Raw genomic sequence first — 56,795 nt, 5'->3', positions numbered from 1 at the left:
AGAAACCGGAGAAGAAGCCGGATATCACATTCTTTCATCCGGACCTGCTCGAGGTGCCCGCGGACGGCGGCGCGCCGTATCTCAAGGGGTATCGCTGCAAGGGGTGCGGCCAGCTGGATTTCCCCAAGCTGAGTCCGTGCCCGAGTTGCTGGGGCGAGGAGTTCGATGTCGTGCCGCTAAGCCGACGCGGGAAGCTCTACAGCTTCAGCGACAATTTCATTGGTCAGGCGGGAATGAAAACGCCATATTCGTTCGGCTACATCGATCTGCCCGAGAACCTGCGGATTTTCGCGCAGCTGGAAGGCGAGCCCGGCAGCTTCCGCTGCGACGAGGAGGTCGAACTGACCGTGGGGCCCGTTCGCGACAACCGCGACGGCGTTCCGCTGATCAGCTACAAGTTCCGCAAGGCATAAATCTCGGTGGGTGAAAGAAAATGAAACTGCAGCGCAAGGTCTATATCGCCGGGGTCGGCGAAACGAAATTCGGGCGGCACGAGGTCGATTTCGATGTGCTGGGCCGTGCCGCGGCATTCGAGGCGCTGAAGGCGTCGAATATCGACCGTCCGACGATGGTGCAGAGCGCCTACGTCGGCAATGGCACCAACGGAATGGTGATCGGTCAAACCGTGCTCAAGGATCTGGGCATGTGCGGACATCTTCCAATCATGACAGTCGAAAGCGCATGCTCCGCAGGGGGTATGGCAGTGCATCTGGCGGTGCGGGACGTGGCGATGGGGCTTGCCGACGTCGCGATCGGCATCGGCTGCGAGAATCACACGCTGCACATGGCGCAAGGCACTGCCTTTGCAACGGCCATGTCGGATATCGAAACGGTGCACGGCGCGGTCATGACCGGCAAGTACGCGATGCGCGCGCAGCGTTACATGTACGAGACCGGGGCCACGGCCGAGGATCTGGCGATGATCACCGTGAAGAACCGCCGCCACGCGACCAACAATCCGTATGCGTGGTTCAAGGGTGAGATTTCGGTCGAGGAGGTCGTCAATTCGCGCGTCGTCGCGTCTCCGCTGACGCTGCAGCAATGCTGTGGCATCGCCGATGGCGCCGGGGCGGTCGTCGTGTGCTCGGAAGAGATGGTGAAGAAGTTGGGCATCGACAAGCCGATTCTGGTGGCGGGCTCGGTCGTGCGGTCGGGGCCTTACCACAACCGGCCGCGCGACATAACGGGCGACGACATCACCGAGGAAACCGCAGCGCAGCTCTATGAAGAGTCGGGCATCGGTCCTGAGGATGTGAATATCGTCGAACTGCACGACGCTTTCACGATTGCCGAGCTGCTGTACTACGAATGCCTCGGCCTGTGTCCGAAGGGCGAAGGGCTGAAGTTCCTGCGCGACGGCAACACGACGCACGGGGGCAAGTGTGTCGTCAGTCCGCGTGGCGGCATGCTCTCGTATGGTCACCCGATCGGCGCTTCGGGGGCCGCCCAGATCGCCGCGAGCGTCAAGCAGATGCGCAACCAGTGTCCCGGCTATCAGGTCGATCCGGTGCCGCGTGTGGCGATGACGCACGTTACGGGTGGCGGGCTGTCTGGCACGGAACACGCGGCTTGCACGATGCACATGCTGGTGCGCGGCTGGTAACTGGGAGACGGCGATGGAATCGAAAGGCAAAGAAAGGGTGGCTCTGATCGTCAATGCCGACGATGCGGTGGGCGAGGCGGTTGCGCTGCGGCTCGCCGCGCCGGGTGTGCAACTCGCGCTCGTGGGCGCGGACGCCGGCCGGCTCGACGCTCTCGCATCGCGGCTGGCCGAGAAGGGGGTGGCGGTGATCGCGGTGGTGACGGGCGCAGTCGAGCCCGGTTCGATCCGCGATGCGGTCGCGCAGGTGATGGCGCGCTACGGGCGGATCGACATCTTGGTGCAGAACGAAAGCGTACTGACCGCCAAGGCGCTGCAGGACATTTCCGATGCGGACGTCGGCGCGGCGCTCGGCGCCGGCATCGCGGGCCCGTTCCACTACCTGCGCGAAGTCGTTCCGCTGATGCGCAAGTGTGGCTTCGGGCGCGTGGTCAATATCAGCGATATTCGTTATCTCGGCCTCGCGGCGAGCGCCAACGTCGCCGCTGCGCGTGCGGGTCTGTTCGGGCTCACACGGGCGCTCGCGCTCGAATCGGCGCGAGACGGCGTTACGGTGAGCACGGTCGTCATGGGCGATCTCGACACCGACGCGACGCCTGTGGCGGAGCGGGAAAAGCTCGCCGCCGGCATTCCCGTGAAGCGCTTGGGCAGGCCCTCTGACGTTGCCAACGCAGTCGGCTTTCTTGCGAGCGATAGTTCGAAGTATGTGACCGGGCAGACGCTTTTCGTCTGTGGCGGAAAGAGCGCGTACTTTTCGATGTCGATTTGATCACGGGGGCGGCAATGGGAATTCGCAACAGGGTCGCGCTGATCACAGGGTCGGCGAGCGGCATGGGTAGGCAGACGGCATTGCGCTTCGCCGAGCAGGGTGCGGCCGTCGTTATCAACGACATCAACGCGGAGAAGGTGCACGCGACGGTCGATGAGTTCAGCCGAAAGGGACATCGCGCGCTCGGCGCCGTCGCCGACATTAGCGACAAGGCGGCGGTCGACGCGATGGTGCAGCAGACGGTGAATGCCTTCGGCCGCATCGACATCCTCGTGAATAACGCGGGCATGGAGCGGGCCGGCGCGCTGCGCAAGCTTAGCGAGGCGGACTGGGATGTCACGCTCAATGTCAATCTGAAGGGCACCTTCCTGTGCTCGCAGGCGGTGCACGGCCACATGGTCGAGAACAAGCACGGGCGCATCGTCAACATCGCCTCCCGCGCATGGCTCGGCGGCGCGGGGCAGACTCCGTATTCGTCGGCGAAGGCCGGCGTCGTCGGCATGACGCGTACGCTTGCGATCGAGCTCGGCCGCGCCGGGATCACCGTCAATTGCGTTGCTCCGGGGCTGATCCACACGCCGATGTGGGAGGAACTGCCGGAGAAGGATCGGCAGTTCCTGTTGTCGCGGCAGCCGACCGGAAAGCTGGGCGATCCCGACGACATCGCCAACACGCTGCTCTTCCTCGCCGACGACGAGACGGGTTTCGTCACCGGCCAGGTGCTCTACGTGTGCGGCGGACGAAGCCTGTTCGCAGGCTGACGGCGGGTGCGCGCGACCCTCGACGGGCAGGAGAAATGTGAGATGGGACAGGACTTTTCGCGATTCAGGGTGCTGGACTTGACCGGCGAACTCGGGCCGTACGCGGCCAAGATGTTCGCCGGGCTGGGTGCTGACGTGATCCACGTGGAGTCGCCCGCGGGCGATCCGATGCGCCGCGTCGGCCCCTATTTCCGCAATGAACCCGGTGTGCAGGCGAGTCTACCGTACCTCTATTACAACGCGGGCAAGCGCGGCCTCGCGGTGGACCTCGAGAATGAGGAGGGGCGTGCGGTGTTCCGCCGGCTATGCGGCAGCGCCGACCTGCTCGTTGAGAGCTGCCGCTCGGGTTATCTGGACGGGCTCGGCCTGTCCTACGATGTGCTGAGTCGCGACAACGCCAGTCTGGTGCAGACCTCGGTCACTCCGTTCGGGCGCACCGGGCCGCTGGCGGCTTATCCCGGTTCGGATCTGACGTGTTCTGCGCTGAGCGGCTTTCTCTATCTCGCGGGCGTAGATGGCGACAAGCCGGTGCGCGCGCCGGACAACCAGGCGTACCGGATGGCCGAGGCGTATGCGGCCGTCGGTAGTGCGATCGCGCTGTTCAGCGCGCAGCGTACCGGGCGGGGCCAGGTGGTCGACGTGGCCTGCATCGAGGCCGAGGCGATGGCGCTCGAGAATGCGGCGCAGTTCTGGGACCTCGAGGGCAAAATCCGGCGCGGACGCGGGCGCGAGGCGGGCTGCGGGACACTGCATCCGTGCGTCGACGGCTACATCATGCTGGTCGCCATCATGGGGCGCAACAAGGGCATGTGGACGCCCTTCGTGCGCTGGCTCGAGGCCGAAGGGGTCGAGGAATGGAAGCTTCTCGACGACGACAAGTGGATCGATTTCGCGTACCGGTGCTCGACCGAGGGCTACGCGACCTTCTGCCGCGTCTTCGAGCGCTATACCAGAACCCGCAGCAAGGCCTACCTGTATGAAATGGGGCAGCGCTTCAGCGTCTCGGTGACGCCAGTCAGTAACGGCCGGGATCTGCTCGCGAACCCCCAGCTCTTGCACCGGAAATTCTGGAAGACTCAGTTCAACGAAACGCTCGGTGCGGACATTACCTACCCGGGCGCGCCGTACGAGTTCGGCGAGTTGCAATGGCAACTCGGACGCAATGCCCCGCGCATCGGTGAGCACACGCGGGAAATACTAACCGAATGTGGCTATTCGGGACTCGAGATCGATGAACTCGTGCGAACGGGGGCGGTGTATGTTGAACAGCGTTGAGGGTGCCCTGGAGGGCATTGTCGTGTGCGATTTTTCGTGGGTCGGCGCTGGGCCGATCGCCACGAGCGTACTGGCGCAATGCGGCGCGGACGTTATCAAAATCGAAAGCGTCAAGCGTCCCGACATACTGCGCCGTGGCGAGCCGTTCAAGGACGGCATCGGCACCGGCCTCGACCGCAGCGGCTACTTCGCCGCGCGCAACGCGAACAAGCGGGACATCGCGCTCGACATGAACAACCCGCTTGCGCGCGAGGTGGCGGTCCGGCTGATCGCGAAGAGCGACATCGTCATCAATAACTTCCGCGTCGGCCAGATGGAGAAATGGAAGCTCGGCTGGGAGGACGTGCAGAAGATCAATCCGCGCGCGATCTACGTGACGATGAGCATGCAGGGCACCGATGGCCCGCACAGCCGGTACATGGGCTACGGCGTGAACCTCAACGCGCTGTGCGGGCTGACCGCGCGTGCCGGCTTCCCCGGCGAGTTGCCCTTCGGCACCGGCACGAACTATACGGATCACGTGATGGTACCGACACATACCTTGTTTGGGATCATGGCGGCGCTGGTTGAGCGGGAGGTCAGCGGACGCGGCCAGACAGTCAGCCTGTCGCAGCTCGAATCGGCGATCTGCATGACGCCGAGCGCGCCAATGGCCTTCGCCGCCAACGGCGAGGCGCTCGGGCCGCTCGGCTACGGCGATCCGGAAGCAGTCCCGCACGGTATCTATACGACCCTGGGCTACCGCAAATGGATCGCGATCGCGGTCTTCGACGATGTTCAGTGGGCGGCGCTGCGGCGCGTGATGGGCAATCCGCCGTGGGCCGAGGAGGAGCGTTTCGCGACTGCCGCAATGCGACGCCGGTATGAGGTCGAGCTGAACGAGCGCATCGAATGCTGGACTGCGCAGCAGTACGGCGATTGGTTGATGGAGGCGCTGCTGAAGGTGGGGATCCCGGCAGGCGAGGTGCGGGATGCCCGCGAGGCGATCGAGGATGAGCATATGCGACGCCGCGGCTTCTGGGCTTATCTCGATCACCCCGAGGTCGGCGTCACGCTCTACAACCGCGCACCGATCGTGTTCTCGCGTACCCCGCTGGAAATGAAGACCGCTGCGCCGGCGATCGGGCAGCACACCCGCGATGTGCTCGGCGAGATGCTCGGCTATTCGCAGGACGAAATCGAGAATCTGGTCAGTCAGGAGGTGTTGGTGTGACTGTTGACGACCAGTGATGCGGGCGACCGTCGAGGCAGTCGCGTGACGGACGCGGATCGAGCCAGGAGGAGGACGAATCATGTACAAGCAACAACTGCGACAAGCCAGGGTCGGCAATTCCGCGCCAGCCGGTATCTCGCATCACGAGTGCCCCGAGTGCGGCATGACGGTGGCCATGGGCGAATACCACCCCTACGCGGCCTGCCTCATGGTCGGCGGCTGTCACGACTCGGCGATGATCCGCGAGGCGCTGATGGCTGTTTTCGAGGACGGCGTCAAGGCCGCTGCCGAGAAATGCCGCAACAACGGCAGCACGTCGATCGCGGACATGTTCGAGTCTTTGATGCGCTCCGACGCCGAATGAAGAAGCAGTTCGACGGATCGGCCCCGATAACTACAGGACAAGAGACGAAAAAATGGATTTTTCCTTATCCGAAGAACAGATGATGCTCAAGGAGGTGGCCCGGCGGTTCACCGCCAACGAGCTGATGCCGCTGGAAAAGGTCTTGCTGGAGCGGGAGATGCGGATGTGGACCGACGGGTACACGCTGCTGCCGGCCGCCGATCATGCTCGGCTGATGAACATGACCAGGGAGATGGGCTTCTGGGGCATCGAGGTCGACGAGAAACTTGGTGGACAGGGGCTCGGCATGTTCGCCAAGACCCTCGTTGTCGAGGAAATGTCGAAGTCGTTGATCGGTTTCTCGCATCACGGCTTCACGCTGCCGCCCGATGCCCCTAACCTCTATTACCTCGACGAGTGCGGCACGCCGGCGCAGCGTGAGAAATACCTGCGACGCTACTGCCGCGGGGAGATCGAATCCGCAATGATGGCGACCGAACCGGGCGCGGGCTCCGACATCAGCGGCCTCACAACCACGGCGGTGCGCGTTGACGGGCAGTGGGTCATCAACGGGTCGAAGATCTTCATCAGCAAGTGCGACAAGGACGATCTGTTCTTCATCTGCATCGCGGTGACTGACAGGGAGGCGGCGACCAAGCGGCGCTTGACTGCCTTCATCCTCGACAAGGATACGCCGGGACTGCGCATCGGCGCCGAGATTCCGGTGATCGGCGCGATGCCGACCTGGACCGTCTATCTCGATAACGTGCGGGTCGGCGACGACGCAGTGTTGGGCGAGGTCGGCGATGCCTTCATTCCGCTGCAGAACCGCTTCGGCGTGCGGCGGATCGAACTCGCGGCGCACTGCACCGGCATGGCCGAGCGGCTGATCCAGATGATGATCGAGCAGGCGAACCTGCGGAAGACCTTCGGCGAGCCGCTCGCCGAGCGTCAGACGGTGCAAAACTGGATCGCCGATTCGACCGTCGAACTCGAGCAGGTCCGGCTGCAGCTCTACTACACCGCCTGGAAGTCGGATCAGGGCCACAAGGATCTGCGCATCGAGGCGTCGTCCCTGAAGATCGCCGCGACCGAAATGCTCACGCGTGTCGCCGACCGCGCGATCCAGTTGCACGGTGGCCTCGGATTGTCGCGCGAGCTGGGCATCGAATACGTCTCGCGGATGGTGCGGATCTGGCGGATCGTCGAGGGCGCATCTGAAATTCATCGCATGTCGATCGCTAAGAAGTTGCTCGCGGACGGCCGCACCTACAGTCCGTTCATGGCCGCCTGAGGCGGGCCGGAGTAAAGGAAGAGAGGAGAACAGCAATGCCGGTAACGCTGGAAGTAAAGAATCACGTCGCCTACGTCACCCTGAACCGTCCGGAAGCGATGAACTCGCTCGACCCGGAATCGACCTGCGATCTCGCCGAAATCTGGGCGCGCGTGCGTACCGACCCCGACATCCGCGTGGCCGTGTTGTCCGGTGCGGGCGAAAAGGCGTTCTGCACAGGCACGGACATGAAGAAGGCACCGCCGCCCACCGAGTGCATGGCAGCGACCTATCTGCGCGAGGGCCAGCCGATCCTGCCGCACATGAAGATGTGGAAGCCGATCATCGCCGCGATCAACGGCTACGCGGTGGGTGGCGGGCTCGAGATGGCGCTTGCGTGCGACATGCGGATCGCCTCGTCGAATGCCAAGTTCGGGCTGACCGAAGTGAAGGTCGCGAGCCTCGCCGGCCTCAACGGCACGCAGGCGCTGCCGCGCGCGATCCCGCAGGCGGTGGCGATGAAGATGCTGCTGACGGGCGAGATGATCTCTGCGGAGGAGGCGCTGCGCTACGGGCTTGTCAGCGACGTGGTCGAGCCGTCGGCGCTCGCGGACCTGGCGCGAACGTACGCGGAGAAGATCGCCAGCGCGGCGCCGCTGAGCGTGCAGGCGACCAAGCAAGCCGCAGTGCTCGGCAAGGACATGCCGCTCGAGCACGGCATCCTTTACTCGCATCTGCTGTGGGGCGTGTTGCGTGACACCGAGGACCGCAAGGAGGGCTTCAAGGCCTTCGGCGAGCGGCGCGCGCCGGAGTTTCGCGGCGCCTGACCGGATGTTGGCAAATACCGGCGACCACGCAGCGGGGCGGCGGGCGCACGCCCCGCGCGTAAGGAGAAGCAAATGATGCGACTGAGCAGCAGCTGTTTCAGCGACGGCGGGCGTATACCTGAAACACATGCCTTCGGGGTGCCGGATGCCACCCAGCACGTGCGCTTCGGCGCGAACCGGAATCCCTCGTTCGAATGGGATGCGCCGCCGCCCGGCACGCGTTCCTTCGTGCTCTTGTGCCATGATCCGGATGTGCCGAGCCGCTTCGAACACGTCAACCGCGTCGACGTTGTGATACCCGAATCGATGCCGCGGGTCGATTTCTTCCACTGGGTATTGGTCGATCTGCCGCCGACGTGCCGCGGACTCTCGGAGGGTCGCTTCTCCGACGGTGTCATGCCGCGCGGAAAGCCGGGGCCCGCAGCGCGGCACGGTGCGCGGCACGGGCTCAACGATTTCACGCGCGGCTTTGCCGGGGATGCGCACATGGCGGGACTCTATTTCGGGTATGACGGTCCGTGCCCGCCGTGGAACGACGGGCGCGTGCATCGCTACATCTTTACGCTCTACGCAGTGGATCTGGATCGTTGCCCGCTGGAGGGGCAGTTCACCGGACCTGACGTGCTCCGGGCGATCGACGGCCGCGTCCTTGACCGCGCCTCGCTGACGGCGCGCTATACGCTCAACCCGCGGCTCAGCGCCGGCTGAGAGCGCCGTCGTCCCTGGTGGCAGCCGGACACTGCGTGCGGAAGCTCCTGCCGTTGCGGCGCTATCGCGTCCAGACGATCCGTCCACCGATCAGAGTCATGGCGACCCGTGCCCGAGCCAGGTCGTCGGCGGTAGTCCAATCACCTGCACCCTCGATCAGCACGAGGTCGGCACGCCGACCGGCCTCAATCGCCCCGGTCGCCTCTTCGTCGCAGCTCGCGCACGCGCTGCCCCACGTGTAGAGCCGCAGCGCGTCGGCGAGCGAAATCGCCTCCTCGACGGCAACCTCGCGGCCTGCATCGTCGCACCGCATGACAGCCGCCTTCAGGCCTTCGAGCGGCGCGCAGGACACCAGCGGCGCGTCGGAGCCGAACGCGAGCGGGATGCCGTGGCGAAGGAATGAGCGGAACGGGAACAGCGGGGGCTGCGCGGGGTCCGGCGGACACGCGTGCAGCGCCGGCGCCGCCAGCCGCAGCAGCGAAGGCTGCGCGACGACGATCGCGCCGCTCGCGGCTACGCGATCCAGCCATTCGCGCGGGCAGGCCGGGCAGTGTTCGAAGCGCGGGCGTAGCCGCGGCGCGAGGCCGTGAGCGGCAAACCAGTCCAGGGTGTTCAGCGACCGGTCGAGCAGTGCGAGGTCCGGCACGTGGAAGGCGAGCTGGAAGCCGGCGAGGTGCGCCGCGAGCGCGGTGGCGTCGAGCAGTTCCTGCGGCGGGGCCGGGTTGCCTGTGCTCTCGTCGAGCGCGATCTTCGCCGCGCCAATCCGCAGTTCGTCAGGCGCGCAGTCGCGATGGGTACTGCCCGTGCGCAGCCCCAAGTCTGCGAACGCTTCAATGCTGTCGGCGCCGGCGCACAAGGACACGCGCGGTCCGACGAGGCCGCGCCGCTTGTAATCGGCCATTGCGTGCCAATGCGCGGGCGTGTTCGACCAACTCGTGTCCTGCAGGCAGGTAATCCCCGATTCGAGGAAGACGCGGTCGGCGGCGCGCAGCCCGGCCTCGATCTCGTCCGGTGCGAGCGGTGGCAGCGCGGCGGCAACTTGGGCGTGGTTGCCGGATACGACGCCGTTGACGCCGCCACTCGCGGGATCACGCTGGATTGTGCCCGCGTCGGATGGTTCCGCCCGCTCGTCGATGCCGCACATCGCGAGCGCCCGGCTGTTGAGCACGCAATATTGCCCGGAGCGCTCGACGACGATTACCGGATGCGCGGGCGATGCGAGGTCGAGCTCCCAGCGAGTCGGCAGCCGCCGCTCGGCCAGGTATGCCGGATCGCAGTTCGCCGCGCGCAACCAGTTGCCGGGGCGCGTCTCGGCTACACGGGCGCGCAATCCGTCGATGAGATCCGCTATGCTCGCAACGCGCGGCGGCGCGCAATCGACATAGCGGGTGGTCATCGCGAAGGCAACCGGGTGGCAGTGCGCGTCGTTGAAGCCCGGAATCAGAGTCGCGCCTTGGCAGTCAACGAGCCGCGTGTGCGGCCCGGTGAGCGGCGCGCGCGCTGAGCGGTCGCCGACGTGCAGGATCCTGCCCTCGCGGATCGCGACGAGATCGGCGCCGCCCGCCCGCGCTCGGGGCGTGTAGGCGACCAGGTTGAACAGGATCAGGTCGGCAATCATTGCGCCTCGCCAACCACCGCCTCGCGTCGCTTGATCATCAGGTAGTACTTCAGCGCCTCGCGCAGCCCGATGTGGAAGGGGGTGTGCTCGAAACCGAACAGGCGGTCGATCTTTGCGCCGTCGTAGACGAGGGACTCATCGATCGGGAAGGGCAGCGGAATCTTCCTGCGCGTAATCTCCCCAACGGACAGCCGCTGCGTCGTGACATCCTTGCCGGTGATCCGACCGAGCGCTTCGACGATGCGTCCGTAGGACACCAGTTCGGGGGACGCGAGATTGAACGCTTCGCCGAAGACCCGCGGATCACCGATGCATGCCCAGATGAGGTGCGCCATGTCGACGACCCAGATGAAGTTGAAAAGCGACGCCTCCGTTTCCGGGATCACGATGGGGTCGCGGTTACGCAGACGGTCGAAAAAATACGTCTCGCGCGGTGCGTAGTTGTAATAACCATAGATGATCGCTGGTCGCAGCACGGTCAACGCGATCCCCAAGCGCTTGCACTCGCGGCGCGCAGCCTGCTCGGCGAGGCATTTGCCGTACCCGTACCCTGCGTATTCCCCCAGTTCCGGCTGCGGGCCGGCGAGCATCGGTGCGCTCTCGTCGACTGGCAGGCCCAAGGGCTTCCGGTACACCGTCGTCGTGCTGATCAGCAGATAGTGGGCGACGGAGCCGCGCAGGTTGCCGAGCAACGTTTCGACGTGCTCAGGGGTGTAAGCGCAGAAATCGACGACTGCATCCCATTCTCCATCCGGAATCGCATCACGGATCTGCCCGGGTCGCTCACGGTCGCCGACGTGCTCCGTGACGCCTTCTATGCGCAAGGGCAGGTTGCCGCGGTTGAAGACGTGTAGGTCGGCGTCCGGCATCTTCAGCGCTTCTTCCACGAATACCCGGCCGGAGAAATAACTGCCGCCGATCACCAGTACACGTATTGCCATGCAGGGTCTCCGTTGGCGCTCGTTCACCCGACCAGGACGCTCAGGCGCCGCAAAGCGGGGTCGTCGATTTTTTCGTGGATGAGCGGACCGTGATCGACGAGAAAGGGGCTGTCGGAGCCGGTCAGTCCCTCGGCCTGCATTTCGGCAATCGTAACCTCGCACAGCGCGTCGATGCGCGCGCGCTTCTCTTCTGCGTCGGCCGAGTGCACCAGGGCCTCGACCTGCGCATGGACGAAGCGACCCAGCTGCGGCAGCGTGAGCAAACCGCGGTGCAGCCACTTGTAGTAGGGCGCATAGCGACGGTTCAGCAAGTAGACGAGCGACATCACATCGTTGCAGAACTTGATCTCCGCGTATCGCGCCGCGAAGATCTCGCCGCGAGCGAGCGCGCGAGCGAAGTTGTACTGGCCCGACTGGCCTACCGACATGCAGCGGGCCCCGATCTTCGCGAGCCTCACGTCGTCGGGATAGAACGCGAGCAGCCGCCGCCGGCGTCGTGAAAAATCGTCGAGCGGGTCGTGGAAGACGCGGCCGGCGGTGCACGCCGCTAGATCCTTCTCCGGAACGCGCAACCAGTCAAAAAGAGTCTGCGGACCATCTGGATGGCGGAGATACTGCTTGTACCACTCGCCCGTCTTAAGCACGCCGACGCGCCCGCTGCCCCATTCGGTTGTCGCGCGCTCGAAGCCGGCGAACGATTTCGGCAGCCGCTCGTAGACCCGCTGTAGCGCGGGGCCGATCGCGACGTGGTCTGCGTCGGTGAGCCACAGGCAGAAGCCGGGACCCCAATCGTGGTCGCGGGACAGTTCGTCGTCGAACCCGAGGCAGTCCGAGCCATCGCCAGCGAGGCCGACCGCGATGCGATCGCGCCACGCGGCGAATTCTCCGTCGAGTAGTTCGCCACCGTAGCGCTCGAAATACCGCTCGGCGAGGGTCAGGCCGTTCATGGCGCGGCCGCGTAGTCGATGACTCCGACGGTTTCGCTGCCTGTGAAAGCCTGCTGCGCGATCAGTGCATCGAGCCGCCGACCGACCCCGGCATCGACGTATTTCTCGCCACACTGCTGGCACAGTCCGGCGGGCACCTTCTTGATGACGTACAGGCGTCCTTCCAGGCGGTAGTCGAAATTGCCGACAGTCACCTGCTTGATGGCTCCGCCGCAGAAGTAGCAGGTCGTGATCGGATCGGACATTGCAGCTATCCCCTCGGAGCGATGCAAGGCGGTGCGCCACAAGGGCGGCGCCGGGACGTAGGCGTGCGTGACGACAAGCCCGCCATCGGCCTGTGGTGCAGCGATCACGTGCACCGCTTTGCCGTCGTGGACGGCGCACAGCAGGTAGGCCGGGACTCGCTCAACGTGCCTGTGCTCCTCGATGATGCGGCCGGTGCGTAGCGCCGCTTCGATCTGCGCCCCGTTGACGGATCCGGCCATCAGCGAGCGGATCACGTGTTCGGACAGCACGTAGCGCGAGGCTTCGGCGCGTGCGGCGATCCACTCGGTTTCGCGGCCGGGGGCGGGAAGGGGCATGGCTTGGCCGAACACGGTTCCGACTACTGATAGACGCCAGTGAAAATTTCATTCTCGTCGGCGAACATTTTCTTGAACTTCGCACGTGCATCGGCGCGTACGCGTTCAGCTTGTTCATGATCCAGCCCGCGTCCCTGGATCCATTTTTCCAGATTGACGCCGCCGGGCAGCCATTTCTCCAGCGTCTCCCGTTCGTACATCCATGCCTTGTCCATGACGCCCAACGCGGCCAGGATTTCCCAAACCTCGTCCTTGGTTTCATCGTGGCAATAGACACACATGACGCAGCGGTTGAGCTGGAATTCAGTGATCAGCTTGCGGTCGTATTTGACCGCGGGAATCTTCTTTTCCTCGACATAAGGGTCCAGCTTCCTTGCCAGTTCCTCGACTTCCTCGCGCAGGCCGAACACAAGCCATTTTCCCCAATGTTCCAGATATTGCTTGTTGGTCAGCGGCGCGCCGCGCAGGTTGATGTAGTTGTAACGGTACTCGACGTGATCCAGAGGAACGACGAAGATGAAATGCGATTCCGGCCGGTCGACGATCATGTGACGCCCCCTTTCAGCCGCCGGCAATGGCCGGAATCACGTTGACGACATCGCCTGCGTCGAGTCTGGTGTTCATGCCATCCAGATGTACGGCGTTTCGGCCATTGATGAAGAATACGAACTGGGGCGAGATGCCTCCGCTGTCGTTCGTCAGTGCCGCGGCGAAGCCGGGATTGTGCTGGTCGATCAAGCTGATCAACGTGGCGACCGTGGCATTCGCCGGTGTATCGATGGCAAGCTCGCTTTGTTTGATGCCCAATACGCCGAGCAGATTCAGCCTGACGTCGATGTTCATGCCGTCTCTCCGTATTTCAATACGCTCTCGGCGTGATCCAGGTCGCGATAGCCGTTCTTGCATACCAGTCGACGCAGGGCCTCGAGCGCGAGATTGCGATTGGCGGCGACGGCTGCCTCGATATTCTCGAAATACAACTGCAATGTATGATCGCCGTAGGTTTCCAGTTCGCAGCCCAGATAGATTCCGAAGTTCCGGCCGTCGCCGGTTTCATCCATGCTGCGGCAACATCGCCGATAAAGGGCGGGATAGCGACGTCCCAACTCTTCCTGCCAATTGCTTTCCATCGTGACGATGATGTCGATCAACGGGCTGTTTGACAGTGGTGGAATCAGGTTGTCCATGCGCGCGTATTTTTCCGCAAGCAGGTTGCGGCCGACCGCCTCGGCCTGTTCCAGATCGGCAAGATAGGAGGCGAGCATCGGTTGCGTCCACGTCTCGAACAGACTGGAGCGGATCGTCTTGAAGTTGTCTGGAGCGCTCTGACAGGGGGCGTGCCGCGCGCTCCTGACGCGGACGAACATCTGCCATTCGGCTTCCAGCACGTGGTTGAGCAAGGACGAGTTCACTTCTGTGGCGTCCTCGATTCACGCATTTCACTGATGATCAACTCGCCAAACAACTTCGGCAATTGTTCGGTCTTGTCGACGAACTTCACGAGAGTGCCGTATTCGTCCCGTAGCGATTGCTTTGCGGACAGACTGCAACTGATGCCGAGCGTGAGCAGGCTGATACCGTTGCCCTTGCAATACTTGATGGCATCCGCCACGCCACACCCCCAATTCGAGGCGCCGTCGGTGATGTGGATCAGCAGCGTTTTTTTCCCCGGCGTGCGGGTATTCAATGCCGTGGCGATGATGGCTTCGCCGGAAGCAGTCCTTCCGTGCGGCAGCACCGTCAGCATGCGGCCACCACGATAGATCTCGGTGATGCGGCACGCGTTCTTGACATCGTTGTAGGCGAATAGTCGCGCGTTGCTCGTGTATTCCAGAATCGCGGTGAACAGCGTCTGGTAGATCATTTCCGCCTGGTCCCATTGCGTCGGGTCGGCCATCGACCCCGTCGCGTCCACCAGCAGTACGACATTCTTGCGCATGTCGAACTCATGATTCTTTTGTTGGAACACTGCGCCGGTGGTGTGGGCGCGGTAAAGCCGCCGACTATGAATCTTCCCCGAACTGAGGCCGCGGTTGAAGACGCTGCGGCGATCGGTGGCGTTCCGCACCACTTGCTCAAGCTTGTGCAAAAGGTGGCGATCGACGCGGTTGCGCGCCATCATGACGATGTCGTTGCCCTCAACTCGGGCGACGTTCTCGAAATTTGCCACGTTCCCTTTGATCTGATCGGTGAAATCGCGGTTCTTCTGCGGCAGCGCCGCCTCGATCAGGTTGGCGTAATTGACGATGGTGGCCTTGACTGCTGCTTGCTCCGCCTCTTCCTGGGCCAGTTCATCATCGCCCATGTCGGGGATCATGAAACGATCGCTGCGATCCCCGGGCCAGAAGCGGATGTTTTTGAGCACTTCGCACCAGAGTTTTTCATAGAGATCAAGGCGGAAATCGCGCCGATCGCTGACGCTCGAGAGCGCCGGGCAGTCGTGGCGCAGGGCGGGCACGATGCTGTTCATGGTCTGCATCGGCTTGCTGTAATACTGGTCCAGGCTACCCCGCATCACCAGGCCACCCAGGGTGAGATCGCTGTGACCCTGCTTGTAGAGTTCCGGGTCGCGATGGGCCGCCAAGCGCCACCACAGGTGCAACATCTCGGAGAGGGTGGGCGGCTTGATCAGGCTCTTCAGCGTCTTGACGATACGCCAGTCACGCGCCACCTCGGCGTAGTAACCGAGCACGCTCTTGTTGGCCAGGCCGTCGACGTAGACGGACTCGCAAAGGGTGAAGAACATGTCGAACTTGTATTCGTACTGCGTCGGGGGCTGGACGCGCAGCCTGAGCATCTCGCGCAGACGCTCTGACCACTCGACACGCTTGTACGCCTCTTGCACCATGATGCCGACCATCAGATCGGTTTTTCCCGCCGGAACCGGATACGTGCCCATGATCGGGGTTGGATCGAGGGCGAGCGCATTGTCGAGTTCCATTCCCGACCAGACGATTTCGCCGACGTTGCGTCCGATGAAGGTCGACAGTTTGCGAATCGCGACCAATAGCTTCACCAACTCGACGGACTCGATCGGGGATTTGTCGCGACGCCAGAAGTCCGAATAGCCTTCCTCACCTGGGATGACGAAGCGCTTGACGTCTCCCGCGCTGTTCATCAGCCGAAGTGTGGTGTCCTTGTTCTTGGCCATGGAAAACCTTAGGCGGCAATGTACTGAACGTATTCGGTCTTGCTCTTTTCCACCTTCCCCAGATTGACGTGCAGCGACAGCAAAACCGACTCGAGCGTCTTCTTGTCGGTTTGGAGACTCGTCACGATGGCCTCGCGCAGCGTACCTCCGGCGGCGATCATCTCGCCGAGCATCAGGATCTTGCGTGTGGAAACGTCGACGCCGAGGTCGGCATTGGCGCGAATGCTGTTCGCCACCGTGATGATTTCCCTGGCCTGCTCGTTTGTTACGCCGGTCTTCTTTTCCAGCACCTCCATTTCGACTTCGTTCGGCAGAAAATCCATGGTCGTGACATAGAAGCGGTCGCGCAGGGCCGGGTCGAGTAGCTCCGTGCCGACGAATTCGGCGCCCTCGTTCAGCGTCGCGAAGAAAACGACCCCGGGCGCCACTTGCAGCAGGCCCAGTTCGTCCATCCATACCTGTCGATCATCGGAGAGGATGGAGAACAGCATGTTCAACGCCTTCGGGTGTTCGGGGCGATTGATCTCCTCGAGATGGATGACGCAGTTGGGCGTCTGGATGGCCTGAGGGAAGAGGAACTGCTTGTAGCGCGTTTCCCCGTTCTCCAGCGCGTATTCACCAAACAATTGTCCCGGCTCGGACAGGATGCCGATCTGAAAGGTCGCCAGCGGCAGCCTGTTGACGGCGGCGTATTGCCGCACCAGAGAGGACTTGCCGCAGCCCTGTTTGCCGACCACCAAGACGTTGACGGGGTGCTTTTTGGATATCTTGGCGAATTTATCGAGAAAGCTCTGGTTTTCCGTACTTACATAGTAGTAGGGGTCCACTTCCGGGATGAACAAGCCATTTGTGCTAGGAGAGGTTTTCATGATCTATCGTCAACGCGGTCGGGAGGTAAGCCACTTCTGTCCGGTGTTCAGACGTGGTCGCGGAAGCTCAGTTTGCCTTCCTCATGCCTGGAGCAGGTCGTGTTCTCGACGTCCCTAAGCCAGCGTTTCCAGACTCCGCCCATGGCGTGGCGGTTGGCGGTGCACTGCCCACGGTGCGGATCGGTGGGGTCAGGGGTTTGCCACTTGCAGATCCGGCAGGGCTTCGCTGTGCCGACTTCGGTATACGGCTGGTTTTGCAAGCTCTTTTCCGCTTCCATGTTATGGCTCCAATATATTTGGTTTGACTATGGGTGGAGGGGCGCAGAACGCTGCCCCTCCGTTTGGCTGCTTTTTTCAGATTTCGACGTTTAGGAATTCGAGATCGGACGCGCTGAAGTCCTGTTCCTGACGGGCAATGATGGTGTTCTGCCCATAGGTTGGAAGGTCGACGAACCGGGCGCTGTAGCCGGACACGCGAACGATGAGATCACTGTGCTTCTCTGGTTCGCGCTGCGCCGCGCGCATTTCGTCGGTGCTGACGACGTTGAACTGAACATGATCGATGTTCAGTTCGTGCCAGGTCTTCATGTACGCGTTCCAGATCTCGAAACCGTGCTTGGAGCGCATGATGGGTACCGACAAGCGCTGGTTCAGCAGATTGGCCTTCTGGTTCTTCTGCACCTTGGACACCGAGCGCAACACCGCTGTCGGGCCTTTCTTGTCGGTGCCCATGTAGGGAGAAATGCCACCGTCGTCAGCCGCTTCGCCGCCGAAGCGGCCGTCGGGCGTCGGGCCCATGCGCGAACCCACTTCCATGTACAGGCCGACAGCCTGACCGGTCGGCAGGACCGGGGCACCAGAGTAGTTGGTGATCTTGCGCAATTCGCCGCCGATGACTTCCTCGTAGAATCGGGAGACGATGCTGTCGGCGTATTCGTCGTCGTTGCCCCACTTTGGCGCGCGCTTGAAGTCGACGCGCATTTCCTCGAAGCCTTCCCAGTTCGCCTTCAGTGCCTGGCTGAGTTGTTCCAGGGTGTACTTCTTCTCCTCGAACACCAGCTTCTTGATCGCCACGAGGGAGTTCGCCGCGACGACCGTCGAGACCTCGTTGTGCCAGGCGTTGGGTTGTTCGGACAGGGCGCAAGCGTCCATGCCGAATTCCATGCAGCCGTCGTCGATTGCCGACACGAAAGGTAACTGCAGGTAGCGCTGCTCGAAGTAGCGCGACACGTCCTTGGTGCTGATGCCAAGGTTGATCGCGTATTGATACTGCTTGCGGAAGGCCTCCCAGATGTCCTCGAAGGTCTTCAACGAGGAGAGTTCACCCGTCTTCGGGCCTAACTGCATGTCCGCGTACGACCAATCGTAGCCGTCGTTGAGCGTGATTTCCAGCACCTTGGCCGGGAAGACCGAACTGCCGCCTTCCGATCGGGTCTTTTGTGTCTTGCGGCGACCGTGAAGGCCGGGCGACATGCACAGCACGTTGACCCAGTTGTGGGCTTCCTCGTCGGTGGCGCCGTTGCCGTTGAGGCTGAATTTGGCATATTCCTTCATCTGCGCCGTGCCGATCTCGTCGTGCTTGATCGACGGATAGCCTAGACCGTCGCGGATGCACTCGAAAACCCATCGCAGCGTCTTTTCGCGACTCTTTTTGCTGTAGCGGAAGACGATGGAGGGCTCAGCAGTGCGGATCCGCTTGGTCGCTTCCAGGATGGCGTCGGTCATGTCGTTGCATGCGTCCTCGCCCTTGGCGTTCGTGCCGCCGACGGTGAGGATGAACAGGTCGTTCGAGCCCGGGAAGATTTCGCGATAGGCGCGCGACTTGCCGGCACCGTGCTCGGAAATCTTCAAACGTTCCATCTCGACGAGTTCCACCGCGCCCATGTGGTCCATCGGCTGGAACTTTTTGTCGATGACGGAGGCCTTGTAGTACGGCCACAGCAGGGTGTCTTCCTTCTGCGCGTAGCCGCTCGCGTAGCGCTCGATGGCGTGGCAGATCAGGAAGGTGAAGAACTTCGCCTGCATCGCGTCTTTGAGGCCCTTGCAGGGCTCGGCGGGAACGCGATGGCAGATGTCAGCAACTTCGAGCAGCTCGGCCTGACGCTTCGGATCGGTTTCAAAATTCTCGGCGACGATCCGGCACAGACGGCCTTGACGGCGCGCCCAGCTGATGACCGCCTTGCAGGCGATGACCATCGCCTTCCAGTGGTCGATCTTGGCGATGTTGTCTAGGCCCTTGGTGCCGTTCCACGGGAAGGTGGACATGTCGGCCTGGGCTTCGGCGATATGTTTCTCGGCGAGCTTGATGCGCGCCAGCAGGCCGTCCTCAAGGACGGTTTCGTAGGGCGGTACGATACTGTTGTAACCGGACGCGAAGGGGGGGGCCTCCATGCTGCTGACCTGGTACATACGGCCGAGGTCGGCCGGGTCGAAGTAGGGCTGGCACTTGCTTTGCAGGCTGTGCGGCTTCCAGTAATCATTGATCGCGGCAGCCTCGTCGGCCGGTTGAGGCGAGTAGTCGCTCCTCAGGTAGTCCTGAACCGCCATGTGGGACAATTCGGGATACAGCGGGAACATGTTCGGATCTTCGGCGTGGTAGCCGACGATGAATTCGTCCTCTTGAAGCACCAGGGTTGACTTGTTCAGAACATTCGCCAAGCCGAGCGCGCGGCGGATGACTTCCGGCTGACCCTCGCTAGCCTTGTGTGCTTCGGTCAGATAGCGCATGCGCTCGATGCCGGCCGTGACGCTCTTTTCGATGAACTCGCCTGCGGATGCGTGTTTCCAGCGGCAACGCTCCTTCAGCCGTTTGGTTCTTGCGGTCGACGGCTTTTGCAGATGCTCGTGCAACTCGTCGGATGGAATCTTTGCTTCGGCCGGATCTTCAGGTGTGAAATTGAGCGTTTTTCCCTTGTATTCCAGTACCTTGGCGCTTGCGATGTCATTCATGGCAGTCTCCTCGAACTTTGGTTTTATCGTTTCGCGTGAAAGGCTTCACATCGCGTGCTGTTCTCGAATATAGGTTTGGAGAGCCAGTATTTGCCTTTGTCATCTTCCTTTTCGCGCACGCAATCTGCCTTGCCGGCTTCGTAATCATCGGCATCCTTGGGAAGAGGAAAGAAGTTTGCGCACTGCTTACATGTGGTGGTTTCCATAGATGAGTCTCCTATTGTTTATGTAATACACCTTGTGGCGGCATCGCGATCAGTCTCGTCTTTGTCCGCCGTGATGCCAACCAAACCGCCAATCGTTACGTTCTTGATGCCTGCAAGCTTCAAACCTTTGACAAGAGGTACTACCTTCTCGGGCGGGTTCTCTTCCACACCTAAATATTGATATTCTTTTTCCCTGCCCAGGGAGCGATATTTTCCTTCTCCATAGACGTGGTAATTTAGAATATCGACACCCTCCAGCTGCATGGTATGGCGACTCAAATAACTAATATAGTCGTCGAAATCCTGGGGGGAATCATTGAATCCAGGGATCACGGGAATATGGATGCGGATGTTGGCCTTGGATCGCATGAGATGCTCGATGTTGTCGAGTATCGGCTGAAGTGGCCAACCAACGACTTCTTCATGTTTCTTTGGATTCAGCGATTTCAGGTCGACGATGAACAGATCGACAAATTCCAGCAGCGGCTGAATAACCTCCCAACGCTTGGGAAAGCAGGAAGTCTCGATGGCGACGTGGACGTTGCGCTCCTTGATTCTGCGCGCCAGCTCCAATGTGAACGAAGGATGGAAGAGAGGGTCGCCACCGCTGATGGTGACTCCGCCGCCGCTGTTGCGGTAAAAGGGGGAGTCGGACAGCGCTTCGCGCAGGATTTCCTCGACGCTCATGCGTTGCCCGACCGTGGTGCGCGCGTCCGTCAGGCAGGCGGCGACGCAACGCATGCAACGCTGACAGTCCGTGCGGTCGAGTTCGACGATCGTGCGGCCGTCCGAGTTGTGCACCAGGCGGGATGTTCCCGCGGGGCAGACGGCCATGCAGCGGCCGCAGCCGACGCAGCGCGCCGGGTAATAGTAGAACTCCTGTCTCACGTCCTGGGTTTCGGGGTTGTGGCACCACGGGCAACGTAGCGGGCAGCCCTTCAGGAAGATGGTCGTCCTGATCCCGGGCCCGTCCTGCAGGCTGAACCTCTGTATTTCGGTAACAACAGGAATTCTCACGACAGCCTCTGCGGTTCATTGCAAACCAAACAATTTTGGAAGCAGACGAGTATCATGCACCGGAGGAGTCAGGTTCGGCAGCGCGAGTCTGGCCCCGTGAATTGAATTTAAGCACCATTCGCCGAACGTGACCAATTGGTGCGAACACTTAAGCAAAGAGGGGTTGTCCCTAGTGCGGCCGCTGCGTCACGGGCGCACAATCGGAAGTGCTCAGGGTTGACGGGGTCGGATCGGCGGCCAATGGGGCCAGCGCGCGGTTAGATAGACCGGTTCCCGGGTTGCCGGTTGCGAGGAGGTAGTGCTCCATGAAGAATGACGTGGTCGCGGTGGAATTCGACGATGAGCAGGGCGAGGACGTCTCGGTCGGCTACGAGGCGATCTTCCGCAACACGCCCGTGGCCATCTGCCATCTCCGAAACCGCACGATCAAGCGCTGTAACCGACGATACGAGGAATTGTTCGGATACGAGCCCGGAGAACTCGACAACCAATCGGTCCGGGTGCACTACCCGAGCGACGAATCGTTTTCGACAATCGGCCGGAAGTACGGCCATTTTTTCGAGCGCGAGCACACTTTCAAGGACGAGCGTCCGTTCGTTCGGAAGGATGGCACCTTGATCTGGTGCATCGTCACTGGCACGCTGCTCGACCCGCGCAACCTGCAACTCGGAAGTATCTGGGTGGTGCAGGACATCTCCGAGCACAAGCGGATCGAGGATGAATTGAAGGCCGACGTCGAGAAGCTCGAAATCGTCGTGCAGCAGCGGACGGTGGAGCTTAGCCGGCACGTTGCGAGCCTGGAGGAGGAAGTCGCGACGCGCCAGCGCGCCGAGGAGGCCGCGAACGAAAATCGCGAGAAATACCAGAAGCTCTTCCACATGCTGCCGATCGGGATTTCGATCACCGATCCGCAGGGCGACATCCTCGAGGCCAATTGCCAATTCGCGGAGATGGCCGGCTTGCGGCGCGCCTCGCCCGAGAGCTGGCGGAAACTGCCGCTGCGCTTCTTCCTGCACGACGGAACGGAGATCCCGCGGCACCGCCTGCCGTGGCAGATCCGCGATTTTCAGAAGGATTCGATCAACAACATCGAAATCGGGATGCGCGACGAGAAGGCGCGCAAGCTGCGCTGGCTGAGCGTCAGCTCGTCGCTGATCGAGCGCAAGGACCGGCAGTTCGTCGTCGCCGCCTTCACCGACATTACCTACCGCAAGCGCATCGAAGAGCTCGAACGGCTGCGCCACGCGGAGCTCACGCGGCTCGGCCGGATCAACTCGATGGCCGAAATGGCGGCCGCCCTCGCGCACCAGATGGGGCAGCCGCTGGTGTCGGCGGTCAATTACCTGAACGGCTGCATGCTCCGTCTCGAGCGGGTCGAAGGCGTGGGGGAGATTTCGGAGTCCATGGGGTTCGCGCTGAAGTATCTCGAGCAAGCGGGCGAGATACTGCGCCACGTCAAGGAGTTCGTCTGCAAGCATAAACCGGACAAGGAGCCCGAGAACATCAACGAGGTGATCAAGGATGCGCTCTCGTTCCTCAATTTCGAGGTCCGTCGTCATGATGTCAGTGTCGACCTCCGATTACTGGAGGATCCACCGCTGGTGCCGCTGTGCAAGGTAGAGATCCAGCAAGTCTTGTTCAACCTGATGAAGAACGGCATGGAGGCGATGACGGGCCTGCCATCCGAGGCGCGCAAGCTCGTCATCGGAAGCGAGATAGTCGGCGAGGGTGGGGCGATGAAGGTTTTCGTCCAGGACCACGGCACGGGCCTGGAGAAGCGGTCCGCGAAGCGTGTGTTTGAACCATACTTTTCCACGAAGCCCGATGGGATGGGCATTGGCTTGACGATCTGCCGCTCGATCGTCGAGTCGCACGGCGGGCAGCTTTCGTTTTCGAGGATCGGCAGGGGGGGATCACGGTTTCAATTCACCTTGCCGATGTAGGAGAGGTCCGCGCCGACATGAAGACCGAAGAGTCTCGGGCGGCGAAGGCCATGAACAAAGGAGGAGACAATGCAGGTCGAAAACCTTTCGCCGACCGTGTTCGTCGTCGATGATGAAGAGTCGGTCCGCCATTCGTTGAGCTGGTTGCTTGGTTCGATCGCGCTAGACGTGAAGATGTACGACTCGCCGCAAGCGTTTCTCGACGCGGATATTTCAGGTTCCTACGGTTGCCTGATCCTTGACGTGAGAATGCAGGCGCTTAGCGGGCTGCAGCTTCAAGAGATCTTGTGCCAGCGCGGCTTCAATTTGCCGATCATTTTTCTCTCGGCATACGGGGATGCGCAGATGGGCGCGCAGGCGATCAAGAAGGGCGCAATAGATTTCTTGCAGAAGCCCTATCGCAATCAGGATCTGCTTGATGCGGTCAATGCTGCGCTGACTCAGAGTAAGGAGGCGATCGGCAAGCAAAGTGAGCGCGACAAATATCGTGATTGCCTGGAAAGCCTCTCACTGAGGGAAAAGGAAATCTTCGATCTCGTCGTCGATGGAAATAGCAGCAAGGAAATCGCCCGACTTCTCGGGATCAGCCCCAAAACCGTGGAGGCGCATAGGGGGCGGCTGATGAGCAAGCTGGGCGTCCGCTCGTTGGGCGAGCTGATTCAACTGTCGATGCTCACGAAAAGCCACTGCCTCGAGTGTAAGTGGGCATCCCGGCCCGCGCGGTGATGCTCGAAGTCAGGTATCCATCAATTCCGTACATCACGAAATACTCTTGTAATTTATATTATTATACACAACTCTTCACCACCAACGCGCCGACCGAAATATCCATTGACCTTCAATCACTTACACCAAGCGATTGTAAACTCAGCGTAAAATGCGTCTACTCTTACAGTTTGGGTGACCGATTGGCGACGAAGGCCTGGGTGGCGGAGGAATTTTCGGGGATGGCGCTGGGTGACGAGAAACTGGACAAGCGGGCGAAGGTGCTGATGGAATGGTTGTTGGCCAATCCGCGGAGACGGTGGCCGCGTACCGCTTTCTGGACAACCCGAGGTCGACTGGCTGGCGAACGTTCAGAATGCGGCGTTCTCACTTAAAATTGCCAACCTTCTCTGAAGTGCCGAGAGGCAAATCCATTGGAACATCTCCAGACATCATGAGAAAGCTGAACAAGAAGGAAGAGCAGAGGAAGGCCAGTACCGAGAATATACTGGGCTGTGCGCTCGATCTTTTCGTCAAAAATGGTTACCGTGCGACAACGATCGACATGATCGCGGCAAGAGCAGGATTGACCAAGGGTGCGATCTATTTCTATTTCAAGACCAAAGACGCAATCATGCTGATGCTCCTTGAGGAAGCAGAAAAGTACATTGTTGATCCGATCGATGAGTACATGGCGAACGCGGGTCCGCTCGCCGACGCGAAGCTGGTGAAATTCATCAACATGCAAGCACTCCTAGGGGTGACTAAGCCGCAGCATGTCCTATTGCTTATTCTTGTGTCCATCGATTTTTCCGGTACCGGAGATGATATTGAGAAAAGGGCTAAGGCCATTTACCGTCGGATGTATGGGCACGTCGAACAGTTGATCGCACAAGGCCAAACCGAAGGTGTATTTCGGTCCGATTCCGGTAGTGATGAACTGGCATCAATCGTGATGGCGGCCCATGACGGAGTACTCATTGAATGGTATCGGAGGCCGAACGAACTAACGGGAAAGACCCTTACCAAAGCATTGAGATCGGTACTTCTCAATGGCTTGATTGTGGATAGAGGCTCCTGCAAAAATCCGACATTCTGAAATGTGAGGCGTTTGCCCGCCGAGAGCGGGATTTCGGTTGGACGCATGTCCCTCTGGCTCGGATTACAGCGCGTCACCGACTTCGCCGCGGGCCTGCGTCACTCCCGTGAGCTCGGTGAGCTTTGAGATGTGTGTAATGGAATGGGCTCACCCGTGGCTACGTAAGGATGGGGTTCGTGGAGCGCTTGCTGTTGAGTTGCCTGCGGGATCAGTCATGAGCCGCATTTCTGAGCTTAAAGCGCTGGATCTTGCCAGTCGCGGTCTTCGGCAACTCATCAACAAAATGGATCCATCGGGGATACTTGTATGGCGCGAGGGCGGTCTTGCAGAGAGTTCGGATATCCTCGGCAAGCAGTTCTCCGGCGTATGCCGCAATCTTGAGTACGATCCATGCCTCGGGCTTGATGAGACCCGCATCGTCCGCCCGACCGGTTACCGCCGCCTCGAGTACGTCCGGATGGGAAATCAGGGCCGCTTCGATCTCGAATGGAGATACCCAGATTCCCCCGACTTTGAGCATGTCATCATTACGTCCGCAGTAGTAATAATAGCCATCGCTATCGCGGTAATAGGTATCGCCGGTATCGAGCCAGCCATCGACAATCGAGGATGCAGTTTTCGCCGGATTGTTCCAGTAGCGCCGGGTCACCGATGGCCCCTTGACCAACAGGCGACCGGGGCTGTCGTCGAGAATTGCATCTCCGTTTTCGTCAATAATTCGCAGTTGGTAGCCGGGAACTGCACGACCGCTGGAATTGGGACGAATGTCGTCGATTGTGTTTGATATATAGATATGGAGGGCTTCTGTCGAGCCGATGCCATCGGTGATGGGTGCGGGTGCGATTTGCCTCCAGCGTCGCTGCAATTCTTCAGGCAACGCTTCACCGCCGGAAACGCAGCGACGCAGCGTCACCACGTGTTCCGACTTCAACAGGGATGAAGCCAGCAATGCAGAGAAGTAGGTCGGCACCGCGGCGAAAATGGTCGGCTTGAATCGGGCGAAAAGCTCGGCGGTAATCGGCGGCAGGGGACGACGGGCGTCAAGCACTGCTGTGCCGCCGACCCAAAGCGGGAACGTCATGCCGCACCCCAGTCCGTAGGCGAAGAAAAGCCTGGGGATCGAGTAATAGATATCGCTCACGTTTCCACCGAGAATTCCGACGTTATAGAGCTGACTGGTGGCGACAATATCGCGGTGGGCGTGGACCACTCCCTTCGGCCGGCCAGTGGTTCCGGAGGAATACAGCCAAAAACAATCGTCATCCGCAGCAGCCGGACTTGCGGCCAGCGTTGGTGACTCATCGCGCGCCAGTTCGGCCAGACTTCCGGCAACGTGACGCGCCGGTAATACATGCTGCAGCGGAGTTTCGGCCATGATCGCAGCGGTGATCTGGTCTTTGAACTCTTCGGAATACACCAGCACATTCGCGCCCGAATCGGCAATGATGAACTTGTAGTCTTCCGATGTCAGCATGGTGTTAAGGGGCACCGGGATGATCCCCGTTTTGATGCATCCCCAGAACACGTAGTAGAATTCCGGCGCATCCTTGATGACCATCAGCACCCGGTCTCCCGCGAGCAAACCGATTTTTTTCAAGGCGTTGCCGTACCGGTTGACGTTCGTGACGAGAGTTTCGTAATTGACAGTTTCATCGACGGTAAGGATCGCAGTCTTTTTTCCCCGTCCCTCGTCCAGATGGCGATCGATCAAGGCACTTGCCACATTGAAGGTGTGTGGGAATTGCAGCTCCGGACCATTGTTGCCTTGGTTAATACGCACTTGTCGCATGGTCGGTTTCCTCAATGCGCATCAACATAGTGACCCTGATGCTTCGGCAGCAAACGCTGCGCTAAAGCGCCTGGCGCTCCAAGACGCAGAGCACTATGGTTGAAATTCTCGAACATGGTTTCCCCTCGTGTAGATCAATTGGTCAAAAGACGTACTAACCGGATAGTATGCAATAGATCTGTTTGGCCCTTCTTTGCCGGTACTAGAGATAATGAAAACTTGGGCGGGGCCTCAAACGCCGAGAAAATTTTTCAACACTTCCGGTTGCGACCGTAGCGCCTCGCGGTCGCCCTCGAACACCACGTTGCCTTTCACCAGAATTACATTGCGATCGGTGATCGACGAGATGGCGCGAAAGTTCTTGTCGACGATGATCGTGGCGATACCGGTGTCCCTGATGGCACCAATTACAGTCCAGATCTCGCGGCAGATGATTGGCGCTAACCCTTCGGTAGCCTCGTCGAGAATGAGCAGGTCCGGATTGGTCATCAATGCGCGGCCGATGGTCAGCATCTGCTGCTCGCCGCCCGAAAGCTGTCCGCCGCCATGGCCTAGCCGTTCACCAAGACGCGGGAAAGTTTTCAGTGCACGCTCGAAGGTCCAGTCCCGCCGACCGCCCACGCCGGGCCGGGCTGCCATGACGAGATTCTCGCGCACCGAGAGGTTAGGGAAAATTCCCCGCCCCTCCGGCACGTATGCGACGCCGTGGCGAGCAATTCGACACGGCTGGGAGCGGGTAGTGACGTGACCGTTGATCCGGATCTCGCCCTTGTGCGAGGGCACGACCCCCATCAGCGTCTTCAACAGCGTTGTTTTACCCATGCCGTTTCGGCCCATTAGACCGACCGTCTCGCCGCGGCGCACCGTAAAGTCAATGCCACGGAGGATGTGACTAGCGCCATAATAAGTATGGATCCCGCGAGCTTCAAGCAACGAGTGGTTCATGGCTCTCATCCTCCTCTGCACCGAGATAGGCTTCCTGAACGGCGGCACTCGCACGGATTGCCCCGGGGCTGCCCGACTCCAGCACTGTGCCGTTGACCATGACAGTCACGACATCGGCGACCGCAAACACGGCATCCATGTCGTGTTCGACCAGTAAAATCGCGTGATCCTCTGCGAGTTTCTTGAGCAACCGCACCATGGCCGCCGACTCCGTGGCCCCCATTCCGGCCAAGGGTTCATCAAGCAATAGCACCTGGGGTTCAGTGGCGAGCGCCATGGCGATTTCGAGTTGGCGCTGCTCGCCATGGGACAGTATGGCTGCCATGTCATTCCTGCGGTGTGTCAGCTCCCCCATGGCAAGCACCTTCTCGGCCAGTTCCAAGGTGTCGCCACAAGCGAGTGCGTGGCGGAACAGGTGAAACGCATGCGGGCGGCGCGACTGGGCAGCAAGGCGCGCGTTCTCGAATACCGTAAATGCGGGAAAGATATTCGTCTTCTGGTAGGTTCGCCCCACGCCCATGCGCGAAATTTTCTCCGGAGACAGTCCCTCGATCGCGCACCCGGCCAGGCTCACTTCTCCACCGCTTGGCTTTAGATCGCCCGAGAGAAGGTTGATGAAGGTGGACTTGCCCGCCCCATTGGGGCCGAGCAGCGCGTGCACTTGCCCCGCGTAAAAGTCGAGGGACACTTGGTTGACTGCGGCAAGCCCACCAAAGTGCTTGGTCAACTCGGTGGTGCGAAGAATGGGTTCAGACATGGTCCTTTTCCGGTGTGGTTCGAGTATCGGTGTGCGCCCTCAATCGGTATCGTGTAAGGGAAAAGCCACTCAGGCCATGGGGAAGCATCAACGCAACCAGCACGATGAAGCTGCCCATCAGGACTTGCCAATGCTTGGTGAGGCCGGTTAAGAACTCTTGAAGCAGCACTAGGGTGAACGCTCCCGTGACAGGCCCCGTGAGGCTGCCCATGCCGCCCAGGATCACCATCATCAGGACGTTGCCCGACTGGTGCCAGCCCAGCAACTCCGGGTTGACGAAGCCGAACTGCAGCGCGCCCAGATAGCCGGCCAAGCCGGCCACGGTGCCGGCGAGGGTAAAGGCGGCGAGCTTGTAACGATAGACCGGAAAACCCAGCGAACGCATGCGGTGCTCGTTGGACTTGATGCCTGCCAAGGCGTGGCCAAAGCTCGATCGCAGCACAGCCCGCAACAGAAAGTAGACTCCAAGCATCACTGCCAGAACCACGTAGTAGAAGTGGGCCGGACTGTTGAGGTCGAAGGGCTTCCATCCGAATATCACCGCTTCGGGCTTCAACATGATGAGCATGCCATCCGATCCGCCGGCGAACTCTGCGTCGTGGACAAAGTAATAGAGCATCTGGGCTAACGCCAGCGTCACCATGATGAAGTACACGCCCGACGTTCTCAGCGCCAGAGCGCCAACGACAAGCGCGAGTAATGTGGCGGCACACAGGGCGGCGGGCAGCGTCAGCCACACATTGCCCGCCTCGTATTGGGGCATAAGCAAGGCTGCAACGTAGCCGGCGACACCGAAGAATGCGGCGTGACCGAGGCTGACCAAGCCGGCGTAGCCCACCAACAGGTCGAGGCTCATGGCGAAGACAGCCATGACCATGATCTTGGTCAGAAGCTGGATATAGAACTCGCCCCCGTAGAGAGGATAGATTGCGAGCCCCGCCACAGCGGAAAACAGAAAGAAGCGTCGCAACTGTTGAGTCATGTCAGCGCCCGCCCACAGCAAACAAGCCTCGGGGGCGCCACAGAAGAACGGCGGCCATTAGCAGGTATGCGGACATGCTGGCGATCTGGGGTAATACGATCTTGCCAAACGTGTCGGCCATGCCAATCATCAGTGCCGCAAGTAGTGTCCCCTTGACCGAGCCGATGCCGCCGACGACTACCACAACGAAGGAGATGATCAGGATCTGCCCCCCCATGTTCGGGTAAACGGTAGAGATAGGTGCGGCGATCATGCCGGCGAAGGCCGCTAGGGCGAGCCCCAGAGCGAACACAAGCGTGTAAACGAGTTTGATGTCGATTCCCAGCACTTGGACCATTTCCCGGTTGGATGCACCGGCGCGGATCATCATGCCTAGTCTGGTGTGTTGGATGAGCCAGTAGATCAGCATGGCGACTACTAGGCAGGTTGCCGAAATCACCAGCCGATAGACCGGATAGCTTAGGGTGTCCGTGAGTGGGATCGCCGCACTGAACACGGCGGGGATTGCCACGCTGTGCACATCATCACCGAAGGTCATGCTGCGCAACTCTTCGAAGATCATGATGAGTCCGAAGGTGAGTAACACCTGGTAGAGGTGGTCACGGTGGTAGAGCCGCCGGAAAACGGTCCACTCGAGGATCACCCCTATCAGGGTACTTACCACAAGCCCCAAGAGAATGGCACTGAACAGGCTGCCTGTCGCGGCAGCGAACGCCCATGCAAGGTAGGCGCCGATCATGTAAAAGCTGCCATGGGCGAGGTTGATGATACCCATGATGCCGAAGATCATGGTCAGCCCGCTGGCCACCAGAAACAGCAGTAGCCCATACTGCAGCCCATTCAGTACCTGGATCAGAAACGTGTAGACATCCATTTCCGCGCATCCTTTGATGAGGCACGGAGCCTCGTGGTCAGCGCCCCCGGCGACCGCGCCGCCGGGGGCGTCACGTGCCCGGATCGGAATCCGGGGTGATGGCGTCATGCCATCTTGCAACCGCGTACCGGGTCGGCGAGAGCCTTGGCCGCTATCCCCACCACCCGGTTCTGCCCCCCCTCGACCTTGCGCAGATAGATGTCCTGGATCGGGTTATGCGCTCTGGACATCGTAAACTTGCCGCGTGGGCTGTCGATCGTGGCCTTTTCCATGGCCGCGATGATCTCCGCTCTTGCGCCCGCGTCGCCCTTGACTGGGTCGAGGCCAGCCGCCAGCAGTTGCGCGGTGTCGTAACCCTGCACCGCGTACACGTCGGGATCGTATCCGTAGGCCTTCCTGTAGGCCACGCGGAAAGCATTGTCGCGTGGAGTCCCCAAGTCGTCGGCGTAGTGCAACGTGGTATGGACTCCCTCGGCTGAGTCGCCTTGGGCGGCGAGTGTTCCGTCGGTAAGGAATCCTGAACCGTAGAGGGGAATGGTGTTCTTGAGTCCCGCCGCGGCGTAGTCCTTGACGAACTTTACTGCGCCCGCACCAGCGAAAAATACGAACACCGCGTCGGGTTTGAGGGCCGCGATTTCAGTGAGATACGCCTGGAACTCGACGTTGGGGAAAGGCAGGAACATTTCCTTGACGATCTTGCCCCCCGCGGCTTCATAGCCTTCTTTGAAAGCGCGTGCGGATTCCTCGCCGAAGGCGTACTTCCATGTGATGATGGCCACGCGCTTGTGTCCCCGTTCGACCATGACCTTGCCCATGGGGAAGGCCGTCTGATATGTGGAGAACGAGGCACGGAAAATGTTGGGCGCGCACATGGGGCCAGTGGCTGCGTCGGTACCGGCGTTCGGAATAATGGTGATCGTGCCTGCTTCGCGCGCCACCTTCACCATGCCCATGGCGACGCCCGAATGCACGGTTCCGACCAAGAAATCGACCTTGTCACGCACGATGAGCCGGTGAGTATTCTCGGGGGCCTTAGCGGGATCGGACTCGTCGTCGACTACAACGTACTCAACCTCGCGGCCGGCCAGCCTGCCGCCCTGTTCGGCGATGTACAACTTAAAAGCGTTGGTGATGCTATTGCCCGGTGGCGCGAACGTGCCGGTGTAAGGGAGCATCAGACCAACCTTGATCTTGGCGGTATTGCCAATGGCAAAGTGGGCGGGCAGCAGCGTGCCGGCGGTGATAATTCCGGTTGCCTTGAGAAAATCCCGACGGCTCGTTTTTTTCTGTGCAGTCATCTCTCCCTCCTGGACGATGAAGACGGGCACCGGCGCCCCTGCGCGCGGCACTATGTCGGGGGAAATTCAGTCATTGCGGAAAACGGCGTTTCCGCGAGCTCGCCAACAAAAGGTCTGACAGCCCCGGTCCCCACATGCGGCTACCATATACCGGCTGGCTGGTATGTGTCAACGACTGATACGGAAGACCTCGAAATCGGAGGGAGGAAAATGGGAAAAGGACCTTTGAGAGCATGGACGGCGCATGGCGAGGAGATGGTATTACGGTAAGTGCTCCACGACCTCATCCTTCCGTGACTCTCTACGTTGTGATCAGACACGTGCTACAAGTTCGGACAGTTTATGTGCTCCCTACAGGCGCACTAAATGCGGTTGACAGCAACAAGATTTTGCTGTTAGATACTGGGCAGCTGGTATGTTGTGCGGAGTGGAAGAGCCGCGGGAGCCTGCGCCTCTCGATGCTCTGACGGTATCAAAGCGGAAGTGAACGCGGAAAGCGGGCGAAGCGCGTTTCCATTAAACAAGTGAGGAGGAGAACGTCAAATGACTTTAGCGACCCAGACGACCGGCGAAGGAAAAGTCCTTGTCGGACGAGGAGTGTACGATGGCGCACGTTTGTTCCGAGAGTGGTTCGACAGTTTGACCGAGGTCGCCAAGCGAGGAGAGGGAGCCGCCTACTGTTTTATCGCCGGGAATGTAATCGAAATTCTTCGGACCTTCGATATTCCTGCGACTTTTCCGGAAATCAATTCTCTGCAGACCGCGTTTCGAAATGTTTCCCGCGACTATATCGATGACGCGGAAGATTACGGCTATTCGCCTGACATCTGCGGATATGTGAAAATCGGCGTAGCACTTCAGCGCCGAAATGGCGAGCATCCGATGGGGAAAATCCCGAAACCAAAAATCGGCATGATCAATAACTACTGCAATACATTTATAAAGTGGGGTGAGATCTGGGAGCGGACCTATGACTGTCCGATGATTAATCTCGATTATCCGATGACGCGCTCAGCCGGAGAAAAGCCGAAACGCGGAACGCAGAAATTCGAGTACGAAAAAGCCTACCTTAAGGGGCAGATCGAGGAAGCCATTAGCGTTTGTGAGAGAATTACAGGCAAGAAATTCGACATCGACAAGTTTCGACAGATTCTCGCGTTTTCGAATGACGTAAACGCTGGTTTGAAGCGGGTTCTCGAACTCAACAGAAACAAACCTGCCGTGTTCAATGCGTTGACGGATGGGAATATTTACATGGGTGTTGCCAACGCCTTGCGTGGCACCGAGGTTGCCAGTAAGTACTTCAAGGATCTTGTCGAAGAGCTAGAATATCGCGTCGCGCATGGTATTGGCGCGCTGGATAAGAGCACCGAAGGTACCGTGCCGATGAAGCAGACCTTTCGTCTCGCTCTCGTCGGCACACCTTGCTATCCAATCTATCGGCAATTTAATGAGATGTTCTCAAGGTGGGGGGGCGTATTCGTATATTCGTCGTACCTCGATTTCGCCTCGACTGGTGCGTTGACCGGTTATCAGTACGATCTCAATGACCCGATCGACAGCTACGCGGAAGGGCAACTGATCATGCATGCGTCGGGTTCCGATAGCGTGTTTCACGAGTCCGATAACCTAAAGAAACTGGCTCCGGAGCTCGGGCTTGACGGCGTAGTTTTCCATCCGGTCAAGAGTTGTCGTACCGTTTCTACCGGCCAGGCGGACATGCGCCGCATTGTTGCGAACGAAATGGGACTGCCGACCCTATTTATCGAGTCGGATCTGGTTGATCCCGATGTGGTGGCCGAAGCGCCGATGAGAAATCGCGTTGATGCCTTTTTCGAAGGTCTCATTTCCCGTCGCCAGCAACAGACGGCGTCCGCCTAACCAGAGAAATGGAGTAGTCAATGGCAAAGAAATACTTCACCGGTTGGGAGGGTAAGCCTCTCAAAGAAATCTTCGACCTCTGTCGTGAGTTGGTCGAGGATCCCGCATATCCCACGGTCAAAGCCTGGCGTGCAGACGGCGGCCGTGTCATCGGTCACTTTCAGGTGTATTTCCCGGAAGAGATCGCGCACGCCGCTGGATTATTGCCCGTACGCATCCGCGGTGCGCAGACAGATGGTAATGAATCCGAGTCTCATTTCGGTTCATATCTGTGCTCTATCATCAAGACTTCCCTCGATATTGCGCTTACAAGGGACATTGAGCTGGATCTGTTTGTTACCCACCCGATCTGCGATGCGGCACGCAACCTCGCACCGATTTGGGGGCGAAATTTCGACTACAAATGCCAGATTTTGTACTTGCCGCAGAACCCGAACTCAAAGCATTCGAAGAGCTATCTCGCGAATGAATACAGACGCTTGCTTGGAGATATCGAATCGGTCGCTGGGCGCAAAGTTACTGAACAGGAACTGCGCGCATCGATCAATCTCTATAACCATTCGCGCCGTCTCATGCGCGACCTCTACGTCATTCGCAAGAATCAACCATGGCTCTTGGGTGCGGATGAGTCGATGGCGCTAGTCGGCCTGGCAGGTATCCTGCCGCGGTCTGAATTTGTCGAATTGTTGGAAGCGGTTATTCCGATGATCAAAGATCGGTCGGCGAGTCGGCAGGACAAAATGCGGGTCGTGCTTGAGGGGGGATTCTGCGAAACCCCGCCGTTCGACCTGCTTCAAACCATCACGCGCTCATGCTATGTCGTGGATGACGACGTCTTTATCGGGCTTCGTTTCATTGTCGAAGACGTGGTCGACTCAGGTGATGCTCTTGCCGATTTGGCTGATGCATATATCGATCGCTCGTCCTATAGCCCGGTACAGCACGATCAGCGCAAGCCGAAGGAGCACATGCTTCTAGAACGCGTGCGCAACGCTGATGCTGAAACGGTGATCCTTGCTTCGGCCAAGATGTGCGAGCCAGGTCTAGAGGAACAGGTCGCCTATTCGAAGGCGTTGGAGGAGGCTAAAATCCCCTATTTCATTTCAGAATTCGAGGAGAATCAGAATACCTTCGACCAGTTGGCGATCCAACTAGAGACCTTCGTTGAAAACATCATGTTCGATTGATCGCAGACGGGAGAAACAAGCATGAAATACACAGGTGGCGTGGACGTCGGTTCCACCCAGACCAAGGCGGTTATCCTAAACGAGGATCAGGAAATTGTTGGCCGGGCCCTGATCTTTACAGGTGCCGATGTCATCCAGGCAGCACATAACGCCTTTGATCAGGCGCTTGCCAGTGCGAAGCTTAAGCGGTCGCACGTGGGGTATGTGATCGGGACCGGGTATGGCCGCTACAAGGTAACCTTCGGTGATCGCCAGGTAACCGAAATCTCGTGCCACGGACGCGGGGCGTCCCACATGTTTCCGGGTACGCAGACGGTGATTGACATGGGGGGGCAGGACACCAAGGCGATCCGGGTGGCCCCCAATGGGGAGATTACTGATTTTTGCATGAACGACAAATGCGCGGCTGGTACCGGGCGGTTTTTGGGTGCCGCGGCCGATGCGTTACGCATTCCGCTTGGAGAGCTAGGTCAGGTTTCGCTCAAGTCCGAGAAGCCTGTCCGCATCTCCACCACGTGTACTGTTTTTGCCGAAGCCGAGGTCTTGTCATGGCTGGGAAAAGGCAAGAAGGTGGAAGACATTCTGTGGGGCGTGCATCAGTCTATCGCCGCACGTGCCATCGGCTTGCTGCGCCGCGTAGGCATTGCCTCCGAGATCACCTTCACTGGTGGGGTGGCCAAAAATGTCGGCATGATCAAGGCGCTGGAGGAAAAGCTCGAAATGAAACTGAACGTCAGCGACGACAGCCATTTCATGGGGGCACTGGGGGCTGCGCTCTTTGCCCTCGGCAGTTTGCAGGCCGGCGAGAAGTCGGCGACACAGGAGGCTTGAACTATGGTCTATACGATTGGTGTGGATATCGGTTCCACGTATATAAAAGGGCTCGTGCTGGACGAAGACTCGAATGTTGTAGCCCGTCATATGAGGCCGACAGGCGCCGATCTGCAGGGAACTGCGGAACTGGTGGTCAACGAGACGGCCGAGCAAGCAAAGATCAATAAGCGCGATCTGGCCTATTGCATTACCACTGGTTATGGTCGCTATCAGTATTCCGGTCGGGACTTGCAGGTTACAGATTTGACCGCCACGGCCCGGGGTGCGGTTTTTCTGTTTCCTGAGACGCGTACAGTGCTTGACATTGGTGGCCAGACCATGAAGGCGAGTCGCCTTGACGGTTTTCATAAGGTTCGAACCTTTCGCCTGAACGACAAGTGCGCATCGGGTACCGGCATGTTTCTTGAAAAGACCGTGCGTTATATGGGCTATGACACGGCCGGCATCGACGGACTATTGAACAGCGCCAAGGAAGCTGCCTCCATTTCCGGGGTTTGTACCGTGTTTGCCGAGTCGGAGGTTATCAATCACCTGAGCAACAGCGTGCCGCCCGAAGACATCATGTACGGCGCGGGCATGTCGCTGACCAAGCGCAGTGTGCAGTTGCTGAAGCGTATCAATGTTGAGCCTCAAATTACCTTGGTCGGTGGAATTATGCGCTGGGGCGTGATGGCCAAGGCGATTCGCGATGAGCTCAATTTGGACGCGAACGTCGCGCCAGGTGACATGCCGCAGTTTACCGCCGCGCTGGGTTGCGCCATCCTTGGTCACATTCGTGTGAAGAAGCTGAGAGGTTCCGGTGCCGATCGCCGAGCGGCGTAAAAAGGTTCTTGTTGTCCGTCACGCGGACGACGGGAGCCGGCTTGGTGGGTGCCACGCACCCACGGGCAATGTTCTCGGCTGTCGTTTGTCTGTAGATGTTGGGCTCAAGGAGCAGGGCTGGGAATGGCGTTGTAACGCTAATGGATCCCAGCTGCGTCAGATCACTGATTCTTACCTGGAACTAGGTTTCGAGGTTCGAACGAAGCCGCTCGATCTTAGGGCCTTAAGCGAAAACTGTGCAGGATGTAAAGAAGTGCTCGGCGATTCTGTAGCTGTGTTCGTTAAGCAGGCGAGGTGACGCGCAGTTTCGTTGTTCTTGGGTTTGTTTCATTGCCCGCTGAAGTGGAGAATCCGACCTTGGTCCGCCGCCGTAGCGGAGCTGGAACCTGCTACGGCGAGCAGTTCCGACGGGAGGGGGCGCACGTGGTTGAGCGCATCGTTAGGTGTTGTAATAAAAATGGGACTGTACGTTGACAAGACAAACCGACTGTATAGTATACGCAAGAAGGCATTGGCGGCGAGCACTTTAGCCTCGTGCATGCGGGGGATGACGTTGACCTGCCGAACGGACGAGCGTGTCCGTCGATAACGAAATTGCTGCCGGTTACCGAGGGAGAAAACATGGCAATCGATTTTCACTGCAATCTGTTCACGTCGGAAGCCATTGATAAGTGGTGGTATGGACAGCCGGAAATGCTACGACTCATCAAGTGGTGGCGGATGGAAGAGCGCATCCAGGGCAAGTCCGTCGGCGAGTTCATTGCCATGATGGATGAGGCAGGTCTCGACAAGGCGTTCATACCCGCGATCCGCATGATGTCCTATCAGAAAAAGACCATGGTCTGGGACATCACTGAGGAGGAAGTGCATGCCGTAGTCAGTCAATATCCGGATCGCCTGGTAGGCCTGTGCGGGTTCAATCCCCTGCAGAAATTGGAAAGCGTACGCAGGGTGGAGCGGGCCGTGAAGGAGTTCGGGTTCAAGGGCGTCTACATCCATACTTACGGCTTTGGCATTCCTCTGAACGATCGCCTCTACTACCCCTTGTACGCCAAATGCGTCGAGCTGGGTATTCCGGTGTCCATGCAGGTGGGTCATTCGGCCGAGCATATGCCGAACGAATTGGGGCGTCCGATCTACCTGGACATCGTCGCGCTTGATTTTCCCGAGCTGAAGCTGATCGGCGCCCATACGGGATGGCCTTGGACGGAGGAGATGATCTCGCTCGCCTGGAAGCACGAGAACGTCTATCTGGGCATCGATGCACACCATCCCAAATATCTCGAGCCCACCCTGATCCACTTCATGAAGACCCGCGGCCAGAACAAGGTCATCTACGGGACGAATTACCCGGCCGTCCTGCATAGCGAGTCCATTGCATGCATCAAGAACGACCTCGGTCTGAGCGAAAAGGTGGCGCAGAAGATCCTGCACGGGAACGCTGCGGCCGTGTATGGGCTGTAGCCGGAAACCGGAAATGACGACCAGCGAAAACGATATTGTTGCAATCAGCGCCGCTCGCACGCCGCTTGGCAGTTTTGGCGGCAGCTTGCGCGAAGTTCCTGTATGGGAACTGGGTGCGATCGCTATTCGGGCGGCTCTCGAGCGTGCCGCACTGCCCTCCGATCAGATTGACCAGTTGATCTTTGCCAACTGCCGGCAGGCCGGAAATGGTCCCAATCCTGCGCGCACCGCGGCGGTGAAGGGCGGCATCCCGGTTGAAGCGCCTTCCTTCACAGTCAATATGGCCTGCCCCTCAGGCATGAAATCCGTGATGCTCGCCGCCCAGGAGCTTGGCAGCGGTAATGCTCGATTCATTGTCGCCGGGGGCATGGAATCGATGAGCACCATGCCGTACTTGCTGAAGAACGTCCGCTGGGAAGGGTTCAAGCTCGGTGACAAGACCCTGCTTGACGGTTGGGCGGATACGCTCGATCCCTTGTGCGGCTTTGGCATGGGCATGACGGCGGAGAATCTTGTGGCCAAGTACGGCATCACCCGCGAGGAAATGGACGAGTTTGCGCTCGCCTCGCACGATGGAGCGGCCAAGGCGCGGCGCGGCGGGCTCACCGCGAGCGAGATCGTTCCTGTGACGTTGCCGGCGACACGAAGCCAGGACGAAATGACGCTTTTCCTTGACGAGGCGATTCGGCCAGACACCAGCTTGGAGAGCTTGGCGAAGCTCAAACCGGTCTTCAAGAAAGATGGCAGCGTGACGGCAGGCAACGCCTGCAGCATGGGCGATGGCGCTTGCGCAATCGTGCTGACCACGCGCGCTATGGCCAAATTCCTGGGACGCCCGCCCATGTTTTCCCTGGTGGCGTCGGCGCAGACTGCAGTAGAGCCTGCTCACATGGGCGATGGGCCCGGTCTTGCGATTCCCATGGTGTTGAAGAAGGCAGGCATGACGCTGAGCGACATTGACTTCATTGAGGTCAACGAGGCATTCGCTGCGCAGATGCTCGCGAACGAGCGCGTGCTCCGCTGGGACCGAGCCAAGGTTAACGTGTACGGGGGGGCGATTGCACTCAGCCACCCGACAGGTATGTCCGGTGCACGGCTGTTAATGACGCTCGGCAACATATTGCAGCGCGAGAACGGCGAATTGGGCGTAGCGTCGATCTGCGGTGGCGGCGGGGTCACCACAGCCATCGTGATCCGCCGCGAATCTTGATGGGACGGCCATGGCAAACGAAATCGTGCTGAAAAAGCGAAGCGACGGAATCGCGATCGTGACGCTCAATCGCCCTGAGGCCATGAACGCCATCAATCGCGCGATGGTGCGCAAGCTGCGCGATGCGATTCGGGACGTGGAGAGCGACGAGGCTGTCGATGTGATCATCGTCGCTGGCTCGGGCGGCAAGGCTTTTTGTGTCGGCATCGACCTCAAGGAGCGCCAGACCCTGAGCGACGAGGAAGCCGCCGTCTTGCGCCTCGAAGAGATGTTCCCGATGTACAGCGAGTTTGAGGCCAAGCGCAAACCGTCCATCGCCGTGGTCGATGGCCATTGCTTGGCCGGGGGTTTCGAAATCGCACTGGCCTGCGACCTGATATTCGCCACGCCGCGCTCGACCTTCGGTTTGCCTGAGGTGAAATGGGGTTTGATCCCAGCGGCGGGGGGGTGCCGCAAGCTGCCGAAGTTGATCGGCGCTGCGCGAGCTAAGGAACTGATTCTGACCGCATCCACCTTCGACGCGGTCGCGGCGGAGCGAATGGGGGTGATTAACCGTATCGTCTCCGGCGAGGAACTGATGCCGCAGGCGCTGGAAATGGCGCAATGCATCCGGGGCAACGTCCAAGTGGCCGTCCGGGGTGCCAAGCGCTGCATGGATCATGCGCTCGATATGGAGCATTCCGAGTCGTTCGATATCGACATATCCAATGGTTGCTACGCAGCGAAGGAACGCAAGGAAGGCGTCTCCCAATTTGCCGGGCGCAAGCCGGCGCACTCTTGAGAGAATAAGGTCATGGAAAAGATCGCGGTCATCGGGGCAGGGGCCATGGGGCGGCAGATAGCGCTGCAGTGCGCACTCAGCGGCCTGAAAACGGTACTCAACGACAGCCGCAAGGAAAGTCTGGAGCAGGCGGCGGACTTCGTTCGAGAGCATTTGGACAAGCGCGTCGCCAAGGGGCGCATCAGCAGCGAGCAGAGGGCTACGGCGCTCGGCAATCTCGATTTGGCGCCGGACTTGGCCGCTGCCGCCGATGCTGATCTGATAATCGAAGCCATCGTCGAAAAATTCGAACCGAAGGCTGAACTGTTCCGCACACTCGATCGACTTTGTCCGCCGCAGACGATTTTCGGCACCAACAGCTCGAATATCCGGGGCTCACGCTTGGCAGGAGTCACCGCGCGACCGCAGCGAGTGCTTAACATACATTTCTTCAACCCGGCACTCGTGATGGAACTAGTGGAGGTCGTAGTGCATCCCGCTGTGCCGGCAGAGATCATTGAAGAGGTGCTAGCGTTTTGCCGCAGCATCGGAAAGACCCCGGTGGTGCTGCGCAAGGAAATCCCGGGGTTCATCGTCAACCGCATCTTCCGGGCGCTGACGCGTGAGGCGGTCAGCCTCTACGAGGAGGGTTACGCCTCGGCCGAGGACATCGATCTTGCCGTGACCAAGGGGCTTGGGCACCCGATGGGGCCCCTGCGCCTGCTCGATACGACCGGAATCGACGTGTCGTATCTGGCACGTATGGATGAATACGAAGAGACCAGCGTCGAATCGGCCAAACCTAACCGCCTTCTGAAGGAGATGTACGAGCGTGGCGAGTGGGGGAAGAAGTCCGGGAAGGGTTTCTACATCTACGGGGACGACAAAGCAAAGTAATCGCGGCGCGCCCGTGAGGGGAAGCGGGCTGTGTTTTTTTGGGATATTCAACATCCTAGCCAACTAGTATTTGTGGAGGTCTTTCATGGCGATTCAAGCATATCGCTGGGTGATGAAGGCGGTCGGCCAGCCTATGGAACGGGAATTGTTCGACCCGGGCGCTCCTGGACCGGGCGAGGTCGTTATCGAAGTGGCGGGCTGCGGCGTCTGTCACACCGATCTCGGTTTCTACTACGATGGGGTACGCACAAATCATCCGCTGCCATTGACGCTTGGCCATGAAATCAGCGGCCATGTGGTGGCGGCCGGTAAGGGCGCCGACGAGTGGATGCGTCGCGCGGTCATCGTGCCGGCGATGTTCCAATGCGGCGAGTGCGATCCCTGCAAACGTGGCAAGGGCACTCTCTGTAGCAACGAAAGGATGCCTGGCAACGATATCGATGGAGGCTTCGCCACGCATATCCGGGTGCCAGCTCGAGGTCTCGTGCCGGTCGACGAGTCGCGACTGCGCGATGTCGGGCTGTCGCTGGCATCGGTGGCCGTGGTCGCGGATGCTGTGACGACGCCGTACCAGGCAGTGCTGCAATCTGGCTTGGGGCCGGGCGACATAGCTATCGTCAACGGCGTCGGTGGGGTAGGGGGTTATTGCGTACAGATTGCCCGCGCGATGGGTGCGACAGTCGTCGCGATCGATGTCGATCCGGCCAAGCTGAAAATGATTGCCGATTACGGTGCCGCCCTAACCCTGAACGCCCGGGAAGTCGACAGCCGCGAACAGAAGAAGCGCATCGCGGCGTTTGCGCGGGAGCGCGGATTGCGCCCCATCGAATGGACCATCTTCGAGTGCTCGGGCACGCGCGCCGGCCAGGAAAGCGCCTTCAGCCTGCTGGTGCGCGGCGGCACCCTCTGCGTGGTTGGCTTCACCCTGGACAAGGTCGAAGTGCGGCTTTCCAATTTCATGGCACTGCATGCCCGCGCGCTCGGCAACTGGGGATGCCTGCTCAAGAACTACGCCCCTGCCCTCGACCTTGTGCTGGAGGACAAGGTGAAGATCGCGCCGTTCGTGGAGGAGTTGCCCCTGGACCTGATCAACGAGGTCTTCCAGGCGGCACACGACCGCCGCTTGGTGCGCCGCGCAGTGCTGGTTCCCTAGACGAATGCTATTCGAGAATCGACCATGAGAAGCGTTACTGACCAGATTGCGCGCCACAGGGCACCCAGGCAGTTGACCGATCACGGGGTGGCTCCCGACGTCGTAGTGCCGGGCGTCGCCTATGAAAAACGCCCGGCGAGAACGCCGCGCGGCGACCTGGCCCAGGGTATCTACCACGCCTGGATCACCATCGACAATCAGGCGCAGTTCAACTCCTACAGCGTCGACATGCTCAAGGGCATCCAGTGGGCGTTGAAGACAGCCAGCAACGCTCGGGATGTCGTCAGCGTCGTCCTGACAGGCGCGGGCAGCAAAGCGTTCTGCACCGGCGGCAACGCGACGGATTTTGCCCGCTACTACGCCCGCAACCCGCAGGAATTCCGCCAATTCATGCGCCTGTTCAATGATACGGTGTCGGCGGTCATGGTGTGCGAGAAACCTGTGATTTGCCGGGTGAACGGCATGCGCACCGGCGGCGCTCAGGAACTGGGATTGGCCTGCGACTTCACCATCGCCCAGGACTTGGCCTTGTTCGGACTCGCCGGTCCGAAGCACGGGGGAGCGATGATCGGCGGGGCGACGGACTTCCTGCCGGTGATGATCGGTGCGGAAGCCGCACTCGCGGTAGGCACGCTATGCGAGTCCCTCTCGGCCCACAAGGCGCGCCGCCTCGGCATGATCACTGCCGTGGTGCCGGCCCTCAAGGTGGACGGCAATTTCGTACCCAATCCGTTGGTGGTCACCGACCGTTGCGTCGACGAGTTCGGAGAATTGGTACTGGGCGAGCCGAAGACTGGCGAGGCGCTCCTGCAGGGAAAGGCGCTTCTCGCTCTCGGCGAGGTTGACCTGAGCCTGCTCGATGCCAAGGTCGAAGAACTGTGCGCCAAGTTCGTGACCATGTTCCCGGATAGCCTGACCAAGAGCCTCGAAGCCCTGCGCAAACCCAAGATCGAGGCCTGGAACCGCAACAAGGAAGACAACCGCGCCTGGCTCGCTTTGAACATGATGACCGAAGCCTGCGCCGGTTTTCGCGCTTTTGCCGAAGGTAGCAAGGAAGCAGGGCGCGAAATCGATTTCGTGGCTCTGCGGCAGGCCCTTGCCAAGGGCGCCCCCTGGACGCCTGATCTGATCGACAACTTGATGCCCCACACTAGAAACTGAGGAGACCCCAGAGATGACCGACACACCGCTTGAAGTCCGGCTCGACCGCGGCGCGAAGCTGCTGCGGCTTCGGCTCAACCGTCCTAAAGCTAATATTGTCGATGCTCAAATGATCGCAGCGCTCAGTCAGGCGCTCGACGCGCATGCCGAGGACCGCAATCTGTCGGCGGTGCTGCTCGAGCATGCTGGGCCGCACTTCAGCTTCGGCGCGAGCATCGAGGAGCATTTCCCCGATCAGATGACAGGAATGCTCGCTGTACTTCACGGCCTAATCAAGCGAATGCTCGATTTCCCGCGCCCGATACTGGTCGCGGTGCGCGGCCAGTGTCTGGGTGGGGGAATGGAGGTCGCCCTTGCGGGCAGTCTGATCTTCGCGGCAGAGGATGCAATATTCGGTCAGCCTGAAATCAAGTTGGGTTTCTTTGCACCTGCCGCCAGTTGTCTTCTCCCCGAGCGCATCGGCCAGGGCGCTGCCGACGATTTGCTGTTCTCCGGGCGCAGCGTTTCAGCGCCAGAGGCGATGCGGCTCGGGCTCGTCAACTGCGTGGCAGAAGACCCAGTGGCTGCCGCGGTCGCCTATTTTGATGAACATCTGGCCGGGCTCAGCACCAACGCACTTCGCTTCGCCGTCAAGGCGGCGCGCGGGGCTATGACACGCCGTGTGATGGAACGCCTCGACGAACTCGAAAAGATATGTGGGCAAGACCTCATCAATAGCGTTGATGCGCTTGAAGGTTTGCTCGCGTTTCAGGAAAAGCGGCCTCCGCGTTGGAAAAATCGCTAACACGTGTTGAGCGAAGATGACGACCCGCGCAGCACGGAAATTGGGCGTGATGTTATCCCGTAAATATGTCAGGTGACTGCATCGAATCAGAGGATCTATTTCGGTTCGACAAGAGTCGACTTACTCATTCATTCATTGATGTAATCGGCTTTAACAGGGTGTTAATTTAATGTATTTCGCAGCATCGATGCTGATTGTGCGGTTGATATAATTACGTCCGCATTACGAGCTTGATTATTCCGACGCGCGGCATCGACCACGGACAGAACGCCTTGTTCAGCTACGTAAATATCGAAGGCCGAATTGGCCCTGACCATCCGTTGCGCCGGATCAAGACGCTGGGCGGTCCGGTATGTGATCGCTCGACGTTCAGCGCCAATCTCGATCGACTCCTCAAGGAGAGCGTGATGCGCGAGTTGTTCGGTGGCGTGGTGGTGGTCGCCGAATTGGCCGAACTGATGTCGGAAGATCATTTCAGCCCCGACGGTTCGTTGCTGCGGGCGTGGGCTTCGCACAAGAGTCTGACGGCGCGTGATGTCTCGGACGAGCCGCCTGGACCGGACGCCACGTCTCGGAGTCGGTTGTTTTTTGCAAGAAGCCGCAACACGCGGCGCCTTTTTGAGAGAGGGATGCATGGCCTTGTTGATTACAGATGAGTGCACTAGTTGCGGTGCCTGCCAAACGGAATGCCCGAACGAGGCGATTACTCAAGGAAATGATATTTATGTGATCGCCCCGAATTTGTGCACAGAATGTGTAGGTCATTTTGACGAGTCGCAATGCGTCCACGTCTGTCCGGTAGACTCGATTGTTGCGGACCCCGATCACGTCGAAACGAAGGCTGAACTGCGTGCGAAAGCGGCTCGATTGTAAGCAGTGGGATCGACATTCGCCAAGTTCCGTACTTCACGGGCGGTTTTTGGTGCTCGAGGCAAGAGAGGGGTTCGCTAAGTCAGTAGGTTGAACGAAGATCAAGGCAGGTACGCTTCAAGCAGCTGATAGGCAATCAAAATGGCGGAAGGGACGCCGCGAGTGCGCGGTGACACAGGTCGTCGCTTCGACCGAGGAGGAATGTATGTCCGAGCTGGAGCATGTATTCGTAAATGAGCGGGAAAATAAGGCGGTGCGCGGCGACGCCATGTCAGGGACGGAGCGACTGCGCGAGCGTGTCGTCGAGACGCTCGACAGCGTCGTGATCCGCTTCGTCGGCGACTCCGGTGACGGCATGCAGCTGACAGGCTCGGAGTTTTCGCGAGCGGTCGCGAAAGCCGGCCACGGCTTCGCGACGCATCCCGATTACCCGTCGGAGATTCGTGCTCCGACCGGAACGGTGTTCGGCGTGTCCGGCTACCAGATTCAGTATGGTGCGGGCCAGGTGTTCACATCGGGGGACGCGCCCGACGCGCTGGTCGCAATGAATCCGGCGGCGCTGAGGACGAACATTTCCGACGTCAAGCACGGTGGCATCGTCATCGTTAACGTCGGCGCCTTCACCGACGCGAGCCTAGTAAAGGCCGGCTATACCTCTAATCCGCTCGAGGACGGCAGCCTCGACGGCTACCGCATATTCCACATCGATATCTCGGCACTGACCGCCGCGGCGCTGCGGGACTCGGGGCTGTCGAAGAAGGAGGTCGCGCGCTGCAAGAACTATTTCGCGCTCGGCCTGATGCTGTGCCTTTATGGCCGGTCGATCGAGGACGAAATCGACGATATCCACCAAAAGTTCGCGAAGACCCCCCAATTTGCCGACGCGAACGTTGAGGCGCTGCGTGCCGGCTTCGCGTATGCGGACGCCGCCGAGATCTTCGCCGCGAGCTACCATGTGCGCGAAGCGGCCGCCGAGCCCGGCGTCTATCGGAGCATCACTGGCAACCACGCTGCGGCGCTCGGCTTCGTCGCCGCATCTGAGCTCTCAGGCGTGGGGCTCTTCCTCGGCTCGTACCCGATCACGCCGGCGACCGACATCCTGCACGAACTGTCGGCGCTGAAGCATTTCGACGTCACGACATTCCAGGCCGAGGACGAAATCGCCGGCATTTGCTCGACGATCGGTGCGGCCTATGGTGGCGCGCTCGCCCTGACGACGACCTCCGGTCCGGGCATGGCGCTGAAGACCGAGGCGTTGGGCCTCGCAGTGATGCTCGAGCTACCGTTGGTGATCGTCAACGTGCAGCGCGGCGGTCCCTCGACCGGTTTGCCGACGAAGATCGAACAATCGGACCTGCTGCAGGCGGTCTACGGGCGCAACGGCGAGTGCCCGATTCCGGTCATCTCCGCGCGCTCGCCCTCCGACTGCTTCGACTGCGCGCTCGAGGCTTTCCGCATCGCCGTCAAATACATGACGCCGGTGATCCTGCTGACCGATGGCGGCATTGCGAATGCGGCCGAGCCGTGGCGCATCCCCGATGTGGCCCGTCTGCCGAAACTCGAAGTGCGCTATCGCACCGATGCGGAAGGTTTCCAGCCGTATGCGCGCGACGAGAATCTGGCGCGTGCCTGGGTGCTGCCGGGCACGCGCGGGATGGAACATCGCGTCGGCGGCCTCGAAAAGGACTTCCTGTCGGGCAACATCTCGCACGACCCGATGAATCACCAACGCATGGTTGCGGTGCGCGCAGCGAAAGTCGCGCGTACTGCGCAGGATATCCCGCCGACACGCGTCGAGGGGCCGGCGAGCGGCGAGCTCCTCGTCGTTGGCTGGGGCAGCACCTACGGCACGATCGCGCAGGCGCGCGAAATAGCCGAGGCCGACGGGCGCTCGGTCGCGCACGTGCATCTGCGCCATTTGCACCCGCTGCCGCCGGACTTGGGCGAGGTGCTGGCGCGCTACAAGACAGTCCTGGTACCGGAACTAAATATGGGGCAACTCTCGAAGCTGCTGCGGGAGCAGTTCCTGCGCGACGTCGTGCCGCTCACCAAGGTGCAGGGCAAGCCCTTCAAGGTCAGCGAAGTCCACGACCGCATCCTCGAACTGAGCTGAGGTGCGCCGCGTCCCCATGCTCCCCTTACAGGAAAACATCATGAATGACCTGTCCGTACCTGTCGCACTGACGAAAAAAGACTTCGAATCGAACCAGGACGTGCGCTGGTGCCCTGGCTGTGGCGACTACTCGATCCTCGCGCAGGTCCAGAAGCTGCTGCCGACGCTCGGCATCCCGCGCGAGAACTTCGCGTTCATCTCCGGTATCGGTTGCTCGAGCCGCTTCCCCTACTACATGGAAACCTACGGGATACACAGCATCCACGGCCGCGCACCAGCGATCGCGAGCGGCCTGAAGCTCACCCGGCCCGAGCTGTCGGTATGGGTCGTCACCGGTGACGGGGACGCGCTCGCGATCGGCGGGAATCACTTCATTCACGCGATGCGCCGCAACGTCGACCTGAAGGTGATTCTTCTCAATAACCGCATTTACGGGCTGACAAAGGGACAATACTCGCCGACGTCCGAGTTCGGCAAGAGGACGAAGAGCACGCCGCTCGGCAGCATCGACCGGCCGTTCTCCCCAGTGTCGCTCGCGCTCGGCGCGGGCGCGACGTTCGTCGCACGCACCGTCGACAGCGATCAGCCGCATCTCGCGTCGGTGCTTGCGCGCGCCGCCGTGCACAAGGGCACCGCGTTCGTCGAGGTGCTGCAGAACTGCATCGTGTTCAACGACGGCGCGCACAATGCGCTGACCGAGAAGGCCACGCGCGACGACGCACGGCTCATGCTCGAGCACGGTAAGCCGCTCGTGTTCGGGAAAAATCGCGATCAGGGTATCAGGCTCGCCGGCATGGCTCCGGAGGTTATCAAGCTCGGCGACGGCGCGGTGAGCGAGGCGGAGCTCGTCGTCCATGACGAGCATGCGATGCACAGCGGGCTCGCATTCTTCCTGTCGCAGTTCGAGTCCCCGGAGCTGCCTGTGCCGCTCGGCGTGTTCCGCGCAGTGCGTCAACCGACTTGCGACGAGCTGAACGCGCATCTGCATGAAGCTACGCGCGAAGCGAAGGGGCGCGGGCGGCTCGCGGATCTGCTACACGGCGGCGACACATGGACGATCGTCTGACGAGTTCAAGCTAGACGAAGGTAGAGGGCGATCCTGACAGTATATGAGACCGATGATTGCGAGACCCCCGTGGCCCTTGGACAATATGAATTTTGGCGAGCGGTGACTTCGCTATGTATCCGGGGCGAACCGACTGGCGCAACGGTGGAGGTGTTGAAATGATTCTCAACGAGGAGCAATCGTTCATCCGTGAAACAGCTCGAAAAATAGCGCGCGACCGCTTGGCGCCCACTGCGGCTATGCGCGACCGTAATTGCCGTTTTCCTGCTGAGGAACTCGCCGAGTTAGGAACATTGGGCTTCATGGGCATGGTGGTGCCACGGGAGTGGGACGGTGCGGAAACCGATTATGTCTCTTATGTGGCGGCAATCATGGAAATTGCTGCCGGCGACGGTCCGATTTCGACCATCATGGGCGAACACACATCGGTATGCTGCCTGCCGGTGCTCACCTATGGTACGGACGAGCAGAAGAACCGCTTCCTTCGTCCTATGGCGCGTGGGGAGATGATTGGCTGTTTCTGCCTGACGGAGCCAGAAGCAGGATCCGACCCGGCCTCCATGAAGACGCTAGCGCGCAAGGATGGCCGTTCGGGGTATGTCATCTCGGGTACCAAGCAATTCATCACCTCGGGGCGGAATGCGAGCGTGGGCATTGTCTTCGCTGTTACCGACCCAACCGCCGGCAAGAAGGGAATTTCTGCCTTCGTTGTGCCCACCAATACCCCGGGGTGGACCGTGACCCGCGTTGAGGAAAAGATGGGCCAGCGCTCGTCCGATACATGCTCCCTCACATTCGATGACATGTGGGTTTCGGCCGATAGCCTCTTGGGCAGAGAAGGCGAAGGGCTGCGAGTTGCGTTCTCCCACCTTGACGGCGGGCGTCTTGGCATCGCGGCCCAGTCGGTGGGTATGGGGCGTGCGGCGTTTGAGCACGCCTTGGGTTATGCCAAGGAACGCCGGCAATTCGGCAAACTCCTCATCGAGCATCAGGCAGTTGCATTCCGCCTCGCCGATATGGCCACGCGGCTCGAAGCGGCTGAGCAGTTGGTGCTACACGTCGCGGCCATGCGTGACGCCGGATTACCCTGCGTCAAAGAAGCATCGATGGCGAAGGTGCTCGCGAGCGAAACGGCTGAGCGGGTCTGCTCGGATGCGATCCAGACCTTGGGAGGATACGGCTACCTGGCTGATTTTCCACTCGAGCGGATCTACCGGGATGTTCGAGTTTGTCAGATATACGAGGGCACTGGAGACATGCAGCGATTGGTCATTGCACGTGCCCTAACGGGATAAAGAGCGAGGAAACAACAATGGTCCGTCTGCTGGGATAAATTAATTTGCGTTTCTCAAGCCCCGGCATCGGTTATCGAATTGATGGAGTTGTCTTTCATTCGGCGATTTCTGATGCAGTTAAACGCTTAGTGAAGTTCTGCATTGCGCTCGGGAAAGTACCGGGTGATCCTGAGCAAGGAAATATCCGGTTTCATCGTGAATCGCATATTTCGTGATCTGATCCGCGAGGCCTCGAGTCTCTGAGAGAAGGAGGCGCATGCATCGGCCGACGATGTCGATCTCGACGTGGTCAGGGGACTAGGGTGTCAAATATGCCATTGGGATTCAGAAGAAATTGATGTTTCCTACTTGGCGCGAATGAATGCAACGAAACCGGTCTTACTTCGGCCAAGCCCAACCGATCGGCAAGGAGATGTACGCGGGGCGGTTGGGGTAAGAAGTCTGGCAAAGGATTCTGAACGTAAGAGGGAGACAAGAAGTAATGACTACTCCGCGCGGCAAGAGACTCCAACTGTCGCACCTCCAAGACCTACGTTCGGCTTTGCCAGATGCGCCACGCATAGTGCTCCACTCCGCGTGTGCCGAGCCTCCGCGCTTGACTCAGCAACTGAGTGAGGCAGCCGAGGTGTTCCGTGGGGCGACCGTGTATGGGCTCATGCCGATGGGCGAAGCGCCCTATGCTGGCATAGAGGCAGCCAAGCATCTTTCGATCCAGGCGCTGTTTCCGGGAAAGGGATTGCGTGAGCCGATCAATTCAGGCCGCGCTTCTTTTCGGCGCTGCACGCTGTCCGAAATTCCGACCCTTTTCATCAGCGGTGAGATCAGGGCCGATCTCCTGCTACTACAGGTCTCTACGCCCGACGAAAATGGGAGAATGTCTCTCGGGGTGTCGGTCGACTATATGCGGGCGGTCCTTGCTCAGGATCCAATCGTCGTTGCGGAAGTGAACCCGCAGATGCCATTTACCTGCGGAGACACGGCGTTGCTGCCCGAGGAGGTCGATTTCGTCGTTAATGCAAATCGCGGCCCACAGGTCGTGCGCGCTGCCGACACGGACGAAACTGACGATGTTGACCGGACAATCGCAGGAAATATAGCAGGTCTCATCTCGTCTGGAGCCGTGTTGCAGGCTGGCATCGGAGCCTTGCCGGATCTGGTGTTCACCGAACTGAGCCACCTATACGATTTGGGGATCCATAGCGGCATCATCACCGATGGCGTTCGGCCGCTGATCGAGCGCGGTGTCGTGACTAACGCGACGAAGAAGGTGTTGCCGGGTAAGACGGTCACAACGATGGCTGCAGGTACCCGATCCTTCTATGGTTTTCTCGACCATAACCCGTTGGTCGAATTTCATCCCTGCTCGTTTACACACGCACTTGATGTCCTCGCGGCCATTGATGGGCTCGTTGCGATCAACAGCGTTTTGCAGGTCGATATAAATGGCAGTGCCAACGCTGAGCAGATCGGTGGTCGCGTGATCTCAACGCCCGGAGGATTGCCCGACTTTGCAAGGGGCGCATCAGCAGCGAAGGGCGGTATGAGCATCATCGCACTCCGTGCAGCAACCAAAGGGGGGGCGGTCAGCAACATTGTCACTACGTTCGGTCGGGGAGTCCCCACGACAATCGGTGCGCAAGACATTGATTACGTGGTGACCGAGTATGGGGTTGCTCGACTGCGAAATAAATCGCCTGCGCAGCGGGCACTAGAGCTCAGTGCCGTGGCACATCCGGATTTCCGAGCCGCGCTACGGCGCGGCGAGACATTCAATAGAACGATGGAGAATTCATGATCGAGTCGCTTGAGCTTACATCCATCCCCGCCGAGGACGAGGGTCTGCGAGTCTCGGTGCGTGCATTTCTTGACGAAGCCCTCGAAGGGGTGCCCGCCGATGTCCGTGCCCGGTCCTGGATGGGCTACGACGCCGACTTTAGTCGCCGGCTTGCCGCGAAAGGGTGGCTCGGTTTGACTCTGCCGAAGGAATACGGCGGCGGCGGACGAAGTTCGTTCGCGCGCTTTGTCGTCGTGGAGGAGCTGCTCTCTGCAGGGGCTCCCGTCACCGCTCACTGGATTGCCGACCGCCAGAGCGGCCCCTTGATCCATAAATATGGGTCCGAAGCGCAGAAGAAATACTATCTGCCTAGGATCTGCCGCGCGGAAGCTTTTTTTTGCATCGGTATGAGTGAGCCTAACTCGGGTTCGGATCTCGCCAGCGTGACAACTCGGGCGGTGAGGACGGATAGCGGCTGGAAGCTGAACGGACGCAAGATCTGGACGACAAACGCTTACCGTTCCCACTACATGATTGCACTTGTGCGCACATCGGGGGAACCGGCGGATCGGAACAAGGGCTTGTCCCAGATGATCGTTGATCTCTCTTTGCAGGGCGTGACTGTGCGGCCGATTCACGATATCACGGGGGATGCTCATTTCTGTGAAGTCTTTTTCGACGACGTGATGCTAGGTCACGATGCGCTGATCGGTGCAGAGGGGTCCGGTTGGGAGCAAGTGACGGCGGAACTTGCGTTCGAACGCAGTGGGCCCGAGCGCATTTATTCCACGCTGGTTCTCTTTGACGAGTGGCTTGCTTTCCTCTGTCGTGATACGCGTGTCGATGATGGGCGTGTCGCGTTACTCGGGCGCATGGCGAGCCAACTATGCGTGCTGCGTGCGATGGCCATTTCGGTCACGGAAAAACTAGCGCGGGGTGAGAGTCCGGTGATTGAGGCCGCGCTAGTCAAGGACTTGGGAACGGAATTCGAGCAGCAGATGCCGCTGCTGATTGCTGACAGCCTGGGGGGCGATCCGGATCGTCCGGTGCCATCCGTCTTGTTGAAAACCCTGGCATACGTGACACAAATTTCTCCTTCATTCTCTCTGCGAGGCGGCACGCGGGAAATCCTGCGTGGAATGATCGCCCGTGGGCTCGGACTTCGGTAGAGGACAGCGGTCATGCAAGAAATCATATCCGACGCGATAGAGCAACTGCTCGCTCATTGCTGTACGCCGAATCATGTGCGCCGTATCGAGAGGGGAGAGGGCGGCACGAAGGAACGTGCCGCACTTTGGGGGGCATTACAGGAGTCCGGCTTTACCGACGCCTTGGTGGCTGAAGCGATGGGGGGGGCAGGATTGAGTCTGTCCGATGTCTATCCGATCGCCTTTGTTGCTGGTCGCCATGCCTTGCCGCTACCGTTAATACAGACCATATTGGTCCGAGGAATCATGTCCGAGACCAACGCCGAGCTTCCAGAGGGGTCTATAACGATTGCTGGAGACGTCGCGGTGACTCCGGACGGAACAATCATATCGAATTACGTGCCGTTTGGTGAAGTGGCTGACTGGGTCTTGGTGGATTTCGGCGATCGGGCGCAGCTATTGCCTGCGACCGGTGCCCAAAGGCACATTGCCGGGGGGTGCGGGAGCGTCAATGCCCGAATGCGATGGGCGAAACAGCCGATTTCTGGCAACGAACTTCCTGGATCCAACTGGCGGGCATATGGAGCGTGTCTGATCTCTGCAATGCTCGCCGGATCCATGGCGCGGATTCTGCAAATGACGATAGGGTATGCCAATGATCGAGTGCAATTCGGCAGGCCGATCGCAAAGCTTCAAATCATCCAGCAGCAGATCAGTGTCATGGCAGAGCAGGTTTTTGCGGCCCGAATGTCGGCCCAGATCGGTTTCAGTGCCGACGGGATAAGTCCAAAATTGATGGCTGCCGCTGTGGCAAAGCAACGTACCAGCGAGGTGGTCGGCACAGTGTCGTCAATTGCGCATTCCGTCCACGGCGCAATGGGGTTTACAGAGGAATATGATTTGCAACTTTTCACACGCCGGATGCACGAGTGGCGCCTCGCGTATGGCACGGAGGTATATTGGTCAAAGGTCGTCGGGCGCGAACTCCTTGCCACCGGTGCGTCACGAACTCTGGATTTCGTACGTCGGAGCCTTGCCGGTTGATCTGTCCAATCCAATTTGATATTGAGAGACGAATAATGGGTAGTTTCCTGCTGGTCGATAAGAACGGGCCCGTGATCACGATGACCATGAATCAGCCCGAACTCCGGAATGTGCTGACAGGCAATTCCGCCGTCGAAGACTTCGTCGATGCATGTTCCCGAATCGCCCGTGATCCGACGGTTCGTGCCGTCATCCTTACTGGTGCGGGAACGATGTTTTGCGCGGGCGGAAATTTGAAGGACATGCAGCGCTATTCGAAGGAGAAAGTGGATCCGATCACGATCAGCGACGAATATCGGCGGGGAATTCAGCGGCTCCCGCTGGCACTCTACAATCTTGAGGTGCCCGTGATTGCGGCAGTAAATGGAGGGGCGATCGGCGCAGGATGCGACCTAGCATGCATGTGCGATATCCGGATCGCCGCTACGTCAGCATATTTCGCGGAGTCCTTTGTGAAGCTCGGGATTGTTCCGGGCGATGGGGGGGCTTGGTTACTGCCGCGTGTAGTAGGTCAATCGCGGGCGGCGGAAATGTCCTTTACGGGCGATCCAATTTCCGCGCAAGAGGCTCTCGAGTGCGGTCTGGTGTCTCGTGTAGTGCCTGGTGAGGAGTTGCTGGATGTGGCTAACAAGTTGGCCCAGCGTATTGTTTGCAATCCTGGCCCTGCACTACGTATGACGAAACGACTTCTGCGGGAGGGGCAGTACGTGCGCTTGGAGTCCCTATTGGAGCTTTCAGCAACCTACCAAGCACTAGCGCACAAGACTTCCGAGCATGAGGAGGCTGTCGCGGCATTCCTCGAAAAACGCTCGCCGCGCTTTGAGTAGGGGGCTCGAGTAACCCGAGGTTTTCAATGAATCCCGCCGTGTAACCATGATTGCGACCGAATTCGGTGAAATTTCTCTGGCAAATCAACTCGTTTACCGGCGGTGTCGCCCTGCTTTTGCCTCGAATCGCATCGGGCATCGGCAATTCGGCTCATTTAGGGCGTCTGAAAGCCTCGATTCCGGCCTCCAGGAAATAGACCAGCCGCTTCAAGTTGTAGCAGGCCGCCATCATCGTCATCGCAAAATTTGCTTGCGCCTGGCCGATGGTGCGCAGCAGTTTGCCGCTCATCTGTTCGAGCGCTCCGAACACATGCTCGACCCGTGCACGCGTCTTGGCGATGCGTTTGTTGCGCCGCTGCTGGCATTCGGACAACGTCTTGTTGCGCTTGCCCTTCGTCTGGATCTGGTTTCGGAAGCCGTTATCTTTCAGCCAGGGGTCACGTCCCTCCGACGGGTAGCCCTGGTCGGCATAGACAGCGCGGCTCGTGTTGCTCGTGTCGAAGACGTTGTCAAAGTGCTGGCTGTCGTGCGTGCTGGCGGTCTCGATCTCGCGGATGATCTTGTACTTCTTGTCGACGTTGATCGAGAGCTTGTAGCCGAAGTGGCTCTTGTCGTGCTTCTTGGTCCACGTGGCGGCGGTGTCCTTCTGGCGCCGATTCGCCGGCTTTCAGTCGGCGGGCATGCGGTCGAGCTAATGGTACTCCATCTGCTCAACGGACAGGTTGTACAGGCGCTTCAACACGAGGATACGCACCATCGTCTCGATCGGGTACGGCGGACGCCCGCCCTGCGCGCTGATCGGGCGCGGCGCGACGCGATCAATCTCAGCCGCGAGCGCTGCGAAGTCGATGTACGACTTGATCTCGGCCAGCGGATCGCCCAGCGAGTCGTTCTTCTTGCGGTGGTGTTCGTCAGCGAACAGGTCAGTCTTGATGGCGCTTCGCGATTTCATCGGACAGGGCTGCGGCAGGTTTCAGGACGATGTAATTTTACGAAGGGCGGGCGGGCCGAGGTTTTTCGAGGCGCCCCATATTCGTTTATCTACCGATGACCGCCAGCCTGCCGCTTGCCATCCTGATCACCGCGCTGGTCGCCCTCGGGCCCTTGTCGATGGGCTTCTACCTGCCGGCGCTGCCGGCGATCGGCGAGGCCCTGGGTGCCGATGTTGCGAACACTCAGCTCACGCTGTCGGTGTTCCTGTTCGGGTTTGCCGCCGGCCAGCTCGCCTACGGCCCGCTGTCGGACCGCTTCGGGCGTCGGCCGGTGCTGCTCTTCGGCGTCGGTCTTTACGTGCTGGCCTCGGTCGCATGTACGCTCGCGAATTCGATCGAAACGCTGATCGCGGCGCGCTTCCTGCAGGCGCTCGGAGCCTGCGCGGGGCCGGTGCTCGGACGGGTGGTGGTGCGTGACGTGTACGGCCCGCACGACGCCGCCCGCATGCTTTCCTACATCGGTACCGCGATGGCATTGGCGCCGTTGTTGGGTCCCGTAGTCGGCGGTTGGTTGACGGTATGGTCAGGCTGGCGCGCGACCTTCGTGTTCCTCACCGGCTATTCGGCGCTGCTTGCGCTGGGGCTGTGGTTCGTGCTCCCCGAGACGAACAATCACCGCGATCCTGCGGCGACGAACCCTGCCCGCATGGCGCACAATTTCCTGACCCTGTTGCGCGACGGGCGTTACCGCGGCGTGCTGCTGTGCAACGGGCTTGCCTATTCGGGGCTGTTCGCCTTCATCTCGGCGTCCCCCTTTGTGTTCATCAACATGTTCGGTTTTTCGCCGCAGGAGATGGGCCTCGCGTTCGGCGTGATGGTGTCGGGTTACATGTGCGGCTCGACGACCTCGGGCCGGCTGTCTCGGCGGCTGGGGTCGGAGCGCTTGTTGCGCTGGGGCTCGGCGCTGAGCGCGGTGGCCGGGGTCGCGATGCTGGCGCTGGCGCTCTCGGGCGTGCATCGCCCGATGGCGGTGATCGTGCCGATGTGGTTCTCTGCCGCCGCGATCGGTCTCACGATGCCTAACGCGGCGGCGATCGGGCTGGCGAACTATCCGTACATGACCGGATCGGCGGCCTCGCTGATGGGCTTCTCGCAGATGGGGCTGGCGGCGCTGGCCGGCATCTTCGTCGGCCACTCCTTGGGCGATACCGTGGTGCCGATGGCGCTGGTGATGGCCTTGGGGGGGCTCGCTGGCTTCGGTAGCTATCTTGTGTGGGTGCGTCAGCCCGTTCGCTGACCGCGCGGGGCCACTTTCGGGGCTATTGTCGACGCGCATCCAAAATTACCGTAAGCACCCGGTGAACACACCTTCTCCCGGCCCCCTAGCCCGGATATTTCATCGGAGGTATCGGCGGAACCGCCGGAAGGCGCTCTAATACAGGTGTCGAAGCCGTATGTAGAGGAGTTCCGCCGATGCCGAAGTGTACCGCGAATGAACTGAGCTTTGGGCGCCTGGGTCGGCGCCGGATTGAAGCCAACTTCGAGGGCGGAGCGCTCAGTTCGGACGGAGGCCTGATGCTGCTGCGACAGGTGGACCAGCGCATCGGCCTGTCGGCTGCGGTGGCGAAAGCGCTGCACGATCCACGCCAGTGCGTACACGTGTCGGAATCAACGGTTCCACGCGAGCCCAGAACTCGTCCGATACCTTCCAGCTTGCCGTAAGCGCCCGCCCGAGCAGACCGGACGCTTACAGTTTGCCAAACGTCGCGCCAATTTCGACCTCTCATCGATCAGGACGTCATGGTCGGTGAATGACAAAATTTTCGCAAGGTATTTGCGGATAAGTTCTTACTAAGAAGTGTGTTGGTTAGCGTACATTGAGTAATGCCGGCGTGCGATAATTGCGCATGGAAAAGAGAGACGGTCGCTCCCTGTCGCATGCCACGCTCGAAGAGATTCGGATTCGGGCGGTGCAGCGTGTTGAAGCGGGCGAGTCGCCCGAAGTCGTGGTCAAGGCGCTCGGGTTTTCGCGCCCGCGCATCTACGAGTGACTGGCGCTGTACCGCGAGGGCGGGGTTGATGCGCTGCGTGCCAAGCCGGTGCCGGGCGCGAAGCCCAAACTCGACGGCAAGG

At 60.0% G+C, this 56,795-nt stretch carries 56 protein-coding genes and 2 pseudogenes (2 of these 58 running past the window's edge); 38 read left to right on the top strand and 20 right to left on the bottom strand.

Translation table 11 applies throughout. The features are described from left to right. From bbsA to GPA27_RS04675, 10 genes are all read left to right on the top strand, one after another. Positions 1–413, top strand: partial view of a benzoylsuccinyl-CoA thiolase subunit BbsA gene (bbsA, locus tag GPA27_RS04720; protein WP_050417951.1) — the 3' portion only. It extends 22 nt beyond the left edge of the window; only the last 413 of its 435 coding nucleotides appear in the window; its start codon lies beyond the left edge, outside the window; the stop codon is at positions 411–413. A gap of 20 nt (positions 414–433) precedes the next feature. After that, positions 434–1,603, top strand: coding sequence for a benzoylsuccinyl-CoA thiolase subunit BbsB (gene bbsB / locus GPA27_RS04715; RefSeq protein WP_050417950.1), 1,170 nt, complete (start codon positions 434–436; stop codon positions 1,601–1,603). 37 nt (positions 1,604–1,640) lie between these two features. Beyond that, a complete protein-coding gene (locus GPA27_RS04710) occupies positions 1,641–2,369 on the top strand; it encodes an SDR family NAD(P)-dependent oxidoreductase (protein WP_256222772.1) in 729 nt (242 codons plus the stop codon). Between the two features lie 14 nt (positions 2,370–2,383). Continuing rightward, entirely contained in the window at positions 2,384–3,130 is a 747-nt protein-coding gene (locus GPA27_RS04705; RefSeq protein ID WP_050418517.1) for an SDR family NAD(P)-dependent oxidoreductase, read from the top strand. Between the two features lie 42 nt (positions 3,131–3,172). Beyond that, positions 3,173–4,405: a CaiB/BaiF CoA transferase family protein gene (locus GPA27_RS04700; protein WP_050417948.1), complete on the top strand. Its 1,233-nt coding sequence runs from the start codon at positions 3,173–3,175 to the stop codon at positions 4,403–4,405. Further along, a complete protein-coding gene (locus GPA27_RS04695) occupies positions 4,389–5,618 on the top strand; it encodes a CaiB/BaiF CoA transferase family protein (protein ID WP_169138116.1) in 1,230 nt (409 codons plus the stop codon). The genes GPA27_RS04700 and GPA27_RS04695 overlap by 17 nt, the downstream gene beginning before the upstream one ends. 79 nt (positions 5,619–5,697) lie before the next feature. Further along, on the top strand, positions 5,698–5,982 hold the full coding sequence (locus tag GPA27_RS04690) for a hypothetical protein (RefSeq protein WP_246260938.1): 285 nt from the start codon (positions 5,698–5,700) through the stop codon (positions 5,980–5,982). A gap of 52 nt (positions 5,983–6,034) precedes the next feature. Next, entirely contained in the window at positions 6,035–7,255 is a 1,221-nt protein-coding gene (locus GPA27_RS04685; protein WP_050417946.1) for an acyl-CoA dehydrogenase family protein, read from the top strand. 35 nt (positions 7,256–7,290) lie between these two features. Continuing rightward, positions 7,291–8,061, top strand: coding sequence for an enoyl-CoA hydratase/isomerase family protein (locus GPA27_RS04680; RefSeq protein WP_169138114.1), 771 nt, complete (start codon positions 7,291–7,293; stop codon positions 8,059–8,061). Positions 8,062–8,136: 75 nt separating this feature from the next. Then, positions 8,137–8,769: a YbhB/YbcL family Raf kinase inhibitor-like protein gene (locus GPA27_RS04675; RefSeq protein ID WP_169138122.1), complete on the top strand. Its 633-nt coding sequence runs from the start codon at positions 8,137–8,139 to the stop codon at positions 8,767–8,769. Between the two features lie 61 nt (positions 8,770–8,830). Here GPA27_RS04675 and GPA27_RS04670 read toward each other — a convergent pair whose 3' ends face one another. From GPA27_RS04670 to bssD, 13 genes are all read right to left on the bottom strand, one after another. Next, positions 8,831–10,387 carry an amidohydrolase gene (locus GPA27_RS04670; protein ID WP_169138110.1) on the bottom strand — a complete coding sequence of 519 codons (1,557 nt, stop codon included), beginning with the start codon at positions 10,385–10,387 and terminating at the stop codon, positions 8,831–8,833. After that, the gene (locus GPA27_RS04665) at positions 10,384–11,328 is read right to left on the bottom strand and encodes an SDR family oxidoreductase (RefSeq protein ID WP_169138108.1); all 945 of its coding nucleotides are present in this window, start codon (positions 11,326–11,328) and stop codon (positions 10,384–10,386) included. The genes GPA27_RS04670 and GPA27_RS04665 overlap by 4 nt, the downstream gene beginning before the upstream one ends. A 23-nt stretch (positions 11,329–11,351) precedes the next feature. Next, positions 11,352–12,275: a DUF4037 domain-containing protein gene (locus GPA27_RS04660; RefSeq protein WP_169138106.1), complete on the bottom strand. Its 924-nt coding sequence runs from the start codon at positions 12,273–12,275 to the stop codon at positions 11,352–11,354. After that, positions 12,272–12,856, bottom strand: coding sequence for a YgiT-type zinc finger protein (locus tag GPA27_RS04655; RefSeq protein WP_169138104.1), 585 nt, complete (start codon positions 12,854–12,856; stop codon positions 12,272–12,274). The genes GPA27_RS04660 and GPA27_RS04655 overlap by 4 nt, the downstream gene beginning before the upstream one ends. Positions 12,857–12,879: 23 nt before the next feature. Beyond that, positions 12,880–13,404, bottom strand: a complete 525-nt coding sequence (locus GPA27_RS04650) for a hypothetical protein (protein ID WP_169138102.1) — start codon at positions 13,402–13,404, stop codon at positions 12,880–12,882. 13 nt (positions 13,405–13,417) lie between these two features. Next, positions 13,418–13,699, bottom strand: coding sequence for a MoaD/ThiS family protein (locus tag GPA27_RS04645; protein WP_050417938.1), 282 nt, complete (start codon positions 13,697–13,699; stop codon positions 13,418–13,420). Continuing rightward, positions 13,696–14,268 carry a DUF4125 family protein gene (locus GPA27_RS04640; RefSeq protein WP_169138100.1) on the bottom strand — a complete coding sequence of 191 codons (573 nt, stop codon included), beginning with the start codon at positions 14,266–14,268 and terminating at the stop codon, positions 13,696–13,698. The genes GPA27_RS04645 and GPA27_RS04640 overlap by 4 nt, the downstream gene beginning before the upstream one ends. Then, complete coding sequence (locus GPA27_RS04635; RefSeq protein WP_232299294.1) at positions 14,265–16,007, bottom strand: vWA domain-containing protein; 1,743 nt, start codon at positions 16,005–16,007, stop codon at positions 14,265–14,267. The genes GPA27_RS04640 and GPA27_RS04635 overlap by 4 nt, the downstream gene beginning before the upstream one ends. Before the next feature lie 8 nt (positions 16,008–16,015). Then, positions 16,016–16,876 (bottom strand): AAA family ATPase, encoded by an 861-nt coding sequence (locus GPA27_RS04630; RefSeq protein ID WP_050417936.1) that lies wholly within the window; start codon positions 16,874–16,876, stop codon positions 16,016–16,018. A gap of 47 nt (positions 16,877–16,923) precedes the next feature. Continuing rightward, positions 16,924–17,154, bottom strand: a complete 231-nt coding sequence (locus GPA27_RS04625; protein ID WP_050417935.1) for a benzylsuccinate synthase beta subunit family protein — start codon at positions 17,152–17,154, stop codon at positions 16,924–16,926. Positions 17,155–17,230: 76 nt separating this feature from the next. Then, entirely contained in the window at positions 17,231–19,825 is a 2,595-nt protein-coding gene (locus GPA27_RS04620) for a glycyl radical protein (protein ID WP_169138098.1), read from the bottom strand. Positions 19,826–19,848: 23 nt separating this feature from the next. Continuing rightward, positions 19,849–20,031: a benzylsuccinate synthase gamma subunit family protein gene (locus tag GPA27_RS04615; protein WP_083447108.1), complete on the bottom strand. Its 183-nt coding sequence runs from the start codon at positions 20,029–20,031 to the stop codon at positions 19,849–19,851. Between the two features lie 18 nt (positions 20,032–20,049). Beyond that, a complete protein-coding gene (gene bssD, locus GPA27_RS04610; protein ID WP_169138095.1) occupies positions 20,050–21,048 on the bottom strand; it encodes a [benzylsuccinate synthase]-activating enzyme in 999 nt (332 codons plus the stop codon). Positions 21,049–21,353: 305 nt separating this feature from the next. Here bssD and GPA27_RS04605 point away from each other — a divergent pair, with 305 nt between their 5' ends. From GPA27_RS04605 to GPA27_RS04595, 4 genes and pseudogenes are all read left to right on the top strand, one after another. Then, on the top strand, positions 21,354–22,991 hold the full coding sequence (locus tag GPA27_RS04605; RefSeq protein WP_050417932.1) for a PAS domain-containing sensor histidine kinase: 1,638 nt from the start codon (positions 21,354–21,356) through the stop codon (positions 22,989–22,991). Between the two features lie 69 nt (positions 22,992–23,060). Further along, positions 23,061–23,717, top strand: a complete 657-nt coding sequence (locus GPA27_RS04600) for a response regulator transcription factor (RefSeq protein ID WP_050417931.1) — start codon at positions 23,061–23,063, stop codon at positions 23,715–23,717. Positions 23,718–23,887: 170 nt separating this feature from the next. Further along, a pseudogene (locus GPA27_RS29595) lies at positions 23,888–24,062 on the top strand (transposase DNA-binding-containing protein); the annotation flags it as partial. Positions 24,063–24,150: 88 nt separating this feature from the next. After that, positions 24,151–24,795 carry a TetR/AcrR family transcriptional regulator gene (locus GPA27_RS04595; RefSeq protein ID WP_050417930.1) on the top strand — a complete coding sequence of 215 codons (645 nt, stop codon included), beginning with the start codon at positions 24,151–24,153 and terminating at the stop codon, positions 24,793–24,795. A 208-nt stretch (positions 24,796–25,003) separates the two neighbouring features. Here GPA27_RS04595 and GPA27_RS04590 read toward each other — a convergent pair whose 3' ends face one another. The 6 genes from GPA27_RS04590 to GPA27_RS04565 form a co-directional block, all read right to left on the bottom strand. Next, on the bottom strand, positions 25,004–26,584 hold the full coding sequence (locus GPA27_RS04590; protein ID WP_050417929.1) for a benzoate-CoA ligase family protein: 1,581 nt from the start codon (positions 26,582–26,584) through the stop codon (positions 25,004–25,006). A 231-nt stretch (positions 26,585–26,815) separates the two neighbouring features. Continuing rightward, positions 26,816–27,529, bottom strand: coding sequence for an ABC transporter ATP-binding protein (locus GPA27_RS04585; RefSeq protein ID WP_050417928.1), 714 nt, complete (start codon positions 27,527–27,529; stop codon positions 26,816–26,818). Beyond that, positions 27,510–28,286, bottom strand: a complete 777-nt coding sequence (locus GPA27_RS04580; protein ID WP_050417927.1) for an ABC transporter ATP-binding protein — start codon at positions 28,284–28,286, stop codon at positions 27,510–27,512. The genes GPA27_RS04585 and GPA27_RS04580 overlap by 20 nt, the downstream gene beginning before the upstream one ends. Further along, positions 28,279–29,268, bottom strand: coding sequence for a branched-chain amino acid ABC transporter permease (locus tag GPA27_RS04575; RefSeq protein WP_083447181.1), 990 nt, complete (start codon positions 29,266–29,268; stop codon positions 28,279–28,281). Before GPA27_RS04575 ends, GPA27_RS04580 begins: the two co-directional genes overlap by 8 nt. Position 29,269: 1 nt before the next feature. Further along, positions 29,270–30,142, bottom strand: coding sequence for a branched-chain amino acid ABC transporter permease (locus GPA27_RS04570; protein WP_050417926.1), 873 nt, complete (start codon positions 30,140–30,142; stop codon positions 29,270–29,272). Positions 30,143–30,246: 104 nt separating this feature from the next. Next, the gene (locus GPA27_RS04565; RefSeq protein ID WP_050418513.1) at positions 30,247–31,440 is read right to left on the bottom strand and encodes an ABC transporter substrate-binding protein; all 1,194 of its coding nucleotides are present in this window, start codon (positions 31,438–31,440) and stop codon (positions 30,247–30,249) included. Between the two features lie 543 nt (positions 31,441–31,983). On the opposite strand from GPA27_RS04565, the gene GPA27_RS04560 reads away from it, so the two are divergent. The 20 genes from GPA27_RS04560 to GPA27_RS04465 all read left to right on the top strand — a co-directional run bounded on the left by GPA27_RS04560 (position 31,984) and on the right by GPA27_RS04465 (position 53,730). Beyond that, entirely contained in the window at positions 31,984–33,321 is a 1,338-nt protein-coding gene (locus GPA27_RS04560) for a 2-hydroxyacyl-CoA dehydratase subunit D (RefSeq protein WP_050417925.1), read from the top strand. A gap of 20 nt (positions 33,322–33,341) precedes the next feature. Then, entirely contained in the window at positions 33,342–34,508 is a 1,167-nt protein-coding gene (locus GPA27_RS04555; protein WP_050417924.1) for a 2-hydroxyacyl-CoA dehydratase subunit D, read from the top strand. Between the two features lie 21 nt (positions 34,509–34,529). Further along, on the top strand, positions 34,530–35,339 hold the full coding sequence (locus tag GPA27_RS04550; protein WP_050417923.1) for an acyl-CoA dehydratase activase: 810 nt from the start codon (positions 34,530–34,532) through the stop codon (positions 35,337–35,339). A 3-nt stretch (positions 35,340–35,342) separates the two neighbouring features. Further along, the gene (locus tag GPA27_RS04545; RefSeq protein WP_050417922.1) at positions 35,343–36,164 is read left to right on the top strand and encodes an acyl-CoA dehydratase activase; all 822 of its coding nucleotides are present in this window, start codon (positions 35,343–35,345) and stop codon (positions 36,162–36,164) included. A gap of 621 nt (positions 36,165–36,785) precedes the next feature. After that, entirely contained in the window at positions 36,786–37,628 is an 843-nt protein-coding gene (locus tag GPA27_RS04540) for an amidohydrolase family protein (protein ID WP_050417921.1), read from the top strand. A gap of 13 nt (positions 37,629–37,641) precedes the next feature. Beyond that, positions 37,642–38,838, top strand: a complete 1,197-nt coding sequence (locus GPA27_RS04535) for a thiolase family protein (RefSeq protein WP_050417920.1) — start codon at positions 37,642–37,644, stop codon at positions 38,836–38,838. 10 nt (positions 38,839–38,848) lie between these two features. Next, on the top strand, positions 38,849–39,619 hold the full coding sequence (locus GPA27_RS04530) for an enoyl-CoA hydratase/isomerase family protein (RefSeq protein WP_050417919.1): 771 nt from the start codon (positions 38,849–38,851) through the stop codon (positions 39,617–39,619). A 12-nt stretch (positions 39,620–39,631) separates the two neighbouring features. Next, positions 39,632–40,495, top strand: coding sequence for a 3-hydroxyacyl-CoA dehydrogenase family protein (locus tag GPA27_RS04525; protein WP_050417918.1), 864 nt, complete (start codon positions 39,632–39,634; stop codon positions 40,493–40,495). Between the two features lie 85 nt (positions 40,496–40,580). Beyond that, a complete protein-coding gene (gene had / locus GPA27_RS04520) occupies positions 40,581–41,648 on the top strand; it encodes a 6-hydroxycyclohex-1-ene-1-carbonyl-CoA dehydrogenase (protein WP_050417917.1) in 1,068 nt (355 codons plus the stop codon). Between the two features lie 24 nt (positions 41,649–41,672). Further along, the gene (oah, locus tag GPA27_RS04515; RefSeq protein WP_050417916.1) at positions 41,673–42,809 is read left to right on the top strand and encodes a 6-oxocyclohex-1-ene-1-carbonyl-CoA hydratase; all 1,137 of its coding nucleotides are present in this window, start codon (positions 41,673–41,675) and stop codon (positions 42,807–42,809) included. Between the two features lie 13 nt (positions 42,810–42,822). Next, complete coding sequence (locus GPA27_RS04510) at positions 42,823–43,593, top strand: cyclohexa-1,5-dienecarbonyl-CoA hydratase (protein ID WP_050417915.1); 771 nt, start codon at positions 42,823–42,825, stop codon at positions 43,591–43,593. 230 nt (positions 43,594–43,823) lie between these two features. Continuing rightward, on the top strand, positions 43,824–44,249 hold the full coding sequence (locus GPA27_RS04505; RefSeq protein ID WP_174718469.1) for a hypothetical protein: 426 nt from the start codon (positions 43,824–43,826) through the stop codon (positions 44,247–44,249). Next, positions 44,227–44,466 (top strand): YfhL family 4Fe-4S dicluster ferredoxin, encoded by a 240-nt coding sequence (locus GPA27_RS04500; protein WP_083447106.1) that lies wholly within the window; start codon positions 44,227–44,229, stop codon positions 44,464–44,466. Before GPA27_RS04505 ends, GPA27_RS04500 begins: the two co-directional genes overlap by 23 nt. A 202-nt stretch (positions 44,467–44,668) precedes the next feature. Further along, complete coding sequence (locus tag GPA27_RS04495) at positions 44,669–46,576, top strand: 2-oxoacid:acceptor oxidoreductase subunit alpha (RefSeq protein ID WP_083447105.1); 1,908 nt, start codon at positions 44,669–44,671, stop codon at positions 46,574–46,576. A gap of 40 nt (positions 46,577–46,616) precedes the next feature. After that, entirely contained in the window at positions 46,617–47,642 is a 1,026-nt protein-coding gene (locus tag GPA27_RS04490) for a 2-oxoacid:ferredoxin oxidoreductase subunit beta (RefSeq protein WP_050417913.1), read from the top strand. Positions 47,643–47,800: 158 nt separating this feature from the next. Beyond that, positions 47,801–48,937 (top strand): acyl-CoA dehydrogenase family protein, encoded by a 1,137-nt coding sequence (locus GPA27_RS04485; RefSeq protein ID WP_050417912.1) that lies wholly within the window; start codon positions 47,801–47,803, stop codon positions 48,935–48,937. Positions 48,938–49,418: 481 nt separating this feature from the next. After that, positions 49,419–50,732, top strand: coding sequence for an acetyl-CoA hydrolase/transferase family protein (locus GPA27_RS04480; protein WP_083447104.1), 1,314 nt, complete (start codon positions 49,419–49,421; stop codon positions 50,730–50,732). Beyond that, the gene (locus GPA27_RS04475; protein WP_050417910.1) at positions 50,729–51,880 is read left to right on the top strand and encodes an acyl-CoA dehydrogenase family protein; all 1,152 of its coding nucleotides are present in this window, start codon (positions 50,729–50,731) and stop codon (positions 51,878–51,880) included. Before GPA27_RS04480 ends, GPA27_RS04475 begins: the two co-directional genes overlap by 4 nt. Before the next feature lie 12 nt (positions 51,881–51,892). After that, positions 51,893–52,903, top strand: coding sequence for an acyl-CoA dehydrogenase family protein (locus tag GPA27_RS04470; RefSeq protein WP_050417909.1), 1,011 nt, complete (start codon positions 51,893–51,895; stop codon positions 52,901–52,903). 35 nt (positions 52,904–52,938) lie between these two features. Further along, a complete protein-coding gene (locus tag GPA27_RS04465) occupies positions 52,939–53,730 on the top strand; it encodes a crotonase/enoyl-CoA hydratase family protein (RefSeq protein ID WP_050417908.1) in 792 nt (263 codons plus the stop codon). Between the two features lie 151 nt (positions 53,731–53,881). On the opposite strand, the pseudogene GPA27_RS04460 reads toward GPA27_RS04465, so the two are convergent. Continuing rightward, positions 53,882–54,682, bottom strand: a pseudogene (locus GPA27_RS04460) (IS5 family transposase). A 95-nt stretch (positions 54,683–54,777) separates the two neighbouring features. Here GPA27_RS04460 and GPA27_RS04455 point away from each other — a divergent pair. From GPA27_RS04455 to GPA27_RS04440, 4 genes are all read left to right on the top strand, one after another. Beyond that, positions 54,778–55,959, top strand: a complete 1,182-nt coding sequence (locus GPA27_RS04455) for a multidrug effflux MFS transporter (RefSeq protein WP_050417907.1) — start codon at positions 54,778–54,780, stop codon at positions 55,957–55,959. A 176-nt stretch (positions 55,960–56,135) separates the two neighbouring features. After that, complete coding sequence (locus tag GPA27_RS04450) at positions 56,136–56,384, top strand: transposase (RefSeq protein WP_050417906.1); 249 nt, start codon at positions 56,136–56,138, stop codon at positions 56,382–56,384. Positions 56,385–56,569: 185 nt separating this feature from the next. Further along, positions 56,570–56,713, top strand: coding sequence for a hypothetical protein (locus GPA27_RS04445; protein WP_198149584.1), 144 nt, complete (start codon positions 56,570–56,572; stop codon positions 56,711–56,713). Continuing rightward, on the top strand, positions 56,714–56,795 hold the beginning of the coding sequence (locus GPA27_RS04440; RefSeq protein ID WP_198149730.1) for an IS630 family transposase. Its footprint extends 803 nt past the window's final position; the window shows 82 of its 885 coding nt (coding positions 1–82); its start codon is at positions 56,714–56,716; the stop codon falls past the right edge of the window.

The organism is Aromatoleum toluolicum (assembly GCF_012911005.2).
Classification (GTDB): Bacteria; Pseudomonadota; Gammaproteobacteria; order Burkholderiales; family Rhodocyclaceae; genus Aromatoleum; species Aromatoleum toluolicum.
The sequence above is the reverse complement of the archived record's forward strand: the minus strand, read 5'-3'. Positions and strand labels throughout refer to the sequence as shown.

Coding starts and splice junctions, on each gene's coding strand:
- bbsB (WP_050417950.1), top strand. CDS start 434: ATGAAACTGCAGCGCAAGGTCTATATCGCCGGGGTCGGCGAAACGAAA.
- GPA27_RS04705 (WP_050418517.1), top strand. CDS start 2,384: ATGGGAATTCGCAACAGGGTCGCGCTGATCACAGGGTCGGCGAGCGGC.
- GPA27_RS04700 (WP_050417948.1), top strand. CDS start 3,173: ATGGGACAGGACTTTTCGCGATTCAGGGTGCTGGACTTGACCGGCGAA.
- GPA27_RS04695 (WP_169138116.1), top strand. CDS start 4,389: ATGTTGAACAGCGTTGAGGGTGCCCTGGAGGGCATTGTCGTGTGCGAT.
- GPA27_RS04690 (WP_246260938.1), top strand. CDS start 5,698: ATGTACAAGCAACAACTGCGACAAGCCAGGGTCGGCAATTCCGCGCCA.
- GPA27_RS04685 (WP_050417946.1), top strand. CDS start 6,035: ATGGATTTTTCCTTATCCGAAGAACAGATGATGCTCAAGGAGGTGGCC.
- GPA27_RS04680 (WP_169138114.1), top strand. CDS start 7,291: ATGCCGGTAACGCTGGAAGTAAAGAATCACGTCGCCTACGTCACCCTG.
- GPA27_RS04675 (WP_169138122.1), top strand. CDS start 8,137: ATGCGACTGAGCAGCAGCTGTTTCAGCGACGGCGGGCGTATACCTGAA.
- GPA27_RS04670 (WP_169138110.1), bottom strand. CDS start 10,387: ATGATTGCCGACCTGATCCTGTTCAACCTGGTCGCCTACACGCCCCGA.
- GPA27_RS04665 (WP_169138108.1), bottom strand. CDS start 11,328: ATGGCAATACGTGTACTGGTGATCGGCGGCAGTTATTTCTCCGGCCGG.
- GPA27_RS04660 (WP_169138106.1), bottom strand. CDS start 12,275: ATGAACGGCCTGACCCTCGCCGAGCGGTATTTCGAGCGCTACGGTGGC.
- GPA27_RS04655 (WP_169138104.1), bottom strand. CDS start 12,856: ATGCCCCTTCCCGCCCCCGGCCGCGAAACCGAGTGGATCGCCGCACGC.
- GPA27_RS04650 (WP_169138102.1), bottom strand. CDS start 13,404: ATGATCGTCGACCGGCCGGAATCGCATTTCATCTTCGTCGTTCCTCTG.
- GPA27_RS04645 (WP_050417938.1), bottom strand. CDS start 13,699: ATGAACATCGACGTCAGGCTGAATCTGCTCGGCGTATTGGGCATCAAA.
- GPA27_RS04635 (WP_232299294.1), bottom strand. CDS start 16,007: ATGGCCAAGAACAAGGACACCACACTTCGGCTGATGAACAGCGCGGGA.
- GPA27_RS04630 (WP_050417936.1), bottom strand. CDS start 16,876: ATGAAAACCTCTCCTAGCACAAATGGCTTGTTCATCCCGGAAGTGGAC.
- GPA27_RS04625 (WP_050417935.1), bottom strand. CDS start 17,154: ATGGAAGCGGAAAAGAGCTTGCAAAACCAGCCGTATACCGAAGTCGGC.
- GPA27_RS04620 (WP_169138098.1), bottom strand. CDS start 19,825: ATGAATGACATCGCAAGCGCCAAGGTACTGGAATACAAGGGAAAAACG.
- GPA27_RS04615 (WP_083447108.1), bottom strand. CDS start 20,031: ATGGAAACCACCACATGTAAGCAGTGCGCAAACTTCTTTCCTCTTCCC.
- GPA27_RS04605 (WP_050417932.1), top strand. CDS start 21,354: ATGAAGAATGACGTGGTCGCGGTGGAATTCGACGATGAGCAGGGCGAG.
- GPA27_RS04600 (WP_050417931.1), top strand. CDS start 23,061: ATGCAGGTCGAAAACCTTTCGCCGACCGTGTTCGTCGTCGATGATGAA.
- GPA27_RS04595 (WP_050417930.1), top strand. CDS start 24,151: ATGAGAAAGCTGAACAAGAAGGAAGAGCAGAGGAAGGCCAGTACCGAG.
- GPA27_RS04590 (WP_050417929.1), bottom strand. CDS start 26,584: ATGCGACAAGTGCGTATTAACCAAGGCAACAATGGTCCGGAGCTGCAA.
- GPA27_RS04585 (WP_050417928.1), bottom strand. CDS start 27,529: ATGAACCACTCGTTGCTTGAAGCTCGCGGGATCCATACTTATTATGGC.
- GPA27_RS04580 (WP_050417927.1), bottom strand. CDS start 28,286: ATGTCTGAACCCATTCTTCGCACCACCGAGTTGACCAAGCACTTTGGT.
- GPA27_RS04575 (WP_083447181.1), bottom strand. CDS start 29,268: ATGACTCAACAGTTGCGACGCTTCTTTCTGTTTTCCGCTGTGGCGGGG.
- GPA27_RS04570 (WP_050417926.1), bottom strand. CDS start 30,142: ATGGATGTCTACACGTTTCTGATCCAGGTACTGAATGGGCTGCAGTAT.
- GPA27_RS04565 (WP_050418513.1), bottom strand. CDS start 31,440: ATGACTGCACAGAAAAAAACGAGCCGTCGGGATTTTCTCAAGGCAACC.
- GPA27_RS04560 (WP_050417925.1), top strand. CDS start 31,984: ATGACTTTAGCGACCCAGACGACCGGCGAAGGAAAAGTCCTTGTCGGA.
- GPA27_RS04555 (WP_050417924.1), top strand. CDS start 33,342: ATGGCAAAGAAATACTTCACCGGTTGGGAGGGTAAGCCTCTCAAAGAA.
- GPA27_RS04550 (WP_050417923.1), top strand. CDS start 34,530: ATGAAATACACAGGTGGCGTGGACGTCGGTTCCACCCAGACCAAGGCG.
- GPA27_RS04545 (WP_050417922.1), top strand. CDS start 35,343: ATGGTCTATACGATTGGTGTGGATATCGGTTCCACGTATATAAAAGGG.
- GPA27_RS04540 (WP_050417921.1), top strand. CDS start 36,786: ATGGCAATCGATTTTCACTGCAATCTGTTCACGTCGGAAGCCATTGAT.
- GPA27_RS04535 (WP_050417920.1), top strand. CDS start 37,642: ATGACGACCAGCGAAAACGATATTGTTGCAATCAGCGCCGCTCGCACG.
- GPA27_RS04530 (WP_050417919.1), top strand. CDS start 38,849: ATGGCAAACGAAATCGTGCTGAAAAAGCGAAGCGACGGAATCGCGATC.
- GPA27_RS04525 (WP_050417918.1), top strand. CDS start 39,632: ATGGAAAAGATCGCGGTCATCGGGGCAGGGGCCATGGGGCGGCAGATA.
- had (WP_050417917.1), top strand. CDS start 40,581: ATGGCGATTCAAGCATATCGCTGGGTGATGAAGGCGGTCGGCCAGCCT.
- oah (WP_050417916.1), top strand. CDS start 41,673: ATGAGAAGCGTTACTGACCAGATTGCGCGCCACAGGGCACCCAGGCAG.
- GPA27_RS04510 (WP_050417915.1), top strand. CDS start 42,823: ATGACCGACACACCGCTTGAAGTCCGGCTCGACCGCGGCGCGAAGCTG.
- GPA27_RS04500 (WP_083447106.1), top strand. CDS start 44,227: ATGGCCTTGTTGATTACAGATGAGTGCACTAGTTGCGGTGCCTGCCAA.
- GPA27_RS04495 (WP_083447105.1), top strand. CDS start 44,669: ATGTCCGAGCTGGAGCATGTATTCGTAAATGAGCGGGAAAATAAGGCG.
- GPA27_RS04490 (WP_050417913.1), top strand. CDS start 46,617: ATGAATGACCTGTCCGTACCTGTCGCACTGACGAAAAAAGACTTCGAA.
- GPA27_RS04485 (WP_050417912.1), top strand. CDS start 47,801: ATGATTCTCAACGAGGAGCAATCGTTCATCCGTGAAACAGCTCGAAAA.
- GPA27_RS04480 (WP_083447104.1), top strand. CDS start 49,419: ATGACTACTCCGCGCGGCAAGAGACTCCAACTGTCGCACCTCCAAGAC.
- GPA27_RS04475 (WP_050417910.1), top strand. CDS start 50,729: ATGATCGAGTCGCTTGAGCTTACATCCATCCCCGCCGAGGACGAGGGT.
- GPA27_RS04470 (WP_050417909.1), top strand. CDS start 51,893: ATGCAAGAAATCATATCCGACGCGATAGAGCAACTGCTCGCTCATTGC.
- GPA27_RS04465 (WP_050417908.1), top strand. CDS start 52,939: ATGGGTAGTTTCCTGCTGGTCGATAAGAACGGGCCCGTGATCACGATG.
- GPA27_RS04455 (WP_050417907.1), top strand. CDS start 54,778: ATGACCGCCAGCCTGCCGCTTGCCATCCTGATCACCGCGCTGGTCGCC.
- GPA27_RS04450 (WP_050417906.1), top strand. CDS start 56,136: ATGCCGAAGTGTACCGCGAATGAACTGAGCTTTGGGCGCCTGGGTCGG.
- GPA27_RS04445 (WP_198149584.1), top strand. CDS start 56,570: ATGGAAAAGAGAGACGGTCGCTCCCTGTCGCATGCCACGCTCGAAGAG.